The organism is Paenibacillus sp. J22R160, from assembly GCF_059692135.1.
Map to the genome: position 1 here is coordinate 1 of NZ_JCAUAU010000021.1, position 57,671 is coordinate 57,671.

Sequence of the window (57,671 nt, forward strand, 5' to 3'; positions counted from 1 at the left end):
CTTTTTGAATTCTTCATTATAACGTTTCCGTTGTTCACCCATGGGAACACCTCCTGATATATTCATTATCGAATTCTCTTATTGAGGTGTCCACTCTTTATTCTAGCTGCACTTCTACCGCTATTTCATTTGCTGTCACTAAGTAGCGCAGATTAACGGTAGTTTCTCCAGCTATTCCAGTTGAGGCGCCTTAATGGAACATCCCTGAAGGTTTATGAAATTTGATATAGGCTGATGAGATGGAAGTTGGCTGTATAGTGAGTATTCTAATAGGAATTAAAAAAATGAGCCTCTAGAATCACTTCTAAGGCTCATTTACCGTCAGCGGGGATATTACCCAATCGGGAGAAGCACCTCGCAAACCTATACGCCCATTAAGAAACGCATTCGGGTCCGTCCAACTCAACAAAGGCTCTTTACTTGCATCGGAAAAAACGGCAATCGTTGGTCCTTTCAGCTTCACGGTAACCCTTCGCGTTTGGCCAGGCTCAAAAGTTAGGGAGCCGGATGTCTCTTCCATAGTATTTTCATAGCTAACTCGGCTTAGGATGATCTTATGGTTCTGAAACCTAAGCGCATAACCCATGAAAGCATCTTTGACCTGGTCTTTGAATTCCGACTCATTCGTCGTTCTCAGTAGAATACCAGCCTCGTCCGGTGTAGCTTTTTTCATGGTCAAATCAAAGCTGACGGAGTAGTCTGCCCAGCCCCATTCGCCGCCGAAGCGATTGGCAATTCCTACTGCCGTTGGCTTGATGACCGACTGTTCCGGCACTGGCACGGTAAGATTCGCTTCCACATACCTCAGCGTAATCTCGCCTTTCACCTGACGCAAGCTCAGCCATTGTGTCCCTTTTTGCAACTCGAATACCCCGAGCGGTATTTTCGTCCAATCCGAATCCGTTGCAAAGGCGGAGGATTCGAGTTTTATTTTCTTCGTCACCCCATTCGTTTCCACCGATAACGTTGAACCTGCCGATGCTTTGGATACATTCACAGCCAGCAGATAGCTCCCGTCTTGGCGAATATTGACCGGGTATCTGAGTCCATCGCCTTTGCTTGACAAGATCACAGCATCACTGCCGTCCGGTGTCATTCCGGAACGGATGCCGGGATGACCGTCTTGAACACCATGAACGGCTTCCACAGTACCGGGCAGTGGTTTGATCATTTTTTGATCGCTGCTGCCATTCGATTCATTAGAAAAAGCCGTATAATGCAGGGAAGGCTGCGTTCCTAGCGGCCACAAATAACCAATGCGGCCTGCACTCGCTGCCACACCAGACTGCTCGATCTTGAGGAGCCCGTCCCAATAGACCATCGGACCTGACCTTCCTGTTTCGACGCGAATTGTATGAAGCTTCGTAAGATCGGTGCCCTGTGGCAGCTTCTTTGTAGAAATAATCGTCTCGCTGCCGTTCACACGATTGATGAGCTCGAGCTCCATCGAAGCTTCTTTTATGCGTGCCGACCAGTAATTCCCCTCATCCGTATAGGCGAATACGGTTTCCAACAAGGACGGCACACCAACATGCTGATCCAATTGAAAATTGTACTCAGCTGTATAATCGCTTCCGGTGCCTATTCGTGTCAGCAGTGCCTCGCCGCCTCCAGATCGGCTGCTCTTCTCCCATTTGTCACTGGACGGCGCTGTGCCTGGCTCATCTCGGAATTCCGGCATTTGAGGTACTTCCTGCGGTGTTCCATGTGTCGGACCAAGCACAGACATCTTGTCACCGTTGAATACAAGCCGATCCAGATTCAGATTGCGGACGGGTGGCCCTTCCGCAGAGCGCCCTATCAGATTGTGATAGACAATATAGTAAGAATCCAGATCTGGTCCCATAATTGTCGCGCTGTGACCAAGTCCATTGAAATCATTCACCGTAGAAATCAGGATCGGATTATTTTCGGGAATGGTATATGTACCTGCGGGAGATTCATGATTCACACCGTAATTAACTCTATAGCCCTTACTAAAGACATGATTGCCCGTGTAAGTTAGGAAATAGCGTCCATTTCGCTTGATGATCATCGAACCTTCCGTCCAATGACCCAGCGAAGCGTTCAACTGCTTACCTACTTCAATTGTATAGGGATCGGACATGGAGCTTATCATAATGCCGCCGAATTTGGCATGAGTGAAATACCACTTCTCATCATCGTCGATAAAAACAGATCCATCAATCGTGTAGCCCAAGTTATCCGTCTTCTTCACGAAAGGTCCGGTAGGCTTGTCACTTTGCAAGACGTAATGCCCTTTGCCCGCCGGTGAAGTGTACATGTAGAACGCTCCGTTCCAATAGACAACCTCTGGGGCATACGCACCTTCACTGACGGGTTCCTCTGTAACCACACCTTCATAGCGCCAATTCACTAGATCATCCGAACTCCAAGCCTTAACGCCGACTCTTCTGTCCTTCGTGCTGCAATACAGGTAGTATTTACCGTTAAAACGCAGAATGTAAGGATCTCCAACCCCGTAATCCTCCCATTCTTGATCCAAAACAATGGGATTCTGGTAAGTTTGCTCCAAGGCTATCTCCATCATGTTCGCCTCCTCCCGCCCCCTGAGTTGGGGCTGCATAGCAGCAACCACAATGACTAGGATAGCGGTACCCACAGCCAACGGCATAATCCATGCTTTTATATTCCATCGTCGCATTCGGTTATCTTTTACTCCCATTAGCGAGTGATTTCTAATACGTAAACAGACGAAGCTTTCAATGGACAGGTCACTTGCGATTTCAAAATCGGCAGATCACGCTCTATGCAGACCACGGTTTCTGGATTTTGCGCATCGTTGATGCTTTCATAATGATCCGCAGTGACTTCCAGCAAGCGGGCTGTGCCTGTTTCAGCAAAACCATCTAGCTGAATATCCGTAATCGTGTCTTCAAGAGCTCGATTCACAATAAAAATCGTCAGTTTATCTCCCCGAATGCTCGTACAAGCCACGACATCCAAATTCGGCAAAGCATCCAAATGTGGCACATGGATTGGGCCGTCCACCTTAAAGCTTTCGCAATCGGTGTGGGTTTCAACTACATAGCCTAGGTCACGGTTCGCGTACATTTTCATGACATAATAGGTCGGCGAGCCATATACCGTTAAGGAATTTTCGCTTCTTCCCGAAGATTTCCCCCGATACTGATCTGCATAGAAATCCCCAACCCGGATGCACCCTCCAAGCCAGCCATTCACTAGATCGGAGAAACTGCCGATCTCGATCAAATCGCTATTTCGAATAAATTCATTCAAATTCGCTGCATTCGCTACAGCTGCTTCTAATGTGTGCTCATTAGGAAGACCCTTGCGAATCGTGTTCGGATAATACATCGTGTTGTATTCCGTTACCGCTAATTTTATGTGGGCATACCGCACTGATGATGCGAACAGTTCCCGCGATAGACGCACGGTTTCTCTTGTCATTTCGGGATAAGAAACGATGGCCTTATAACGATCTTCACTTAACGTACGATGATTCATTCCAAAACGATTGCATCCGTGATACAAGTGCAAGGTTAAGTAATCAATATGCTCAGCGGCTCGTTCTAGTAATGTTTTGTTCCAATCCATTTTGTCATCACCGCAGGCCAACAGCTTAATATCGGGATCGGCTGCCTTCATGGATTCGGCAAACCGCATGTAGCGTTCTGCGAACTGCTCTGCCGTGCAATGGCCCACCTGCCATGCCCCCCATACTTCATTCCCGATTTCCCAATATTTCACGTCATACGGCTCGGGATGCCCATTGGCTGCGCGAAGTTTGCCCATCGGTGTATGCACACCGCCATTGCAATATTCAACCCACTCCGCTGCTTCTTCCGGCGTTCCAGACCCATCATTTACACAGATGAGAGGCTCTACCTTCAATTCCTGGCAAAACGCAATAAACTCGTCTGTCCCGAAGTATTTATTCGTCCAGCCTCCCCATGCTTCATTAACGACGGCAGGTCGCTCATAGACAGGGCCAATAGCCTGCTGCCAATGATAGGCGCTGATATAATTCCCAGCAAGCCGCATCATGCCGGCGTTCAAGTCTCTTGTCATGTCCATCACTTCTTTGCGAACATTACCCACGCTATTCGAAGGGAGCAGCGAAATATGATCCAGCCAAAGCATCCCTGTGGAGACATGATCAAGCCAACGTTCATGATCCGAGGGTACATATAATCTGAACTCAGCGTGCTCACAATCCTGCTTTACTTGGAGACTAGCTTCATAATGCTTCCAATTATGACTTTCAATCTCGATTCGCGTGTGTCCTAGCACTTCGCCACTCGTCTTATCTACAATTTCCACCGCAACAAACTTGATATCCATAGAAGCTCTTGCATGCAGCGCGAGCGAATAGCCATCTTGATCTTCTTTTACAGCAATCGTTTGGCTAACTCCTGCATATCCCTCGTCGTCGCTATAGATTCTAATCCGCTGACTATGACCAGAATGATGCACAGCCGCAGGTTCAAGACCATATATTGTACTTTTCCCATTTGTATAAGGTCGCCAGCTTCCAGAAAGTCCCCTATACGCTACATCCATACTTTCAAAATCCATATCTCTCAGAGGATAAGCTAACATCGCATCCATATGATCGCGGATATCCTCCACAAAATGACCGAATAAGTACGGATTAATTTGGCTAGTACCAACTTGATTTGTATTCACTTGAATGCTAGCTCTAGATTGCACCATAAAAGCAACGCTTCCTTTCACGATCTATCCTTTTAATGAACCAATCATAACGCCCTTCACAAAATGCCGCTGTACGAATGGATACATCAACAGTACCGGCAAACTGGAAATGATAATAACTACATATTTGATGCTTTCAGCTAACAGCACTTTGGATTCCAACCCCACATTACTGTCGGCTGCATCCGACGAACTGACCATGAGCACTTCACGCAGCACGAGCTGCAACGGATACATATCCTTATTGCGAATATAGATTAAGGCATTAAAGTATGAGTTCCAATGACCTACGGCGTAAAAAAGGATCATGACGGCCATAATCGGTTTCGATAACGGTAAAATCACGTGGGTCAACAGTTTCCAATTCGAACATCCGTCGATATTTGCTGCTTCTTGAATCTCCCAAGGGATGCTGGTTTGAAAATACGTTCGCATGACAATCAAATTATAAGTGGCAATTGCACCAGGGATGACTAATGCCCACATCGTATCCACCATGCCTAAATTTTTCACGAGGAGATAGGACGGAATGAGCCCCCCGCTGAAAAACATAGTAAGCGTAACGAAAAACATAATGCCACCACGCCCAGGTAAATCCGGTCTTGACAGCGGGTATGCCGCAAGTGTCGTCATCATCAGGTTAATCGCCGTTCCGATTAACGTATACAGAATGGTATTTCCATAGCCGTTCCAAATTTGATCGTTATGAAAAACGTTCCGGTATGCTTCTAATGTAATTTGCTTGGGCAGCAAAATGACGTCGCCATTCAGCACTAGTGCAGGATCACTGAATGAGGCGCTAACGATAAAGATCAGCGGATACAGCACGACAACCACAATAATAGCAGCCAATACGTTTACGACAGCATTAAAAAATTTTTCATCCGAGCTCCTCTTTGTGAGCGTTTGCATCTGCATCACTCGGCCCCTCCTACCATAAACTTGTCTCCGCTTTTTTACGGGCAAAGCGATTCACGAGGATAAGCAGCGCAAGGTTGATAAGGGAATTGAACAATCCTATGGCCGCTGTATAGCTATACTCGCCTTTCAAAATGCCTGTCGAGTAGACGAAAGTAGAGATCACATCACTGGATTCCAAATTCAAATTATTTTGCATGAGCAAAATTTTCTCAAACCCAACATTCATAAAGTGGCCCACGTCGAGAATCAACAAAATAACGATAACCGGCAGAATGCCCGGTATGGATACGTGCCAGATGCGTCGCAGCCGGCTTGCACCATCCATTTTAGCGGCTTCATACAGCTGCTGATTAACTCCGCTCAGGGCTGCAATATAAATAATGGATTGCCACCCCATGTTCTGCCAAATATTTGAGCTGATAAAAATGGATTTAAACCAGCCAGCAGAATCGAGAAAACGAACGGGCTCTCCGCCAATAGCCTCAATGATCGTATTCACAGGACCGCCTCGTGGAGATAAAAAGAGCATAAGCATCCCAACCATTACGACGATAGAAATAAAATGCGGGATATACGTAATGTTTTGCACGATCTTACTGAATGCTTTATTGCGGATTTCCGTCACCAACAAAGCAAGCAGGATCGGGATCGGAAATGCAAATAATAAGGAAAATAAGTTGATCGAAATCGTGTTCCACAGTAGTCTCCAGAAATAATAAGACTCTACAAACCGTTTGAAATGATCGAGCCCAACCCATGCACTGCCATTGATGCCTTTCGCCGGGCTGAAGTTTTTGAAAGCGATTTGTAGTCCATACAATGGCCCATAATGGAACACAAGATACCATACTATTGGAATGAGCAGCATAAGGTAGAGATCATACCGACTAGTCACCGATTTCAAGAGGCTGGAGCGCCTCGACTTGGATCGAGACGCAGTGCCCGCTGTATTTGCCGAACTGTTCATCTGTAGCCCTCCAGCCGTCAAAGCTTATTTTTGCTGTTTGAGTTTATCGTAAGCGTCCTGATACAACTTCTGAAGCTCGTCAATTTTCATTTTCTTCAGCGTGCTCTGAAACTCGCCCCACTTATCGAAACTAAGAGCACCCGCGATAAACTTCGTGCTCTGCTCTTCGTAATATTTATCAATATCATTTCGTAGAATATTAATTTGTTGGGCCGTTTGCTCATCAAACATCGGTGATGCATAGCGAATTTTCGGCATGTACGGATCCAACTTCTTTTGAGCTTCCTGAACCTGAGGCGGATTGATGAAAGAAGCCACTTTCTCACTGATCAAATGTGGCGCTCCTCCTCCGGCGTACGGCGTGATTTTGCCTTGATTACCCGAATTCAGGAAGGCATCCGTATAAAATGGAATTCCATCACGCAATTCATAGTGCTCGCCCTTGCGACCGAAGCGCAGCAAAGTAGAACCCTCATCTCCGTAGAAATAATCAACCCAACGCAGCGTAGCTTCGGGATTCTTGTTCACGGAGGTGATCGCAAAAGCACCAAAATCCCTTGGAACTGGAGATGCCAGCTGCAATCTATCACCATGCGGCCCTTTCACTGGAGCTATACCGATGTATTGATCCGCAACTTTCGTATCTAACATCGGATTGTTCGTCTGATCAAAGAAGAAACCGGTATTTGCTGAGCCTTGCTTAGCCAAATACTGAGCTTCCTTCTGCGTAAAGAGCTCTGAATCAAGTAATTTCTCCGAATACAGCTTGTTCAGGTACATCAATAATTCTTTGTTCCGATCGTTCCCCATCCAAATATTAACTTTGTCATTATCCAAATTAATGTTATATCCCAACTGAAAATCCAAACCAAAAGATCCAGCCATGATAGGAACAATACTCAAGCCGTTGCGCGCTGTCATTGGGATCTCATCCTGTTTGCCGTTGCCATTCGGATCTTTATCCCGGAAAGCTTTCAGTACCTCATACAGATCGTCCGTGGTCTCAGGTTCTTTCAGGTTCAGCTTCTTCAGCCAGTTTTGATTTATCCAGCGTTTATCCGTTCTGGCAGCGTTTACAGTTACAATACCAGGCAAGGCATAAATATGGCCTTCAGGTGTCGTAATAGCTGAGCGAATTTCTGGATAAGTATCCATAAGCTTTTTGATATTAGGCGCGTACTTATCGATCATACTCTCGAGAGGAATCAATTGGCCGCCTGAACCATAACGTATTGCTTCTAAAGGTGTGAGGCCTGAGCGGTACAATGCATCCGGGAGCTCATTTGATGCGAAGAGCAGATTCTTTTTCTCATTAAAACCATCCGTAGGCGCCTCAATGAATTCAACTTGCACGTTGCTCATTTTCTCAAAATCTTGGAACACCGGCATGTCTTTGAATGGCCCATTAACTGGCGCAATACGTGTGAACATTTTCAACTTCAGCGGATCTTTGACAATCGGAAATCCCTCCGAAGAAGCATTACTAGAAGCTTCATCTTTGGATTTGCCTTCTTTCTCTGTACTTGGCGTATCCGAGCTGCAAGCCGCTAATGTCATACTGGAAACAACTAAAGTAGAAAGCAGTACTGTCCCCCAATTTCTTTTCATTCTTTCTTTCCTCCGATCATGTTGTTTTTCACCCTGTCAAGAAAGCGTTTTCCAAGGGTTGATCTCATTATAATTAAAGACTTCACCCTACAGATTCAACATATATGACATTTCATTCTACTTTTTTGACGTCTTCAAATGATCGATATACGCTTGCGGCGTCATCCCCGTCATGCTTTTAAACACTTTGAAAAAGTAAGTATAGCTTAAAAAGCCCACCTCACTGCTTATTTGTTTCAACGCGTAGGCGCCAGATTCCATGAGCATGCAGCTTTTTTTAATGCGAACTCGATTGATATACTCCGTGAACGTCATTTGCGTTTCCTCTTTGAACAACCTGCTTAAGTAGGATGGATTTAGATTAAGGGCACTGGCCGTGCTTTCCAAGGAAATGTTGGCGGCATAGTTATCCGAAATATAATGAACCGCTTTGGCTATATGTCGTGAGTATGTGCCCCCAGCTTGCTGTTCCTTAATGAGTTCAACGATACGTGCATAATAAGCTAATAACCACTGCTCGATCTCAGAGACACGGCTCATTCGCCCAAGTTCATTCCTTGTGGGGATAAGCTGCACGTCCTCCTTGGTGATATGAGAAAACTGCTGTTTCAGTGACCTCTCAACGAGTCGAAGCATTTCGCTGACTATGATTTGTACCGCCATAGCGTAGACAGGTTGGTTTCTTAATGTAGCAAAAACAGTTGTAATGGTATGATAAATCCTATCCCCGTCGAGTTGCTCCAGATAAAGAAGCAATTGCTTCTTCTCTTCTACAAAGAGAGTATCTCTTAGCGCTGAGGGGCGCATACCTTGATATAACATATCATCCATATCTTGATCCGCCTTGCGATAACTGGCAACAAGCTGCTTTAAACTTCCGCTTCGCGGGCCTGCGATGTAGACACATTTTAAATTTAGGAATTTCTCCAGGGAGTGAGAAAGTGCACACATGGCTTGATTAATTTGAGTTGTTACCGCAAGCTCGCTTCGATCCTCTGATGCAAACAGAATAATAAATCGTCCTTCCCCCACATATCCTACCGTTCGTTTCTGAACGTCGCCTATGGCCATTTGCATCACATCTGTCGCTTGCTGGACGAATCTATTTTTCTGGACGTCATTAAACAACTCCGTCAATAACAGGAAGGGTACGATTTGAACCGCTGCAGTACCATAATTGACGGCATGCGTGTAGAGGTCATTGTCTTTGACATAGGCCAACAGTGATTCTTCGGCATCTTCCACATCTCTAGCCAAATTCGCCACATGTTCACGAAGAATTACTGGACTTAGGCTCTCGATGATTTGAGTTTGTTCGCTGCGAACCTTATGTTCCCGCGCTTCACTCTGCAGCTCCAAGACTGCTTGTTCCAGAAGCGCCAAGAGCGCTCTCGCGTTCAAGCGATGTTTGAGCAAATAATCCATTGCCCCATTCATGAGACAAGTGCGAACATAATCGAAATCGTCAAAGCTGCTCAGCATGATCATTTTAACCTTCGGAAAATTGTCTCTGATCCTACGACTGAGCTCTACCCCATTCATAGTCGGCATGCTCACATCCAAAATCGCAATGTGCGGAGGATGCTGCTCCATCATAGAAAGGGCTATAGCGCCGTTCTGCGCTTCCCCGCAAATGGTGAAGCCATGCTTTTCCCAGTCCAGCATCCCCTTCACATCGTTGCGTGCCAATGCTTCATCGTCAACCAATAATACCTCAAACATGGTTCTCCCCCTCCTGTTCTATTCGAGTTATCAATGGAAATCTGATCTGAACAGTCGTATACGCATCTGGTTCACTGTCTAGAAAGACACCGTAAGGCTCCCCGAAAAGGCGAACGATACGCTCGTGCACATTGCGTACGCCCATGCCGCTGAAGCGTGTATTTGTGTTGGCTTCGAAGAGCGCATGGATCTGTTCTTTCGACATACCTCTACCGTTATCTCGGACATCGATTCTCAATTCCTTTCTCTCCACGTAGATGCGAATCAACACTTCTCCTTCACACCCAGAGTCTGATAGCCCATGAATGATAGCGTTTTCCACAAGAGGCTGGAGCATCAGTTTCAACACGCTAAGTTGTAAAAGCTCTTCATTTTCGACTTCGATATTCAGATGAACAGGTTCCACGTATTTGTATTTTTCAATCGTAACGTAACTACGGACATACTGCAGTTCTTCTTGCAGCGTGAGAAATTCATTCGTATTTCCAAGTACACCTCGCATGAGCTCAATCAAAGATTCGGATACCTCAACAATGTTCGGCACTCCGTTTAGCTTAGCTAAATATTTAACCGTATTCAGTGTGTTATATAGAAAATGAGGACGAATTTGAGCTTGCAAAACAGCTAATTCCGCTTCACGCTTCTCCTTCTCCGTTGTCATGATACCCTCTAGTAAACGCTTTAATTGTTCCACCATGCTTTTGAAAACTTGATAAAGCTGACCAATTTCATCCTTGGAGTGAATCTCCACCGTGGGCAGCGACATATTGCCTTCCATGACATGCATCATCATCGATCTCAACCTGCGAATATTCCTCGTCATTCTGGAAGAAACCTGTAAGGTGGCGATGACAATGATGATAAACACAATAATGGCTACTGTGGCTAGAATTTTACGGATATGCGCCGTTTCGGTTAATAGCGACTTCATGGGAACGAGCGCAAGCGTGGACCACCCCGTATACTCTGATTTCCGCATGACGACTAGGAACGAGGTTTGGTTAATTATTCTTTCAACCGAACCGTCTGTACCGCTAAGCTCCTGATTGAGCTTAATAATCGTTTCTTTATCTAGAGCGCTAGTACTCGGTTGATAAATGAACTCGTTTTTCCTGTCTACGACATATAACATACTGTCCGATGTAGGTTTGACATCATATATTTTCTTAACGATCTCATCATTCAGATCGAACATGACCATACCGATTAAATACCGGTTATAACGGAGTTCGCGCCCAGTCACAATGGAATTGTTAAAGCCGGTTTGATGAAAATAAGCATGACCCGATCCATTTTGAAGCAAATCGTCCATCATCGGTGTGAATAAAATGTTCTTGTCGAGCCAAGGGGAGCCAACGAAAAATACTTTTTCGTTCAGACCAATTACGGCAACACGCGATATATACGGCTTATAGGCAATCAGGGCGGATAAAAACTCCTCGATCCGTTTTTGCTCCTGGAACCACTCATAGCTTGGTTCCTCCGTCTTGCTAAGCAGCGTGTCCAGCACGGTTTTGTTGGTAGCAACTACCGTATTTAGTCGGCTGACTTCTTCTAATCGGAGATTCAAGGACTCGTCTGCCTGACGGATACTCTCTGTAACAGACGTGATCGCATTGTTCTTGACTGTTTCTCTCATGTACAAATAAACAATGCTCGTCACCGCCACAATGCCAAGCAAGGTAACCAGACTGAAGGCGACGAAGATTTTCCCCTGTATGCTTACTGTGGGTGAAATTAACTTCTTCAAGGAGGAAAACTTCATGGGTAAGTACTCCTTTCAATTGCGCTAAGATTAGAAAAAAACATGAACCCTGCCCGGAAGCCCGAGCTTGATTCATGCTTATATCTTACTCACAACAAGGCGTTATGCATAGCCCTTGTTCATCTTCTTCCACTTCAAGAAGAACGATTCCCGGACGCGTCCGAAATGGTGCCGTACGATCGTTTCCAAAAAAAGTGGACCAAAGTCTGCCGTCATGATCGATAAACATCGTTCCGTGGCCGCCATGAGGCACCCCCACACGTCTGGGGGTATATGGGCCGTATATGTAATCTGCTACGGCATACATCAAATCATAAGTGCCGTCTACCCGTTTGTCGCCATTCCATTCCGCCGCACCGAGGATATACTTCCCTTTGTGCTTCACGATAAAAGCGCCTTCATAGCCGACGCGCTGTCCGTCTGAGCACAGCAGATTGCGGGGCTCTTCCGCGAATCCCGTCATGTTCTTTTTCATCCGGGCAATTTTCCCGTCCTGCCATACAAAATACACCTCGCCATCCCTATCTAGGAAAAAGCTTGAATCGATATCCGTATTCGTCATACGCCCCATATCGATATAAGGACCTTCCGCGTGTCCTGACACGCTTTTGATTAACCCGGTGCCCCCGCCTTGCAGTGAATAGGTGATCCAAAATGTCCCATACAGATAGATCATCTCAGGTGCCCAGAGACACGGATTCTGATAGATGTTGTTCTCCCATGTACCGTTCTCGGATAGATCCCATACCTTCGCTACATGATGCCATTCCTGCAAATTAGATGAGCTCCACACGTGTAACTGATCATTCCGATCCCAAAAGTTACGATGCGGCTTATCGGACGTCCCCGTCATATAATAGGTGCCATCAGGACCAGTACTTATATGAGGATCTCGGATAGGAAAGTCCGCTATGGGTTTGAGAGTCCCCATTGCTCCTTTCTCCAGCACCGCTTCCTCCGTCGGTCTTATAAATCCTGGACTAGCTAGTGTCATTGGAACGACAGCTGGATAATGTTCAACAAGTGAATAACTGCCACTTCCTGTAAAAGAGGCATAAAGCCGATGCTCCGGTCCATCGAATAAACTTATTTGTCCACCATGGGGGAGCGCCAAGTACCGCCGGCTGTAGGGACCATAGATCGATTGACTCACGGCAACGAACGTATCTGCGGCCTCGCTGCTCATCCGGTTAAAAAGATCCGCACAAAACATAAAGTAGTACCCATCCCGCTTGTATAAAAATGCGCCATACGCTCCAACTTGAAGATTGCTCGCGTACGAAGGATCATCCTCTCGTCCTGCGACTTTCCAAGGCTGCACCTCGACCATCCTCGGAGTTTCTGCAAGGCCCGTCAAATCCTCTGTCATCCGAGCAATCTGACCATTCCTGTAAACCCAATAGACAGCTCCGTCTTCATCCTCAAATATAGAGGCATCCTGCCCATCCGTTGTCATTTTCCCCATGTCCGCGTACGGCCCCATGACGGAATCCGAAGTGCTCTTAAGCAAGCCGGTACCGCCTTGGACTAATCCGTAAGTAACCCAGAACGTTCCTTTCAGATAATGAATTTCCGGCGCAGAAATGCCAGTTGAGCCTGCGACCTCCTTTTGCCATGTCTCCTCTTGTTCCAGGCGCCATATAGCTACTGGTTCTGTCCATGTCTTCAAATCCGTTGAAGTCCACACCTCCACATTCGCGCCATCCATCGTCCCAGTCAAATAATACACATGATCTGGCCCCTTGCAGATATTCGCATCTTTCAATGAAACATCTATGATTCGTTCAATCCTTACCGCAGTCTCAGAATAGCTCGTACAGGCAGCCCATTCCGTTTCGGGATGTGGAGGCTGCACGACAAAATCGCTCTTCATGGTATCCTTCCTTTCCTAATCACCGAGTTCCTAAGATAAGTATATCGTGCTTTGTAGAAACTCTTAATATAGAAAGCTGCGCGTTAGGTGAGGAAAACGGACATCACTTCCCTAGCTCAAGTAGTGAGAGGAATCGATGTCAGGGCTTATTCTCTGGAGAATAGCCATAATAATTGCGAAATGCTCTTGAGAACGAATATAGACTCGGATAACCGACACTATAAGCAACCTCCGTTATACTCCGATCCTTTAAAGAGATTAACGCTGAAGCCTTTTCCATTTTGAGACGATATAAGTAACGGTTTGGTGATACGCCTATCCGCTTCTTGAAGATATCAGAAAAGTATGATCTATGTACCCCTGCTTCTTCAGCAACCTCTTTGATACTGATTCCTTCCATTGCATGCAGTTGCATGAAATCAAGTGAACGCTTTAACCAAGGGATGTCATCTACATTACTTTTGCCCTCGTTTAATGTCCCTCCCACTTTCATTAGGAAGGCAAAGATACCATACAGCTTTTCCTGAAGCTCCGCTGAAAAGCCGATATCCTCGGCTCCATCCGGCTGGTCTGAGACGAATTGAAGTAAGGCATGTAGTTTTGTCCAGATTTCCTTACTGCATTTTGCACGTAGAAATGGAGTTTTCTTAGTTAATCCTAGTGCATTCAGCAGCGACGAGGCCTGAGGGCCTTGAAAAGCTAGCCAGATAAGCTTTAATGTCTCCTCCGGTTCATAAATACGGTATGAATACGATTCATCGGGGAAGAAGCAGCACATATCCTCCGGTTGAAGAATCGCTTCCCTATCTTCATAGTGAAGAAGTAATTGACCTTCCAGCACAAAATGCAAGCTGTAGCATTCAATTCTTTTGGGCCCGACCTGATAGTTCGGTTTGGCAACGTTATGCCCAAGGCGGATACACCATAAGCCACTCATTTTTGTAAACTCATTGGGATTCAGATAATAGTGTTGTGCATATTCGTGCATAAATTCCTGCATTGTATTTTCACCTCACAACATGATAGATAATTCCGTTCACTTTGATTCCATCCTTATGCCTTATATCTTACTACTTCAAGCATATCAAACCTAACAAAATGTTAAATGAACACGAAACTGTGATATTTCCATTTCAGAAATTTAACCTTATTGTTAATAGATAAGTATGATAATTGGAGGAATGATTAAATGAAGAAACCTAATATTTTGTTAATTACAAGTGATCAGCAGCATTGGAATACGCTAGGTGCTTTTAACTCGGAAATTAAGACGCCGAATCTGGATCGTTTGGTGAAAGAAGGAACTACATTTAAACGCTCCTATTGTCCAAACCCCACTTGTACGCCGACTAGGGCCTCTATCATTACAGGCATGTATCCGAGTCAGCATGGAGCATGGACTCTTGGCACGAAGCTATTAGAGAATGTTCATACGGTCGGTGAAGATTTTCGTGAAGCCGGATACAACTCTGCACTTGTTGGGAAAGCTCATTTTCAACCTTTGGTTTCCACTGAACAATATCCATCTCTCGAAGCCTATCCGATCTTACAAGATCTTGATTTCTGGAAAAAGAATAACGGACCTTTCTACGGCTTTGATCATGTAGAGCTGGCTCGTAATCATACGAATGAAGCGCATGTTGGCCAACATTATGCCCTTTGGATGGAAGAAAAAGGCTGCATGAACTGGCGTGACTATTTCTTGCCGCCAACCGGTACGATGGATCGCTCCATTCTTCATAAATGGCCTATTCCAGAGAAATATCACTACAATACCTGGATTGCCGAGAGGACCAACGCTCTTCTAGAGCAATATAAGGAACAAGATCAAAGCTTTTTCCTTTGGTCCAGCTTCTTTGATCCTCACCCGGATTATTTGGCGCCTGAACCTTGGGATACGATGTATGATCCTAGTCAACTGACCATTCCTACCGTTACTCCTGGTGAGCATGATCAGAATCCACCTCATTTTCATTTAACTCAAATGGAGAATCCCGATTTTGAGCCTTGGAATGAGGGAGAATTTGCGGTGCACGGCTATCACTCCCATTCAGCTCTATATTCCGAGCATGACCGTAAACAGCTGGTAGCAACCTACTACGGCATGATCAGTCTAATGGACAAATACATTGGGAATATCCTGGGTAAGCTCGATGAGTTAGGGCTCGCGGATAATACAATCGTGGTATTTACAACGGATCATGGGCACTTCTATGGTCAACATGGCCTCCAGGCCAAAGGCGGCTTCCATTACGAAGATCTCATCAAAATTCCATTCATTGTTCGGTATCCTGGTCAAGTTCCAGCTGGCGCAACTTCGCCTGCCATTCAGTCATTGGTCGATTTGGCACCTACCTTTCTCTCGCTATGCGGCATTACGATTCCCCACCATATGACGGGTTTAGATCAGTCCCAAGTTTGGCGCGGTCAGAAAAGTCAAGTCAGGGATCATGCGATCTGCGAGTTTCGTCATACCCCGACGACGATTCATCAAAAAACCTATGTAGATGAAAGATACAAAATTACCGTGTACTATAACCAATCCTATGGGGAAGTATTTGATTTACAAGAAGATCCGGGCGAAATCCGCAACTTATGGAATCTTCCCGAATTCCAAACCCTTAAATCGGAGCTTTTATTGAAATATATATGGGCGGAACTCGGCAAAGAGTCTATGGCAATGCCTCGAGTTTGGCATGCCTAATGAGGATGAAGATAATGAATAAACTCCGGAAGCAAGGTCCTATATACCACCTGCCGCAGGTTGGAGAGCCTCCTCCACTGAGCGTACAGTTCTTGGGAGTAAATTACTGCGATTCGGATTACTGCAATATTCGAGAGCTTGCGAAGGTTACCGTTTTCGGTTTTGTATGCTCAGGACAAGGAAGCGTTACGGCGGGTACACAAACCTTGATTGCTCGTCAGGGAGACGTTTTCATCCTTCCTGCAGGCTGCTATCATGAAGTTGTCTCGGACCCTAAGAACGAGGAGCAATGGAGCTACATATGGCTAAACATTAGCGGAAACTGGATTCTTAAGATGCTTGAGGCTTATCAATTGCTTCCCCATATCGTCATTCAGAATAGCGGATTAGAACCACTTTTTCGGGGAGCTATTGATAGCGCTAAGTACAGATCCGCTCTGGAAATGCAAACTGAGTTTCAGGTCATCCTCATGCGAATCATCGTTTGTCTCTCTGAGACTTTGCGTAATCAAGGCGATACGTTAACATCAACGGTTCAATCAATTAAACAATTTCTGGATAATATTGTCCTCTCACCTTTCGACAAGGCACAACTCTCCTCACAAATTGGCGTTTCTAACAGACACTTGAATCGCTTATTTAAAAGAGAGGTAGGAACTACCATCTATAACTATGTCATCACCAAAAAGATTGAGTCTGCTAAACGCATGCTGTTAGACACTCAACTAACCATAAGTGAAATTGGATACACACTTGGCTATGTCGATCCTCATTATTTTTCGAACCTATTCCAAAGCAAAACCAGTGTGAGACCTAGTGACTTTCGTAAGACATTTCGTGGAATCCAATAGAAATGCCCGCGAGGAATCATGTCTTCGCGGCTTTTTTTAACCTTGAATGGGCACTTCATTGACTCATTGGAGTAAGCTTACATGACATGTAAATTTTATTTGCTCAAATGCCTTAGATAAGGTAAAACTAGTATAATAAACTTTTTTAACTATACTAGATTGCGAAGGCGGATGAGATTGTGATAGTACAGGTCGACAACGAAACAGTTGCAAGAGAATACGTACACGGCGTATACGAAACAGTGGTTAGACGTAATCCTCATGAGAATGAGTTTCATCAAGCAGTGAAGGAGATTCTTGAATCCTTGATTCCTGTTCTCTCCAAGCATCCGAAGTATATGAAACATGGTATCCTTGAACGGATCGTTGAGCCGGAGCGCTTCATTACTTTCCGCGTGCCATGGGTAGATGACCAAGGGGTTACACATGTAAATCGCGGGTTCCGCGTTCAGTTTAACAGTGCGATTGGACCGTACAAGGGTGGTTTGCGGTTTCATCCATCCGTTAATGCAAGCATTATCAAATTTCTTGGATTTGAACAAACATTCAAAAACTCCCTTACAGGCCAGCCAATTGGCGGCGGTAAAGGCGGCTCTGACTTCGATCCTAAAGGCAAGTCCGATAATGAAATCATGCGCTTTACTCAAAGCTTCATGACAGAGCTTTATAAATATATGGGGCAAGATACGGACGTACCCGCTGGAGATATTGGCGTAGGTGCCCGGGAAATCGGCTTCATGTTCGGTCAATACAAGCGAATTCGAGGCGCACACGAAGCTGGGGTTTTGACTGGCAAAGGGATTATCTATGGCGGCAGTCTGGGACGTACAGAAGCGACTGGATATGGTTGCGTTTACTTTGTAAATGAAATGCTTCAATCCAAAGGCCTTAGCTTTAACGGCAGTACGGTCGTTGTTTCCGGTTCAGGCAACGTGGCGATCTATTCCATGCAAAAGGCGATGCAGCTAGGCGCTACAGTCGTTGCTTGCAGCGACTCCAATGGCTATATTTACGATAAAAACGGGATCTGCCTAGACACGGTTCGCCGGTTGAAAGAAGTGGATAGAAAGCGAATCAGCGAGTATGTCATAGAGCATCCTACTGCCACTTACCATGAGGGTTGTGACGGCATTTGGACGATTCCCTGCGACATTGCCCTTCCAAGCGCGACACAGAACGAGATTAATGCCGAATCGGCGAAAATCCTTGTAAGAAATGGCGTACAAGCTGTTGGTGAAGGCGCGAATATGCCGTCCACTTTGGAAGCGATTGACGTATTCCTACAGGCAGGCGTGCTCTTCGGACCGGCTAAGGCAGCGAATGCCGGTGGTGTTGCCGTATCAGCGCTTGAAATGTCTCAAAACAGCATGCGATACTCTTGGCAGTTCCACGAGGTAGACGATAAGCTCCATGCTATTATGAAAAATATTTACAAGAGCGCTGTTCAAGCAGCAGATGAATACGGCCATCCGGGCAACCTTGTTGTAGGCGCCAATATTGCAGGCTTTACTAAAGTCGCAGACGCTATGATTGCGCAAGGTGTTGTCTAAGCTTTTAAAAAAACAGGTTGCCACATTTGTTGGCAGCCTGTTTTTAGTTTTCACTGAACGGCTTTATGAAATTTTTCTGATCCTTCGTAAATGTATAGCCTCGTCTTTCGTAGAAATGATGCGCCTGTACCCGAGTTGGATGAGATAACAGTTTTATCCCCGAATATCCAGCACTCTTTGCCCACTGTTCAAGACTTTCAATCAAAATACTGCCAATACCTTGACTTCGATACTCCTTATTTACAACAAATCCTAGGACGTTTACTAGTGAGTCAGCAAAAAGTAATTCATAGGGACTTCCATGAATATATCCGATCACCTCGTTGTTTTGTTCATAAACAAATACGATATCTTTTGTTTTCGTTGTTAGGGTGACTAGCTTCTCTTTTACTTTCGCTTCAGAAAATACAGATAGATTCGGATTAAAGTGTTGGTTCAACAAATAAATAGCCTGATAATCCGTTACCCTAACTTCTCTGACATTGTTATCTCTCATCTTGGAACGACTCCATTCTTTACATGTCGTGTCACTTTATTACGAAATAAGAAACATCTCCATGTACTAGTTCGCCTTTCCTTTTCATTAACCTGCCTGGTTTGAATCCATCCATTTCACTTTTCTTCTTGTCGTAATCTGGTCCCTTACCTTCATGATCGGCACTTCATAATACCTATGCATCAGATAAGTAAACGAAATCATTAGAATTAGCGCAAAAGTCAGCAAATATAAGCTGTGGCCGATACTAGTTGATGTATTTTCCCGGCTGAACCAGACAAATATATTCCAGTGAAACAAGTAGTAGCCATAGCTTTGGGAGCTGATGAAGCGGAAAAAAGCACGGATTTTAGGGAAATGATCCATTCGTGGAATATGTACTTCCAGATACGCGATCAACATCGCGATAAATAACGAAACGAAAGTGAACAGTAGTGTCCGGTTAAACCAGGAATGATCCATCGTTTGATTTTGTATGCCGGTGTAGATCAAGTAACCGCTAAAATAGATGAGCCCACCAAGTGCAAGCAGCAAGGAAGCTTTTCCAGCGATATATTTGTGATAGATATAGGTATGGTACGTTTTGAAACCCGCCAGAATAACGCCAAACATGAGGCTGTCGAGCCGAAGCGGAATTTGTTTGCGCACCCCGAAATCCCAAACAGGCTGACTATGCGAAACTTGATAGATGCGAAGAAGGAGCGGGATGATAAGAATTAGAGAGGTAATGACGAAGAAGGCAGCGGATTTATTCCGAAACTTTCCTGTGAAAAGGAGCGGGAGCGGGATCAGCAGGTAAAACCACTCCTCTATCGACAAACTCCATGATATCGGCAAAAAAGATAAGTCCTGTTCTTTGAAATTCTGCAGAAAGATCAGGTTCGTGGCATCCATATGGTGATTAAAAAACAAGTAGGTAGTGAGCAGCGCAAAATAATAGAGAGGCAGTGTCCGGAACCAACGGCGGAGATAAAAATTTTTCAGCCCTGAGAAAGAACCGTTGTCAACGATGTCATGTAACAAAATCCGGCCAATTAAAAAACCGCTTAAAACAAAAAATAACTCCACAGCCAAATATCCAGTTACATAATTAAGCGGGTTGAAGTCATGATACTTCATGAAAAAGAAACCTAATCCGTGGCAGATTAAGACTAGCAAAATAGCGGCGCTGCGAACGATGTCCAAACCCGTGTTTCGTTCCATTCCCCTGTTCTCCTTCCATCAAATAGATACATGTAATCGCTTACTTCCTACTATATAGCAAATTAATTTTCAATATGATAAAAAAATAGACCCACAGCTTCAGGCTGAGGGTCTACGATTTAAAAGAAATTATTCAAAATCAATTCTACCCGTGATGCCAGAGCTAACCGCTAATGGCTGCTCAATGTTCTCAAATCGGTTATTCCGCAGAGTAACCTCATCGGCATCAATGGCATGAACGCCAATCTTGGCATTCTTAAACAGATTTCCTGTGTAATCGTAATATGCCGATTATGCTTACCATCAAAGCCTGTGGATTTGATGCCAATACACCCCTCAGCTTCATAACGCGGGATAAATCCACAATGATCGAATTCGCAATCGATGATTTGAATATGCGTGGCATGACCTCCCTCAGCATGCGTCGGCAGCTCAGCACCCAGCATAATTCCCGGATTCATCGTTAAAAACCCTCACTACGTGTGAGGGTTTAAATGGACAGAATGTTCTTTAATAATTACCTGCAAATCGACTTGGCGGAGGCACATTCCCTTCTTTATCAAAACTGTCCATGTACACGGCTCGCTTCGCCACAGTAACCTCTGCAGCCTCCAACGCTTTCACGTTGTCTCCTTGAAACATTTCGTCAATAATCCATTTTTGACCGAATCCCGCATGAACCACCTCATCGGCCCAATCGAAATCCTGGAATGTCGTCATTAGAGGGTCCTTGACGACATCCCGACAGAATTCCCATTCCTCCCTTTTTCCCGGGGGATATTTCATCGCAGCTTTCTCAATGGCAATTGTTAAATGCGTATAGGCTTCATCGTCATTAAATAATTGACTTGTCATATCATACCAGCCGGTCCAGTTCGGGATGGCATGGACATCATAGCCTTTACTCCGCAGCGCCGCTTCTCCGAACCAGCAGTGTCTAACTTCATCCCATAAATGTCGCGCGGTATCGTTGTAAAAGGACCACGGCTTCCCTTCGGTAGAGAAATGAACATAAGCAACGCCTTCGGCTGGCGACATCTCGAAGTAACGGGCAAGCATCATCTGAAGAAAACGTCCTTCATCATTATCTTCGAAGCTCATTCCCTTCATTTTGACGACTGACGTCCGGAACCGATTGTCTCTAGTGCTCGCGAAAGGAAGCTGAAAAGGTTCCGTGTTCACAATCAAACTCGGATCCACCGTTCCTTTATCCTCGCATCCGTCAATACCCCCGGCTGCTTGCAGCAGCGCTTGGATATACTGCTTCCAACGCTCTGCGCTCACTCTCTCCTCCTTACTGGCTGATTCCATAAAGTGAGCAATCGCCTGCTCGCCCCAAGCCATTTGCCCTTTGCGGTCAACGAGCTGATGCTGCAAAAGATGGATCGTCGGCTCATCAACGAGCGGCTGAGCTTCCGATAGATACCTGTTCACAGCCTCGATCATCGCTGGCTTCAGCACCTCAAACAATGCGACCAACAGGTTCAACGTATTGGACGATTCCAACATTTTAGTCATCAGCAAATCTAAAGCTTCATCCGGACACTTCTCAAATGCTCTCGCGCCCATCCGGAGCTGTTTGCAGCGGTTGCGGAACTGGTTATAGAATTCGGCATCCTGCCAGGTGAAGCGGGCTAAAGCTCCTTTCACCTCATATTCAGGCCGTGCTGTCATATGGCCCGCTTCCAGCCTCATGCAACGCCGATCTGCGTATGCCATGCGCTGAAGACGCTTTGCCGATTCCTCGACGGACAAACCAATTCGATCCCAATGTTCGATCCCCATAAAAGGATGCAGCATAGTGAAACATCTCCTTCAGAAATTTGTACTATTGATAGATTCAATAACTTCATATTACTGATAAATCGTTGTAAAATGAATTCACTACAGGGCGAAATCTTTGTACTTTTCTACATAAAGGAGACACTTAAACGTGGAATATATCTCTCAATTAGGCTTAAATAGCAGCTTCGGCAAAGTCACCTGCGAGCGGACATGGAAATGGGATACACGGCAGCAGCCACTCAAAGATTTCGATCTCTGGTATGCATGGAGCGGTACAGGCACGATGCTTCGAAACAAAACGACTTATACGATCGGAGGCGGAACCTGTTTCGTATTCAAGCCGGGAGACAGAACGGCAGCAAACCATGATCCGCAGCAGCCTTTAACGGTCACTTATATCCACTTTTCTTTGGCTGACTTTAAGCAGTTACTGCCGTCTATGCCATCCGGTAATCACCTTGTGAAGGATCGATTCGTCTTCGAAACGTATCTGAATCGATATGTTGAAACGATGTTGGAGAACACGAAAGATTCCGCGGTGGAGGGCAAACTGTTGTTGACATTGATGCTGATGCAGTTAAAACGCGAGGAAGAGCAACCCGCCTTAAGCCCAGCCGATCATTTAACCTCACTCATTCGCATGTTAGCTCATCGTATCCGTCAAACACCAGGCATTCCTCATTCGCTTGAATCTTTGGCGGAAAATGCCAACTTATCCCCACGCTATTTTTCTTTGAAATTCAAAGAAATTATGGGGATATCTCTTGAAAGATATATCATCCAGACTCGTATTGAACGGGCCGAACAACTGCTCCGCTATAACGGGATGAATGCCTCTGAAGTCGCGGAAGCTTTGGGCTACAAAGACTTGTCTTTTTTCAGCAGACAGTTCAAAAAAGTAAGAGGAAAAAACCCTTCTGAAATTAGGAAAGAAGGGTTGCGGCGATAAAACTTTTACGCCCCTTTGCTCACCCAGAACGTAAGACGATCGCCATCCTTAACAGCGGTCCCTGGAGGAATGTCTTGCTTGAATACGGTGCCCTTATCAGCGGGGTTCGACTCCAAGAAAAACTGGTAGCGAAGACCTGAGGCCAGTGCCATCTTTTCAGCGTCTTCCTTCGTAAGAGCAAGCAAATCAGGGACGATGCCCGCCTTGGCTTGTAACGCGCCATCGTCAGTCGTCTGAGCTTCGGCATCCACAGGCTTAGCTGTTGGTGTTGAAGGACGAGACGGTGTTGGAGATGCGGAGGCGAAAGATTGCGATGTCTCTGTCCCATTATTGGTCGACGATGCCACCGCAGAATCGGACGTTGGAATCTTCTGCAGCTTGGCATCGTTCGCATATTCCGAGTGCGGGCGCAGTGACAAGAAGAGAAGCACAACGAGTACCGCGAAGCCTGCAGTCGCGATCATCGGCCCTTTGCGAACAACCTTTTTCTCCCTAGTTATAGGAGGTTCTACATAGGAATGTAGACGTGGCTCTCTCCTCTTGCCATCGCCATCAATTCCGAGCAGATCTTCCAGCTCCAGCTGAAAATCTTCCAGCGTGCACATCCCATCATAGGCCTTGCAGGCTAACGCTTCGGCACGTCCCCGAGTTCTTTCAGCCAAATCTGCAAACAACAAGCTCATCTCAAATGAGTAAGCACTCATAGAGGAAGTAGGAATATCCGTTTTCGCTCCCAGCTGATAGAGCAATAGAGCCAGACCCGGAACACCGCGTCTTCCGTTATTCCCTTCCGTCCAGCTGTTCATGATTCGCAGCTGTCCGTTATCTTCGATCCAAAGATTTTCTGCATCCACTGCGCATTCCAACTGTAGGTTAAGGTGTGCTTCTCGAATAGCCATAGCCAACTCGTATACATATGAGAGTGCTTTATGCCCTGTTATCTCCAAATCGTTCAACCGATCGGACAATGGCCTTCCCGATTCCGCCTGAAGAACGGCATACAATGTTCCGTCTTCCGAACCGACGTCCAGAATCTGCATGAAATGCTCGTTGGAGATCTGAGACGCTTTAATCATCCACCGTAAAGCTTCCTCATTCGCTGATTCATCACTCTCTTGAACCGTATATAAAAGAACATCGCGTTTGGAGGTCGAATCCACCCCTCTAACGATCTGCCCCTTTGTCATTTGCTTTAACGTTTGGCCAAGTCTGTATCGGTTTGCAAAATTAACCATGGACACGTTCCTCCCTATACGTATAGTCTATTCGCCAACTGTCTATGTTTTAAGTCACAATTGGTCGCAATTCCCATATTGACATGTCACTCAGACATCGGGTGAAAAAAGAAGAAAATTTTCTCATAATATCCACTTTTTCCGGGAAATGTATAGGAGGTGAATGAAATCAAAATGAATAGTAAGGAGCAAATCATCATGCAAAGTCTATACACAGCCACCGTCACAGCCGTTGGAGGAAGAAGCGGGAAAGTAGTCTCTTCCGACCAAGTCATCTCACTTGAACTCAAAACGCCTACAGGGCTCGGAGGGCCGGGCGGTCATGGCACGAATCCGGAGCAGCTTTTTGCAGCCGGATATTCCGCTTGTTTCGATGGGGCACTGAATTTGGCGATTCGTCAAAAAGGCATCAAGGTAGAGGGCACACAAGTAACCGCCCATATAACTATTAACAAAACGGACGAGGGCGGTTTTCAGTTATCCGCGGAGCTGGATGTGACGGTTGACGGAGTCACCGAGGACGTCGCTAGAGAGCTAGCCGAAGCGGCACATCAAATATGCCCGTACTCCAAAGCTACGAGAGGCAACATCGATGTGAAAATCAATATTGTTGAATAAATAAGCATCGCCAAAGCATAAGAAACCCACAGCAAAATGCTGTGGGTCTTCGTTTTATTCTTTAGATCTCATGCTCACTCCATCGCTCCATAAACAACAGCCCGCAACCGCGGATGAATGAAAGGCTCACGGCTTGGCAGCAACTGCTGCATATATACAATGGAGAGCTCTTCATTGGGATCGATCAACAAGTACGATCCAGCCATACCCGCCCAGCCGAATTCTCCGATCGAACCGTTGATTCCGCCAGCTGCTGGATCTTGCATGACGCGAACGCCAAGGCCATAGCCATAACCGCTCATCTGGGACCAGTCGAAATCACGAAGCTGCTGAGCATTCAAATGATTCGTTGCCATCAATTGAACGGTTTTTGGGCTTAGGAGACGGACTCCGTTCAATTCGCCGCCATTGGCCAGCACTTGCGCAAACTTGCTGTAATCTCCAATGGTCGAAAGCAGACCGCCACCACCGCTTTCCAGCTGACAGTCTGGCTGGTAACAGACATCCAATCTCTGGTTAGGTGTCATTGTGCCATCAGGAGGACAATCATACATCGTGCATAGGCGGTCCCTCTGGTCTTCTCGAATACGGAAGGAGGTATCCTTCATACCGAGTGGTTCGAAAATTTCCTTCTCCAGAAATTCGCCAAACTTTTGGCCTGAGAGCACTTCTATCAATGCGCCAAGCACATCATGGCTCATTCCGTATTTCCAGCGAGTGCCTGGCTCAAATGCGAGCGGCACGGATGCAATAGCTTTGACCGCCGTTTGAGTATCCATGGTCTCGGCTGCTTTCTCCATTTTCGCGCGTGTTTGGCGTTCGGTTTCGTTACCATCTCCGCCATATGTAATCCCTGATGTCATCATAAACAGATCCTTGATCCGGATCGGAGCTCCCGCTGGGACCAGCGTCTTCACGCCGAAATCGTTATACTTGTACACTTGCGGGTTGCGAAACTCCGGTAAATAATCGCCTAGCGGGTCGTTTAGTAGGTAGAGACCTTTCTCGTAAAGCATGAGTGCAGCAACACAGGTAACTACTTTGGTCATCGAATAAATTCGGTAGATCGTGTTAGAATCGATCTCTTTCTTTTGTTCCAAATCAGCATACCCCAGGGTTTCCTGGTAGATCACTTCTCCCCGGTGCATGACCATACAGGCGCAGCCGGCCGGTCCCTTCTCCATAAAGCTCTTCAACAGCGGAGTCAACCGCTCGCCTAATCGATCGTTTCTACCCACAGTCACAGCTCCTCTCGGAAACGTTTTCAACTACTATTATAACGGAATAATAGTGCGTTGTCGCATTCTTCATATCTTCCATTCTTGTTCGGAGCTGCTTACGCTGCTCAACTAGGAGCTCTTTTCACGGTAAATGAGGTAAAAAAAGACCCACAGCACGGGGCTGAAGGTCATGTCTGAAGTAGATTTGAAGTGGACTAGATATCCGGAGATGGATTGATAATAGCTAGAACCTGATGATCCTCCCACACGCCGTTAATTTTCACATTGCTGCGGGAGATGCCTTCTTTGTGGAAGCCTGCCTTCTCTAGCACGCGGATAGAACCAGGATTTTTAGGGGAAGCTTCCCCGACGATCCGGTGAAGCCTCAGTTCTTCGAAGGCATAACGAACTACCTGTTTCACCGCTTCCGTCATATAGCCTTTACCGTTAGCCGCCTGGTCCAGATTGTATCCAATCATGCAGCTCTGCAGCGGTCCCCGCACGACATACGTCAACCCGATCGTACCGACAACCTGATCATCTTCCGTTTGGCATACCACGAAGGAGTATTTCCGATCCTCCATTCGATCGGCTCTGCTCTTATTCATCCATTGGAGCTGGTGCTCCTCCGTGTAGTAGTCATCTGAATTGCTTGGAGAAAATTTCTCGAAAAACTCCCTGTTGCGCTTGTTCATTGCAATGATCTGGGCAATGTCCCCTTCTTCGGGGAACCGAACATATATTTGTGGTTGAGACATCTGCACCATCCTCACTCTGTTATTTTCTAGCGGTTACAATCGGTTGGTAATACCCTGTTTCTGATGGCATCTGCCATTCGATGTCTGAGAATCCTGCTTCAGTCAAAATACGACTAAATTCTTCTCGTTGCAAAGCTCTGTATCTAGTTTTATTATGCTTAGTTTTCCATTCTCCGTCAATTTCTTGCATGATAAAGTGATTAGTCAGATAGGTATTCGACGCCTCTTCCCAATCCCAAACCTGAAAAACAATGCGCTTACCCTTATCAAAAATACGAGGTTCTGTAGCTTTTGGCTTCGATTTTATTAAATCATCGTAATCCCTCAATGTAACTAGTAGAATACCTTCATTATGGAGTTTTGCATGCATATTGCTGGCAGCCATAAGGAGATCTTCATCCGTTAACAGGTGAGGAATTGCGTTGTCGGCCGAAAGAACGATATCAAACAAACCAGAAACATCCTTTTCCAACGATCGAAAATCAGCTACGCCAACGTTTAATTCAACTCCAAAAGTTGCTGCCTCTTTTTTGGCTCTTTCTATAGACACTGGACTTATATCTGTAGCAGTAACTTTAAACCCGTGTTTGGCCAAGCCTATTGCCTGTGTGCCAATCCCACAAGAACAGTCCAACAGCGTGGTTCCATCGGTAGACGGAGTCGTGAGTTTTGAATGGATGATTCTGCTTAATATTTCTCCTTGCCAAGAAATGGCCCTAGCCCATTCATCGAAAATAAGATGGTAGGCTTCAGCAAGATCATCATAAAATTTTAAAGTAGACTCCTCCATCATGCTCACCTCATTATATATTTGAAAAGGAAGCTATCTGTCTTTCTTATCTTTTTCTCATTCTACATGATAGGAAGCATTCCTTCTCCAAGCAGAAAAAGCTACCAGACAATTCTGGCAGCTTTTGCATAAGTTTTAACTATCAGTTTGGTGCATGTCCTAGCCCTTCACAGAACCTGAAGTTATCCCCTCAATAAATTTCCTCTGAAAAAGAATGTAAATGAAAATAATCGGTATAATCGCAATGGATACACCAGCGGCAATTAAAGATTGATTAGACGTGTACTCTCCGAAAAAGTACATCATGCCAAGAGGCAGTGTACGATAGGCGTCATCATATACAAAGAGCAGCGGAAGTAAGAAATCGTTCCACGACCACATAAATTCAAATACCAGTAATGAGGTTAGTGCAGGTATAGTCAACGGAAGCATAATATGCAGATAGGAGGTGAAGTTATTACATCCATCTATTTTCGAAGCATCCATGAGTTCATCTGGTAATTCTTTGAAAAACGTACGCATCATAAAGATGGCAAATGGCATTGCTAGTCCCAAACTTGGCAGGATTAAAGCCCAATAGGTATTGATGAGATCCAAACGCTGCATCGTGTAATAAAGTGGAATGACCATCGCTTGAATGGGCACCATCATCCCAAATAAGAAGAAGAAAAACAACGCATCACGGCCTGGAAATTTTAATTTTCCGAATCCAAAGCCTGCTAATGACGCTAAAACAAGGATAAAAAACACGCGAGGAACAGCAACGATCACACTATTCACCAAGTACTGCCCCATTTTCCCTACGCTCCACGCTTCTGAGAAGTTGGCGAACGTCAAATGGTTAGGAAACGCAAACAGGTTCGTATTTAATTCGTTGACTGGCTTGAGCGCAGCTAGAAGAATCCAAACGACTGGCATAATGGATATGAGCAGAAATGCGACTAAAACCAGATAGGTGATTAATTGTTTCACATAAGCAGAAGAGCTACTATGAGTCGCTCCATGAATTTTGATTGTCCCCTTCATGATGTCCACCTCTTCTCTAATCATTTCTTTCCGCAAAGCGCATATAAACAATGGAGCAAGAGGCAATAATGAGCGCCAAAGTTATCGAAATTGCAGCTCCATAACCCACCTCATTTAAGCGAAAAGCGCTATCAAACATATACGTAGAGATTACTTCCGAGGAATGAAACGGCCCGCCTTTCGTCATCATATAAATGATGTCGAATACCTTAAAAGATCCGATTAACGAATTTAATACCAACAAGGTGATTGTGCTCTTTAATAAGGGAATCGTCACTTGAACGAATGTCTGAAGGATAGAGGCTCCTTCGATTTTTGCAACTTCATAATAACTTTTATCAATCCCCTGCATAGCTGCCATAAAGATGACCATACAAAATCCATAATAAGTCCAACTCCCAGCTGTTGTAAGAGCAGGCATGACGGTGTGCTCATTACCCAGCCAATCCAAGGCCAAGCTGCTTAACCCGATTTTTTTCAATGTGATATTGATAAAACCAAAGCTTGGATGATAAATCCAATTCCAAACAATACCCACAGCGATCAAGGAAATAATGGTCGGCATAAAGTAAGTGACTCTAAACACAATGGCCCCTCGAATCCCTTTGGAGAGGACCAAAATAGCCAGAATTAATCCGATAAATAACGGGATCGTCACGGAACATGCAATCCAAAACAAGTTATTGCCAAGCGCTTTCCAAAAGATAGGATCATGCAGCAAACGCACATAATTATCTAATCCAATGAAATTCATGACAGGACTAGCGCCATCCCAATCAAATAAACTATATTGCGCAGTCTGAAAGATTGGCACGATCAAGAATATGACATAAAAAAGGAAAGCCGGTAAAATAAAAAACAAAGCGCTAAATGGTTTTATTTTCGTGAAGATGCTCATCTGTCCACCCCCCTGAGTCTTTGCTTTTCGGATAGGCGCAGAGATAGGGCTAGATGCCCTATCTCTTTGCTACTTTCCATGAAATGAAGCCTTAGTAGTTTCCTTTAGCCTTTTCTTCCTCAAACGCTTTTTGCTTGTTTCTGACGACATCTGCGCCTGTTTTCTTCCCAGCAATTAACTCCTGCAAGTCATTCATCGTAACATCATTAATTTTCTGAGGCATCAATACATCGATATTATAGGAAAGTCCTGCAGGGGTTGCCGATAAACTAACTACTTCTTTAAAGAGAGAATTAGCATTAATCGCGTTCACATCAATGGGCAATGGTGGAATAATATTAGCTTCATACCATGTTTTAGCCGTATCCGTTGAGAACATATAATCCAGGAATTTGACAGTTTCCTCAGGATGAGCGGAGCCGGAAGAGACTGCGAAGGTGCCGCCAATTCCACCAGGTGCCATGAGTGGCAAATTAGGTTTAACCGATGGAAGCAAGAAGAAGCCAACATCATCTTTCAAGTTCTCAACCATACCGGATACCATCCAAGTACCTGTCATCCGCATAGCAGCTTTACCTGTGAAGAATTCTTTATTCCCGTCGTCATAAGAGATTGCCAGCGGGCTTTTCGTTGTATAGCCGTCTGTAATTAATTTCTTGAAGGTATCTAATGCTTCAGCGAAAATAGGTTGATCAAAGCTTTTTTGACCATTTAACACCGCTTCTATCTCCGTTTTCCCTGCAACTGCTGTATAAAACATGCTTTCTATATGGAAGGCAGGCCATTGGTCTTTATCATCCAAAGAAATTCCAACGATGCCTTTGTCTTTGGCGGCTTTGCAAATAGCCAGAAACTCATCATATGTTTTAGGCACGTTTACACCTAAATCCTTGAAAATCTTTTTGTTATAGTACACACCTAACATCTCGACTTGCGTACCGACGCCATACACCTTTTTATTAAACGTATTCCGTTCTTGAATCCATGAAGGGAACCGTTTGCTCCAGCCCAAACTTTCGGATTTTGCGGTTAAATCCATTAGCAAGTTCGCTTTAGCCAGCACTCCCAGATAACCGGGACCTGCATCGTAAGCAAATAAATCCGGTCCTTCTTTGCTTAATAAAGCAGGCTTAATTAATTTCCGCTGATCATCCGCTTTCATCGAGGATCTTTTAATCTTGATGTTGCTGTTTTGTTTTTCAAAGTTAGCGATAATGGCATCCATGGCTTTGGATTGTGTGGGGTCTGTATAGTTATCCCAGAAATTAACGGTGACTGTCTCCCCATTTTTCACACCTTCGACAGGTTTAGATCCCTCTTTTACAGGCGCTTTGGTTGAACAAGCTGACAATACCAAGCTGCTAGCTAGTATAATCGGGACTATAGATTGAAAACATTTTCTCATCTTAAATCTCTCCCTGTCATTTTGGAATTAACGCTGCAAACAACCACGTAGAAACTGTAAAGTTTCTTGTAATAACTCTCTCTTTTCGTCACCAATTCTGCATTCCATGGATAAATAACCACTGTAATTCAGTTTTTGCAAAGTATGAAAAGGTGTCTGGAAATCCGTGTGAGCCTTACCGGGGAGCTGCCGGTTGCTATCAGCCAAATGAAAGTAGCCAAGCAATTTGTAATCGTTTTCAATGGTTTGTGAAATGTCTGCCTCTTCAATATTCATGTGAAAGAAATCACCCAACACCTTTAAATTCGGACTGTTAACCTCATGGATTAACGATGCCGCTTGAGAAACGGTATGCAGCATATGATCCTCATAACGATTCAACGGTTCGATAAAAAGGTTCACTTGCAGCCTCTCAGCATGCTCGGCGATTCGCAACAATGAATCCATTAATGCCCTGCGGTCATCTTGTTCCTCACGCGGCAATACTTGATGCGGTAATGATTTGGAGAACATGCCGTAGGCAGCTGGAGCAATAATGCCTTGAGCGCCTAACTGAGCTGCGTATTTCAGTGAATCCTGAATATCCGCGACTGCTTGCAAGCGTTTCGTTTCGTCGAAATGGCCGATCCAATGGCGATATCCACCGCAAATCGCTGTCAGGGGGATTCCTGTTGTCTGAATAGCTGTTTGCAGTTCAGTCGATATCGTGTCATTTAATGGCTTTTGAAATAGGTTCAATTCAACTCCGTCATAGCCAATCTCTTTTGCCATTTGAAATACATCTGAATAATTGGATAGCCCCGTTAACTTATCCTGAATAGCGAACTTCATCGTTATTTCACCTGCATTTTCCTCTAAGATTTATGGTTTCGTAAAAAATCCATCAATTTTCTTTCTGTTGAGTTCACGATAATGGGATGGCGAAGTACCTACATACGTTTTAAATAATCGTGTGAAATTCGGTATTCCACTGAAGCCTAATGCTTGAGCAATTTCTGTGATGGAGAGCTGGCTCGTTTTTAGCAATGTTTTGGCTTTATGGATTTTCATTTCGCGCTGTACTTGAATAGGTGATCTTCCGTACAACTCTTTGAACCGATTACTGACGTAAGTCGGATGCATATTTAATTCTTTAGCGAATTGAGACAAGGAAAATTCTTTCTCGGGGTGTTGAATAATTTTCGCTAAGATTTCCATGAAGCTGCGTGATTGAATATTGGAGCCAGCGTGCTGATCCATATGAATAGCACTTTCGAGAACTAAGTAAATTAATTCGAGGGCTTTCGCCTTTCGAAGGATCGTTGTTGGTAAGAAGCCCGTTTGCTGCTTCAGCTCATTGTATTGAAGAAATACCCTTTCGAATTCTTCGGAATCCTTTAACTTAAAGGTGTAAGGAATTTGAAAGAGCTTTAGCACATCAATAACCCCACCAATTTCAAATGTAAAATGTGACCACAGAAAGACAGATTCATCTGGATTTTCTTTGAAATGATCATGAGCTACATTCGGCGGGATTAGAATAACCGTTCCTGGTTCAATCGAGAATAACTCTTCCCCGATTCTCAGCTTGGCAATGCCTTTCTTATGATAGGACATCACGTAACAAGGACGAACCCGGTTAAAGGTCTTCATTTCTCGTCTAGTGTGAATATCAAATTGGATAATATTAAGGACCGCACTTTGCAATAATAGATCTAAATCCATGACATCGTCCGTCATGAAATCACCCCCTTACGTCCATTTCACTCATATTAAGCTTAAAACCTAACCCCTAATTTAATACTTTGCTCTGGTGTTCGATCTACATACTGCTCATAACCTGCAGCAGCCTCTTCAAAAGGAATTACCGGATCTACGATCTCTTCACAATGCAGTTGATTGGATGCTAATAAACGCCAACATTCTTCTTGAATTCGTTTCCAACTCCAGCGAGGGTAATCCGGATTCGGCTCGCTGCAGGCACGTGAAAAGACAATTTTTGCATTATTAAAATGAGCTTCCATTCCTAGATTTAAACCGCCCTTAAAGGGTCTAGCCCAACCAACGAAAGCGATTGTACCTCCGTAAGCTAATCCTCGCAAGCATGCTTGCAGCGCATGTTCGTTAGCGCTAGTCTCAATGATGACATCTACTCCCAGCTTGTTGGTCGATTTCTTTAGCTCGAGACCGACATCCTGTGATAAAGGATCGAAGGCTTCATCTGCCCCAGCACGGATAGCAGCCTCTCTTCGTTTCTGGATCGGATCTATGACTGCAACGTAGCTCGCTCCAGCTAACTTAGCCATTTGAGCTGCAATTGCTCCTATGGCACCAAGTCCTGAAATAGCTACACGGTCACCCAGCTTTACTTGTCCATCACGAATCCCGCCAAGCGCAAATTGTGCCGGGTCGAAGCATACCGCATTTTTCCATAACATATCTTCAGGCATTTTCATCAAGCGCTTAGCGTTAATGGTGTTCACCACGTGGGATTCACGTATGCCGCCATACCCGCAGAGCCGCTCTCCTACTTCGTAGCCCTCCACATCAGGTCCAAGCTCCGTGATCCGGCCAACCCATTGATTCCCAATATTCCATTTGCCGAAAGGACTCCCAACAGCTTCCGTGGAACTTCGCGTGATAAATAACTGCCATTCGTTATCATATACGGACGCCATTTGATTTCTTTCTCCGCGAAAATCAGCTAATTCCGATCCATGCTTCGGTGATGCATATTGCACTTGAACTCGAACTTGACCTGATTCTAGAGGAGCCTCCTCATAGTTCAATAATTCTGCTTTACGCGGTGCAGTTGCGACAAGTTGCTTTGGCATTACGGAAACCTCCTAGTCATTCTATCTGAAAGTGGGATGTATTAAAATCATTTATCAGAAATATTCACTAATGTTATACGCTTACATCTTTATTATAAATGGATTTAGCTTTAAATATATGGCTTAAATAAATAGATATTTATCACTAATACAGGTTAAGAGATTGCCACCCATTGCTGCTTAAAATGACTTTCCAGAATTGCGTCTATGACATTCATGATTTGACTCCCATCGTCAAAGTTAGCAAATGACCTCATGGATGCTGCGGACTTCAAGCTCGGATTACGCACATCCGAATAAAAATCAATTAGCATATTTTTCAACGCGTCCGGCCACCCCTCTTGATGTCCACCTGGATAATGGGAAAGCTGTGCTGCTGATTCGCAAAGTAATCTAGGATCTGAACATAGCTCATAGTTCGCTTGATCTCTTTGACCGATCCACAAGGAATGAGGTTTTTCTTGATTCCAAGCGAGCGACCCTTGATCGGCAGCTATTTCAAAAAACAGCTTATTCTTACGACCAGCGCTTACTTGTGAAATGGTAAATACACCCTGAATGCCGTCTTCGAAATGAACGAGCACACTGCCGTAATCTTCAGTACTCATAGCGATTTCCTCATACCCGGAATCTGATTGCCTATCCAATGAGCCCGCTTTTTCAAGAGGTTTTAGACGTGTGGGGTGAACGATTTTCAAATCAGCAAATACTTTTACAATTTTTTTGCCTAACACATACTGCACCGTATCACACCAATGCGAACCGATATCTGCGAAAGCGCGTGAAGCTCCATTGTATTCTTGCTCTAAACGCCAATTGTAGTCCGTTCGATGTAACAACCAATCCTGCAAAAAGCCGCCATAAACCAGATTTACTTTTCCATAGGTCAGCTTGCTTATTCGATGTTTGACTTCGGCTATCAATGGAAAATGACGATAATTGAACGCTACGCCACTTACGCCACTGCTATTTCGAGCCAATAAGGCCAGCTCTCTGGTCTGGTCACTGCTGAGCCCTAACGGCTTCTCCGATAAAATATGTTTGCCCGCCAATAGAACCTCACGATTGATTGCGTAATGCAAATAATTTGGCGTACAGTTATGAACCGCCATAATGTCATTATCTTGAATGAGTTCACTCGCATTCCCATACGCTTTGGGAACTCCATATTCCTCCGCTATCTGCTGGGCTTTCTCCAAGCTGCTTGCAGCAACGGCGGCCACGCGTAAATAGGGAATACGCGCTATGGCTTCCATATGCGCTTTTGCCGAAAATCCTGTGCCAATGATTCCGATGTTAATGACCTTCATCTTATCGTCTCCAAAGGATCCATTTTGCCAAATTTCAGCTGAGGTCCCTCCACTGGAGCAACCCACTTTGCAGCATTGGCAATAACCTTCCTAATTTGTGAATGATGATAGGTTGGATACGTTTCGTGTCCCGGTCGGAAGTAAAAAATCTTCCCTTTCCCACGCGTAAACGTGCAGCCGCTTCTGAACACTTCCCCACCTGCAAACCAACTTACAAAAAGCGTGCTCTCCGGCTCAGGAATGTCGAAGAACTCACCGTACATCTCCTCTTTCTCCAGTTCGATATACTCTCCCATCCCCTCCACGATCGGATGGCTGGGGTTTACTACCCATAACCGTTCTTTTTCACCAACCTGCCGCCACTTCAGATCACAGGAAGTGCCCATTAATTTTTTGAAAATTTTCGAAAAATGCCCGGAATGAAGCACAATCATCCCCATGCCATCGAGAACACGTTGATAAACTTTGTGAACAACTTCTTCACTTACTTCATCATGTGCTCTATGCCCCCACCAAATTAAAACATCTGTCTCACTAAGAACTTTATCCGTAAGTCCGTGCTCATCCTCATCTAATGTGGCCGTCTTAACCGATACACCTTCTTGCTCCAAACCTTTTGCAATGACGGCATGAATGCCCTCTGGATAAATAGCAGCCACAATCTCGTTCGTTTTCTCATGTCGATACTCATTCCAAACCACGATATTCATTGATTTCCCCTCTTTCGGTTTAACTGTATTAGGGACATGTTCCAAATTCACATTCATAAATAAAGCCCTTACATGAATTGTACGTAAGGGCTCGCTAATTTAAAATGGCGCTGATAAATTGTAATTTATCATTACTACAGGTTTGGAAGAATAGAGGGTTCTCCTAAACCCTTGCTGTAATCCCGCTAAGGCTCTACTCATGGGAACCGGAGTCCCCTATTTGGAGAAAAACGAGCAGGAAATAGGGGAACCACAGTTCCCTCCCCCATGCAAAAAACGTTCACTCATGGAGTGAACGTTTTTACTCACGCAATTATTAATCCTTCACAGACCCTTGCATAAGACCTGCAATAAATTGGCGACTGAAAAGCGAGAATACAATGATAAGCGGCACGGTAGCCATTAGCGTAGCAGCCATGACCATGGAGTAATCTGTACTGTATACCCCGTTCATTGAGGCAATCAACATTTGAATGGTAAATTTTTCCTGCACCGAAATAACGACAAGCGGCCACAAGTAATCGTTCCATGATCCCAGAAAGGTAATGATACCAAGTGTCGCAAGTGCGGGTCGAAGTACTGGAAGTGCGACTCTCCAATAAAGGTCGAAAGAGTTACAGCCGTCTATACGACCTGCGTTGATAAGCTCGTCATGCACGACAGAAGCCGTATACTGCCGCATCCAGAAGATACCGAAGGCGCTGGCCGCTCCAGGCACAATGAGTGCCTTGAGATCATTGATCCAGCCAAGTTTTTGCATAATGATGAATTGCGGAATGAGACCTAGCTGTTGCGGCACCATCATTGTCGCTAATAGGAAGAAGAACAATGGCGCTTTCGCTGGAAACTGGAATTTCGCAAAGGCAAATCCCGCTAAAGAGCAGAAAAACAACACCAACAATGTGTGACTACCCGCAACTAGAAGACTGTTGCCGAATGAACGGAAAAAGCCGACATGATCAAGCACTTTTCCAATATTGACAAGCAGTTGGTCCCCTGGCAGAAGCCGAGGCGGAAAACGGAACATATCCGCTGTTGTCGCTGTCGACATGACGAGCAGCCAGTAGAAAGGAAACAGGGATAGAATCGACCCGGCAATCATGACAGCATGGAGCCAGATGGTACCTGGCGCTCTTGTCTTTTTCACAGCAACAGATGTGATAACTCGCCCGATGGACACTTTGGAGGACGAAGGTACCATCAGACGCCCTCCCCTCTTGAGACAAATTTCCAATTCACAAATGAAAAAATGCCAATAATCAGAAACAGCATCCACGCAACTGCCGAAGCATAGCCGAACATTTGGTTGCCAAATGCCTGATTATAGAGATAAAGCACCAATGTCAGTCCGCCTTTCGTCGCTCCGCCGGTACTGCCTACCAGAATGAGCGGTTCCGTGAACAGCTGCATGCCGCCGATCGTCGAGAGAATGACAGTAAATAGAATGATTGGTCTCAGAAGCGGCAGCGTAATGCTGAAGAATTGCTGCTTACGGCTGGCTCCGTCAATGGTGGCAGCCTCGTATAAATCATGCGGAATACTCTGAAGACCTGCCAAGTAAATGATTGCATTATAGCCGGACCAACGCCAGATCACCATGAGTGAAATAGCAACTTTCACCCAAAACGGATCGTTGATCCATTCAATACGTGGAAGCCCGAGCGTCTGCAGCAAGCCGTTAATGAGACCGAATTGGCTGCCAAAAAAAGATCCGAAAATAATAGCAACTGCTACAATTGAAGTGATATTAGGCAGAAAATAAACCGCCCGATAAAAATCCTTAAACCGCATAAAAGCTGCATTAAGTAAAAAAGCAATGACAAGCGCTGCGAACAGCTGAGGCACGGTGGACAGAAACCATATGACAAAGGTGTTGCCAACGGATGTCCAGAATTCCGGATCGTCTGTCAGCAGATTGCGAAAATTGCGGAGCCCTACGAACTCCATGGGTCCGAGCCCATCCCAGGAATGAAACGCCAGATACAGCGAGAACAGTATGGGAAATAGGCTGAACGCTAGAAAGAGTATATAAAACGGAGAAATCATTACGTAGGGCGCCAGATGGGCTCTGAACCCTTTCATCGGCTCCACATCCTATCCTCATAAAATATACCTTCAGGGAGCAATTTCGCTTCCATCACCGCCATGGGCTAGTGAAACGAGATTGCCCCCTATTGGCCTTTATTTGTTCTTTAATTTCGTTTTGGCCTTCTCGACGAGTGACCAGAATTCTTTATCAGGATCTTTCGTTTTATCTACCGCTACGGCTTGCATGCCATCGCCAATGATATCCGCAACCGTCTGATAGTTCGGTCCTTTACGCTGCACTTTAACATCCTTAGCTACCTCGGAGTACAGCACGCCTAGTTTCTGATTGCCCCAAAACTCATAACCCGTTTCCGTGAAAGCCTTGTCCCCATAGACGGATGGTGTTGAAGGGAAATTACCGGAAAGCTTGAAGACTTCCAGCTGCTGCTGAGGAGAAATCAGCCAACTGATAGCGGTATAAGCTTCCTTAGCGTACTTCGATTCTTTAGGAATGGTTAGGAACGATCCGCCCATGTTGCCTGTGCCTTCCGGTATTTTGGCTGCGCGCCATTTGCCTTTCGTATCCGGAGCCCGTGTTTCAACATGTCCCCGGCCCCAAGCTGCTGATATGTAAGTGGCAATTTTGCCAGCGTTGAGGGCTGCAGAATACTCTTGAAGGGCGTTCTTTTGATCGTAGCTACCCGCAATGCCCATATCTCTAGCCTTTTTAAAATAGTCCAGCGCCTTCTTCACCTGCGGATTGCTTTCGATGATGAGCTGATCGTCCTTATCGAAGTACAACTCATCCCCTTGATCGCGAATGGCGCCGAATAGTTCGTTCGGATTGGATAAAATATCGGCTCCCGTTTTCTCTTTAAGCGTTTTACCCGCTGCTAAGAAATCGTCCCACGTCTTGATCTTGGCTGCAACATCGTTCGGTTCGGACGGCAATCCTGCTTGTTGGAACAAGTCCTGCCGGTAATACAAGACCATCGGACCGATGTCCGTCGGAAGACCAAGCTGCTTCTCCCCGACAGTGGATTGTTTCCACTTCCAATCGAGATAGTCTTTTGCCAAATCCTTGGCGCCAAAGGTATTCAGATCATTAAATTTATCCGGATATTTCAGAAACTGATCCAATTGCGAAATATCGATCATCGCGATATCCGGAGCTCCTGACCCGGCTGACATAGCTGTTAGAAGTTTTTTATGCGCGTCTTCCCATTTGTAAATTTGCGGAATGATTTCGATGTTGGGATGGGTGCGGTTAAACTCAGGAATGATTTTCTCGAATGAAGCACCCTGCCAAAACCACATTTGCAGTTGAACTTTCTTGCCATCGCTTGCTTTCGCATCCGTTTTTACTGCTTCCGGCGCTCCTCCATTACTGCTGCAAGCACTGAGAAGGAGGACGGAAGCCATTAGTAAACCTAAGGCCTTACCCTTCGACACGTTTTTCATCGATTAACGCTCCCTTCAAATTTCGAGCTTATTAAGAAAGCCCTTACATTTAGTATAAACAGGGGTGGACAGACCGTATAGGTAACGCATCTTCGATTTCTTGGACTTAAGTTAGGAAAGTTCCGTCCACCGTCCGATACGCACCTGGGGCTATGCCCTCGAACGTTTTGAAGATCCGACTGAAATAAGCAGGGTCCTTGTAACCCACTTTTTCACACACCTCGTAAATCTTCAAATTCGTATCCCTTAGCCATTTTTTGGCTTCTGTTAAGCGATGCTGCGTTAAATAGTGCGTATAAGTCATCCCCGTTTCCTGAGGGAATAAATTGCTTAAATAATTGGGATTGATTTGGTACTGCTGAGCAAAGTCGGATAAGTTGGCTGTACCGGCATACTCTTTGTGAATATAGCCGAGAAGCGCTCGGATGATCGGCGGGAACGATTCACCACCGCTTTCTTTGCGCGTAATTTCTGTGAATCCAAGGCTTATCATGCTTCTTATGTACATCAAGCTAAGATCTCCGATGTCCTTCGTCGCCCCTCCATACCCCGTCTTCACCTCAATCCGCAGCTTAGCCGCCATCCATTTCGATGTCTCCTGCACTTCTCTCTCCCAAGCCTCCTGATCGCATTGAATCGCAAACAACACGACCGTAACAAGTCGGTCCTCTAGACAAACGGCTGCCGTTCCTAGACGGCTAAATGCCTCATGAGCGCACTCCCGTATAAAATACCGCACCGATGCTTCCCCTAGTGACCTTAGGTCCTTGGTTGAAAAGGAGACTAGCATTACCTTCTCGAATGACGGAATCAAGCTTTCATCGAAGGTCGGAACCGGCACTCCTTGCAGCAGGTCATGAAGGCGCTTTTCCAGCAGCGCACGTTCTCTAATGACGTTAACTTGCTGGGACTCCTGCCTGCGACGGTGTTTCTCATACGAGGCGATGTACACCTCTTGCAGCTTTTCCTTGGACAGTGGTTTGAGCAAATAAGCATGAACCCCGTGCTCCATCGCCTTTTGCGCATAATCGAACTCCGCATGCCCCGTGAGCACATACACATCGGTTCCAGGCGAATGCACTCGGGCAAACTCCGCTAATTGCAGACCATCCGCTGCAGGCATTCGGATATCCGTAATAAGGAGATGGACATTCTGCTGCTCTAACATAGCCATTGCCTCAAGCCCGTTTGATGCATCCAACACTTCTCCCACCCCATCGAAACGAGCAAGGGTCCGACATACCGGCTGGCGCACATTCGCTTCATCATCCACGACAAGCACTGTAAACATCACGATCAACCTCCTGTATTTATCTGCCTGAATCGGCGGACGATATCTTCCCATGTATGCTCTGGATCTGCCCCTTCGGATTCGACACGACGCAGACCCTCTTTGATCATTCGTTCAATCCCTTCATATTCAAAGTCATCGTATGCCGCTTTGTATCGAAGTGCCGTATAAGAGTAAATCTGACCGACGGGAGCGCCATGAAAGAAGGGGTCCCGTACTTCTAGAAACTCCCGGGTCGAATAGGTCTCCGGTGTGGATGGGAAATTGCCGCTGCCAATGAAATTGTCTAATTGTTGTGGCGGAGCCGTTAACCACTGAGCGAGCTCATAGGCGGCATGGGGATTTCGGCTTGTCCGTGGAACAGCCAGACATGTCCCCGACCAATTCGAGGGAAGTCCAGGGGCTCGAGCCAAATCCCAGACGCCTGCTGTAGCAGGCGCAACTTTCTTGAAAGCCCCATGAAGCCAGGATGGTGCCAGAACGACGGCAAACTTCCCGTTTACGGCGGCTGCGGCCCAGGCGGAAGACTGTGATGTGAGACCCGCATTGAGCCCGAGCTTATGGAAGCGTACAGCCTGATCCCAAGCCTCCTTCACATGCGGATCGAGTTCGTGGTCCATCGGCGTCAAATAATGACCGTCAAACTGGTTCAAATAACTCATGAATACGTTGGCCAAATTATCGATTAGGAAAGCACCTGTTTTCTTCTTGATTTCCAAGCCAGCCTGCTCCAACTGCTCCCAATTGGACAGAACTTTCGCCACTTCCTCCCGCTCAGTCGGGAGCCCTGCCATCTGAAACAAGTCACGCCTGTACGCTAAAGCGACAGGACCGATGTCCACCGGCATCGCAAATAGGAAACCGCCATCCTTGCTTTCAGCTTGACGCCATTTCCAATCCAGATAATGCTCTCTCTCATCGCCATAATCATAGAGATTATAGAATTCACTTTGGAAACGCTTTACTTGATTCAGTTGCGAAGCCTCCAGCAGAACGAGATCCGGCGTATCCGCTTTGGTGGCAAGGGACGTCATCAGCCCCGGCAAAATATCGTCGAACTGAAAGCTAACGATCTCCACATCCACCTCGGGATGCTCCGACATATACTTCTTAACAAGCCGATCAAGCCCGCTTCCCGGCCATAGCCAAACTCGCAGCTTGGCAACTTTTGCGGTGTTTCCGTCCACACTTGGCAAAGCTGATTCTGGTACACATGAGGTCAGCAATAGGAAACTCATTAGCCAAATGGTGAGACGTAAGGTAGAATGACTTCTTTTCCGGTATTTAAGCAGCGCCAGTCCCCCCTTTCTTGGACAGTAACGGCGGCACTGCTACCATCTCCGAGGTGTGGAATGGCAATGACAGCATAACCTGCAGCCCGCCTAGTGGACTCTTGGAGAGGCTAATTCCGCTGCTTGGCCCGAAGAACGCCTGCAGCTGCTTGTGCAGGTTGCTCAGCCCGATTCCCCGTCCCTGCTTCTCGAAGCTTTGCTCCTGATGAATAGCTGCCTCCAGCATCTGCAACGCCTCTTGCGTCATCCCTACGCCGTTGTCTTCTACCGAGCACTTTACCATGCCATCTTGCTGGTATATCCGCACTCGCACTTGCCAATCCCCCTCATCTTGTTGCTCCAAGCCATGATGGAATGCATTCTCGACTAGAGGTTGGAGCACGAGTCGTATAACGCGCTGCTGTTCCAATCCTTCCTCCACCTCGATGTTCACCTGAAACTTCTCGCCGTATCTCGCTCGCTGCAAGAGCAAATAACGGTTCAACTGTTCCATGTCTTCACCAAGAGTAACGAGATCCGTCGAAGGGTGGACGCTATAACGGAGTAACTCGCTTAGCGCGAGCGTCATGGCTTGCGCCTGATCCGGCCGTTCATCTTCAATGGTCCAATAAATCAGGTTGAGTGAATTGTACAAGAAGTGAGGACGGAACTGTGCTTTAAGCGCAACCAACTGTGCCCACTGGACGGTAATTTGCTGCTCCGACAGCCGCTCTACGACCTCCTCCAGCTCTTCCACTAAGGCATTGTAATTGGCATAAAGTCTCGTGATTTCACGGCTGGCAAATGGTTTATCAATTGCCTTGACCCCCTCCTTACGCAGTCGGTTCATCCCATCAGCTAGCAGCCGGATAGGCTTAGTTAGCGTCCATGTAAAATATGTCACGAACACGAGTGCAATGAGAATGCCTGCGCCCATCGTGAGTAAGGCATGAGCCCATATTTGGGAAGCTTCGCTATTGACTGCCTCCGGTTTGAAATAGGCGATTGTCGTCCAACCGCTGTACGGGGATTTCGCGTAAGACACTAGCACTTGTCGCTGGTCTTCCCTTGTCTCCCATTCGAAGAATGGCTGCGCATTTCTGCCGAATTTACTGAACAGCCCTACATCCGCAGCCGTACCGATTTCTCGTGGAACCGTAGAATACACGATGTTGCCGATCGAATCCATCACTTGCACCTTTCGCTCAATCCGTTGGCCGGTTTCGCCAATGATACGGTTGATTTTATCCACCGGAAACACAATAAACTCGTCCCCGAGTGGTGTCAGACTTGACGGATCCTTTAACTTCCGGGCACCAATGATCGCCGGGATTTCGCCATCCCGCCAGGCAGGTCCATATACCCACAGCATGTGCCCGTCAAGCGTTTGCATTTTGCTGTACCAGCTTACAGCAGCTACATCGTCAGCCATCCGCCAGAATAGCTGCAGCGATTCATTCGAAGCGTAGGCGTGGCCGTTGCGGTCGAATAAATGGAGCAGCATATCCCCGGCAATGTAGCGTATTTTTTCCGCCAAATACCGATTTAGGTCAATGGAAACTTGCGTTTCAGTGCCAAGCGGAGGTAAATCCGCTTTTAAAGCAGCCAACACTTTCTCATCAAACGCGACCATTTGCGAGGCCTGATCATATTGGCGCAGCAAAACATCAATTTTGGCGGACAGCTGCTCCACGGACTCTTGGGTATAGCTTGCGGTACGGTTAAGCACAATTTGGGAAGTCATACGGTAATTCAGCAAATTTGTAAGCGCAATCGCCAGTGCGGCAATCAGGAACATCCCCGCCAGAAGCTGGATAAAAATGGGTACAGGGCGTCGCAGCACCGTGCTTCACCTCCTCATTAGGTGTAAAAAAGTTTGTCAATTACCTTTTTCTACCTATGAGACCTTTCCCCTCTCTGCCTCCTCCAAAATATGTCTAACGGACTAGTTCACTGCCGAATATCGGCATATTTCGATTGGTTTTGTCGAAATAAAAAAGACAACATTCACCATTAGAACTCAGTGAACATCGTCTTTATTTTTCGTTTAGGAGGAGAAGCTCTTCTGACGAACGATCATCTTAACACCTAGCCAGCCAATAACAAGCACAACCGCCGCGATAATGAACCATTTGGGGTTATGTAGATGCATAACAACGTAATGCCAAGCTTTACCAAGCTTTTGACCTAGGAAAAGACTTCAAATTGACGCTGACATGAATTCACTTTCAAGAATCATCATCATGTCATTTACGATATGTGCCGCTGCATGATTTCTCTGCAACGATTCCATACGAGCGCGCATATCTTCACTTCTAGTTGGATGCTGAATGAATTGCTGAATATTCACAAAAAAATCTTCCATCTTATTTGCAATTGAAGCCACACCGAACCTGGATAAATATAAGGCATTTTCTTTCTCTTGACCGCCATTAGGCTTATACACGAATACCGGCAATCTTAAAGCTATGGCCTCCGTCAACGTTAAACCGCCCGCTTTTGTAACAATACACGCGGCTCTTGACATCCACTCATGAACATTATCAACAAAACCAAGAATGGTAATCCCCTCGTACGCGGCAAACTCTGCCTGAAGGCGATCTTTTAGCTTCTCGTTATGACCACAAATCACGACTAATTGACAGTCGTCAAGAAGCAGCAGCGTATCCAACATTTCATCCAGATAACTAGTTACTCCGCTTTCCGTAGCCATGATAAGGATGATTTTCTTATGTAGAGAATGAGCTTGCTCACGAATGCTCGCTGTTGCGAACTCTTGTTTCAGCGGAATACCGCTAACCTCGATACAATCCTTGTTATATCCTTTGAAAATAATTTGTTGCTTCAGATCTTCCGTTGCCACATAATATCGATCAACTTTTGGATGCAGCCAACTTGCGTGTAACGCGTAATCCGTAAGTACTGTAAAATTCTTAACCCCTATTGAACTGCAAACGATTGGAGCGGCCCCAAAAGGAAACGTATTGACCACAACATCCGGGCGTTCTTTCTGTATGAGCTCTCTCAGTTTCTTTTGACCCAAATAAGTCATTGATTTCTGAAAAAGTGCGGTTTCTTTCGTTTCACGTGTCAAGTAATAGCTCCAGCCATAATAGTCGATGCCTAGCTTGGAACTTTTTGTACTTTTGCTAATTAACGAGGACGTTATTGAATATATCCATGGATGGCCTTCCTTCATTAAATTAACAATTTTCACTTGCTCCATACCTTGTTTGAAGAACTGCTGCTGTAGCGCTTTAGAAGCTTGAATATGTCCATTCCCGTAACTAGCCGTAAGAATTAAGATGCGAGGATTATAAGGCATCGCTTAAATACCACCTTTCATCACAAATTTTTATAACGGATTCAATTACATGCTCCTACAGTTTCAATGTATTGCGAGTTCGATGGGTCTATTTCAATTTTCTTTAACCATAACACATGCCATTCCGTATATGAAGTAGGTATAATGCCTCGAGTGAATTAACAGAATGGATGCATAATTCCATACTAATCTATTAAATTAGCCCTCGCAGACTTGTCATTCCAGCATATCCTAAAGTATCAACGCTAGAAAGGAATGATAGAAATGACTTTATTACTCAACCACTTCTATGGCATTGTTTACCGAAGCGCCAATGGATTCATTACCGTGTTTAACGGTCGTGTTGTTGCAAGAAATCTCAATTCCATTGTAATCAGATTTATGAATAATAGAGGAGTTGTCGTTCTTAGAAGACTTTTCCTTCGTCAAATCCTTAGATTTGTCGCCATCTAATAGTTGCCACGCTAATTCATGTAAAAAAGGCTGCCAATTCTGGCAGCCTTTTTCATTATACACTACAATACGCACCGCTTGCTGTAGCTATTTCATACTATGAGTCATAGGCTGCATCAAACTCTATTATATTATTGTCTACATCAAGAATATAAATCTGGGCAAACCCAGCCACGCTTTGGGGTCTCGCTTCATAAGGCACGCCAATGTGTTCAAGCCACTCTATTGTGTTTCGGTAGCTTTTAACCCATAGAGCAAAATGTCCATCTACTGAATCAATACCACTCATGCGCAATGCTTCGCCATTCGGGTGTTCAAGTAGATGCAGCTGCTGATTCCCAACCGCATACCACACACCATTAGAGTTAAAAGGAGGGCGCTCAATCTCTTGAAAATGAAGCATATCCGAATAAAATTTTTTTGCTTTTTCCAAGTCTCTTACAGCTAAGCTTACATGATGGATCCGTTCAAATTCAATCATCTGCGCTCATTCCCTCTCATCCGTCGTTTTCATTTAATTATTCAAAAAACAGGCGTCTATTTCCGTGTACACGGTTCCCAATAGCGCGACGAGCAGAACAACTACTATAAAGTTTACCATTAATTTCGTTTTGTTCACAAGAATCAATTCCCTTCTAACGAGTTCACTTACTAATACTCACGGTATGATTATCGTTACTGTTGTTCCTTCTCCCAAACGGGATTGGATATGAACCCCATATTCCTTGCCATAGTAAAGTTTCAAGCGTTCATCTACGTTGTTGATGCCAACACCGCCTAATTTGGGCTGAGCAGTTGGTGATTCCATGCTATTATCGCTACGGAAAGCTGGGTCGAAGCCCACTCCATCATCCCTTACAATGAACTTTACATGTCCATCAACCGTATATTCACAAGTAACTTCCACAAAACCGGAACCTTCTTTTTCCCGAATACCGTGATAAATGGCATTTTCCACAATAGGCTGCAAAATGATTTTAGGAATCACCTTGAGCGCAAGCAGCGGATCGAAATCTAACTGATAATGCAGTTTATCGCCATATCGCTCCTTTTGAATAAATAAATATTGCGCGACATGGTTCATTTCATTTTCAATCGTTGTCGTCTCGCTTCCTCCGCTTAACGACAATTGAAAAAATTTGGCCAACGCTTTAGTCGTCGATATGACACGTTCGCTTTCATTAAATTCGGCCATCCAGACAATCGTATCCAACGTATTATATAAAAAGTGGGGATTGATTTGGCTATGCAGTACTTTTAATTCATAGGTGTGCAGCGTTTTTTCTTTCGTTTCGATTTCCTCCAGCAATCTACGAACCTCAGAAACCATCAAATTGAAATGTTGGGCAAGCCCTTGCACTTCAGTTACACCAGATTCAGGGACGCTTACTTCCAGCGTGCCTGTCCTCACCTTATGCATCGCCTCCTCTAAACGATGAATCGGCCGCGTAATGCTTTTGGCAATAAGTAGTGACACCGTAATAATAAGAATCAACAGCCCTAATCCGACAATGGCAAAAGATTGAAGCATTTGGCTGCGAATTTGCAGCAAACCATCCAGATAACTAACGCCAACCAATGTCCAATCGGAGTTCGCAATTTGTGTTTTATGAACAAGGATATCTTGCGATCGATCGTAGCCGCTAGGTGACAGGCTTATGTTCCTTAATTGCTCTTTCTTGGCTTGATCAACAAAAAATGTTGGATCTTTGTGATAAACAATTCCGCCCTGGCTATTAATAATAAAAGCAAAGCCTTTGCTTCCCAGATCCAAATCCTTCAAATAATCATCGATGCCGTTGTACTCAATATCCAATAGGATAACACCAAGATTCCGATTGTTCTCATCCTTCACTTCCTGGCTCATCGAGATCACCCATTTGTCCTTGTCCATCGCAAATTCCTGCATGCGGGCAGAAGAAAGAGCTGGCGTCTTGCTTTTAATAGCCTCTACATACCAAGGCTCAGTCATCATATTGGATGAGCGCTGCATGTTCAGTTTCGTTTCATTTGACAACATATAGCCGTCTCTTCCGATGACCACAACAGACTTAATGTAGGAATCGGACATCAGCACGGTTTGGATGAGCTGCATCTCATCTTTCTCCCCTTCTTTCGTTGGAGAAGCTAGTGTCTTGATGGTCTGGGGATTGTTAGCAAGCACATTGGATAATACCAGCAACCGATCCATATAAGCTCCAACGAAAGCCCCGCTTTTTGAAATTGCCATCTGCGACGATTGAATGGAATCATTCATTACGACTCTAGATATGCCCACATACAGGGCAGTACCGATTATTCCTATGGTTACGAGACTGATTAACATATAAACGAATGAAATGCGAGATTGCAAGGAGCGGGGAAATCCGGGAAATCTCTTCACGAGTATTTAATCCTTTCCCTATATTGCAGTGGAGAGACCCCAAACTTCTTTTTGAATGCGGCGCTAAAATAATTCGGGTTATCAAATCCTACCGCCGTTGAGATTTCATATATTTTCAAATCAGAAACGAGAAGCTGAAGCTTAGAACGTTCTAGTCTGACAGCTATCAAATAATCTTGAAAGGAGACATTAAACAATCTTTTGAACAGGACACTCATGTAGCCAGCGCTGAACCCTTTCTGATCCGCCAGAATGCCCAAGGAGAAATCAGGATTCGCTATATTTTCGTCGATAATTTTGGCGATAGATGCTTTGTTATCGGATTCATCTGTTGCTTGCAGCGTCGTTTTATAATCGCTAACAAGGCTTTGCAGTTCGGATTGCTGCTGCTCACTTTGAAGTTTACTCATTAACTTTTGCAGTACCTCATACACGTCTTCCTTAGAAACCGGCTTAAGGACGTAATCATCAATGCCAATTTTCAAGGAAGTAACTGCGTAATCATAATAGTCATATCCGGTAATAACGGCAATCTTAACATTTGACTTCATCTCTTTAGCTTTTCTAGCAAAATCAAGCCCATTCATTTTTGGAATATTAATATCCAGCAGAACGAGATCGGGACGATGAGCAAGGAAAAGCTTATACGCTTCCTCACCGTTCCCCGCCTCTATAATTTCTGTTATGTTAAATTTCTCAAATGGAACGAACCGTCTAATTCCATTCCTGATTAGTTCTTCATCCTCCACAAGCAACAATTTGTACATCGCCTTTTACCTCCAGAATTATTCAACACTTGAACGCAAATATCCGTAGCCTTCCGTTTGCATGTTGTCTAGTAGTACAAACCGGATGGAGGCGCTATCGATACAGAATCTTTTTCCTGTCGATTCGGCAGGTCCGTCATCGAACACATGACCAAGATGAATGCCGCCTACGCGGCTTTTAACAGCTGTACGAACCATATTATACCTTGTGTCCTTCTCATAAGTTACCACATCAGGGTCAATCGGTCTCGTAAAACTTGGCCAGCCGCAGCCGGAATCATACTTGTCACGACTGGAGAAAAGCGGTTCCCCTGTCGTGATATCAACGTAGATACCTGGATCGTACGTATCCCAATATTTATTGGAGTAGGCTCTCTCCTCGCCTCCTAGTACGGTTACGTTATACTGAAGATCGGTTAGTCTCGCCTTCAACTCTTCGTTACTGGGTCTGGAGTACTTCGTTGGGTCAACTTTAACGGGCTCATCCAGAATGGTTAAATCAACATGACAGTAACCGTCCGGGTGTTTCTCCAAATAATCCTGATGCTCTTCCTCAGCCAAATAATAGTTCGTCAGAGGCAGCACTTCCGTCACGATCTTTTTATCATATTTCGCCTGCTCTTTTGCTACCACTTCGTTAATTACAGCGGCGTCACTGTCATTTACATAATAAATTCCTGATCGATAGCTGATGCCAACATCATTTCCCTGCTTATTCACACTTGTCGGATTGATGATTTTAAAGAAACGGGTCAACAGATCAGAGAGTTCAATTCGCGCCGGATCGTATTTGACCTCAACCGTCTCTGCAAATTTACGATTTTCCCGAACTACATCCATATATGTCGGATTTTCCCCTATGCCATTAGCATATCCGGAAGTTACATCCTGTACGCCTGGAATTCGGGATATGAAAGCTTCCACTCCCCAGAAACAGCCTCCCGCCAAATAAATGGTTTGCAGCTTGCTATTGGAGTAATCCATCTTATCATTCGGATTTTCAGATCTTGTCGTCGTAGGCTCATTTTTCGCCATTGTCGCCGTGGATGACCCCACGGTTTTCGAATCACCACGGATGCCAATTGAATTGGCGCAAGCTGTAACCAACAAAAGTAGCAGCAGGGAACTTATATACAGAAATCTTTTCATGTTATTTCCTCCCATCTACAATGAAAAATCATGAGATTTTCTTGAAATTATTGATAATCGCATCATTAAAGTTGTGGCCTGGCACAGACTTTGCCAGAATCCCATCAGAACCAATGTAATAAGAAGAAGGATAACCTCTTACCCCGAATTTTTGAGCCCACTTACCGTCTTCATCGAGCAGTACCGTTAAGTTGCTTTTTTGCTCATCCTGCAGCCCTTTAAACCACTCCGTAAATTCTTTGGTAGACTGCTCTCCTTTATAATTTGGACTGACGATTGTAATCACCTTGAAACCATTGTCTTGGCCGGCCAATTCATTCAATTCATCCAACCCTGCCAAGCAGATTGAACACCAAGAGGCCCAGTACTTAACATATACTTTTTCACCGGCAAGACTAGCCAATTGAACATTATTCCCATTCAGATCCTTAAGCTCAAACATGGGGGCAGCCTGACCCGAGTTCATCGAAGATTGCGTTGCCTTTGTGGCGCCTTTATCCCCGCAAGCGGCAAGAACGAATAGTGAAAGCACCACAACACTGGCGAGTAACCATTTTACTTTCATCAACTTTAAACCTCCTACCCGTCATTAGAATATAGACACAATCGCGTTTAAATTATTGGTCATAAGCAGTAGGCCCATCACGATGAGGAGAATACCAGATATAACTTTTAATTTAGACAAATGCTTATTAAGCGCTCTTAAACGTCCTACCAACAAATCTGAAAAGAAGGAAAGGATAAGAAACGGAATAGCCAGACCTAGCGCATAAATGAGCATATAGCCTCCGCCTTGCAGGGAAGATCCTTCACTTGCAGACAAGCTGAGCACCGCGGCTAATATCGGGCCAATGCAAGGCGACCAACCGAAGCTGAACGTAAAGCCGAGTAAAAAGGCCGCTGTAAAACCCTTTTTCCCCTTCGTTTCGATGGTCAGTCTTTTCTCGCGTTGCATAAATAGCAGATTAAACACGCCTGTTTGAAAGATCCCGAATATAACGACAATGGCTCCACAAATGATAATAAACCAAGAGGTGTTAATGATATTACCAATAGCACCGGCTCCAAAACCAAGTAAAACAAAGACGAAAGAAATTCCGAGTATAAAGAATAACGTGTTGCCTATTAGATGAGGATGAATCCGCACCCTTCCTAATTTGACTGTTTTCTCACCAGTACCCGGCGTAACGCCACTAAGTTGGGCAATAAAGACAGGCAGTAGCGGCAAAATGCATGGTGAGAAGAATGAAAGCAATCCTGCAATAAACACACTTCCCGCAAAAACCTGATCTGTCAACATAACAACAGCCTCCTTTCTTAGTAATAGCTTACGACTTTCTCACCCAAATTGGCATACACGCAGATGATGACTTTCTATGAAATGATGATGTCTTCTAGTGGATTTAGCATAAAAAACAAAACTCCCTAATCCTAAGGATAAGGGAGTTGACATCCTTCTATTCCTTGCAAATCATTAGAACATTACCATCTGGGTCCTTGAAGTTAAACCAGTGATCATTCTCGATTTCCGTTAGTAATTCAACGTTCTTTTCTTTCATAAATTCGAAGGCTTGAACGATTTCATCGGTGCGTAATTGAAAGGTTGGCACTTTATAGACATGATCAGGCGCAAATATTTTGCTATCCAAAACAATACTTGGCCCTTCCATCGGTAAAACGTAGATATGCCCAAACAAAATTTCCCCATCCGACCTTAAGCCTAGCATATCGCAATACCAATCACGAGCCTGTTCAATATTGCTGACAGGAATAAAAACGCCGCCAATTTTATTTTTTATAGGATTCATAACATGCCTCCAACTTATTTTATAGCTTACGATTACTAATTTGACATCTACAAATATTTTCCTTTTCGATCCATCTTTTTGAATAAAAATCAGATGATAATAAATACTAAAAAGGACAAAAATGGAATTAAAATTCAAAAACAAAGGGGTTTACATGTATGTCAATCGATCCATCCAATTTGCAAGAAGGGCAACAAACGAACAACATGTTGACCAATCGTCAAGGACATCCAATCACAAACAACCAAAATATTCGAACCGTAAGTAATCGCGGGCCAGCTACCCTAGAAAATTATGATTTTATCGAGAAAATCAGCCATTTTGATCGGGAGCGCGTCCCAGAGCGTGTCGTTCACGCCCGCGGCGCAGGAGCTCATGGCGTTTTTGAAGCTTATGGCACGATTGGAGAAGAACCCGTTTCCAAATACACGCGCGCGAAATTGTTCCAAGAAAAAGGAAAAATAACACCGTTATTTGTACGCTTTTCCACTGTGATACATGGTACACACTCGCCTGAAACGCTCCGCGATCCGCGCGGCTTTGCCGTCAAATTTTATACAGAAGACGGCAACTGGGACTTGGTCGGCAACAATCTCAAAGTTTTCTTCATCCGTGATGCCATGAAGTTTCCAGATATGGTCCACGCCTTCAAGCCGGACCCGATCACAAACTTGCAAGATGGCGAACGTTTCTTCGACTTTTGTTCGAATTCCCCCGAAACCTTCCATATGGTGACTTTTGTTTACTCGCCATGGGGAATTCCAGCTAACTATCGCATGATGCAAGGATCAGGTGTGAATACGTATCGGTGGGTAAACAGTGAAGGCAAGGCTGTTCTCGTGAAGTATCACTGGGAGCCTACACAAGGCATTAAGAATTTGACGCAGAAAGAAGCAAGCGAAATTCAGGCGACAAATTTCAATCACGCTACGCAAGATCTTTATGATGCCATCGAGCGCGGCGATTATCCGCAATGGGAATTGCTCGTTCAAATCATGAGCGACGAAGAGCACCCTGAATTGGATTTCGATCCCTTAGACGATACGAAACTGTGGCCGAATGATAAGTTCCCTTGGCTTCCTGTGGGTAAAATGACGCTGAATAGAAATCCGGAAGATTATTTTACAGAAGTGGAACAAGCTGCGTTCGGTGTAGGTGTTTTGGTCGACGGACTTGATTTCTCGGATGATAAAATGCTTCAAGGTCGCACGTTTTCATACTCGGACACACAGCGTCATCGTGCTGGCGCCAATTATTTGCAGCTTCCGATTAACGCCCCCAAAAAACAGGTGGCTACGAATCAAAGAGGCGGGCTCATGCAATACAAAGTTGATCTTGCACCAGGCCAGAATCCGCATATCAACTATGAGCCGTCAATCTTAGGTGGGCTCAAGGAAGACCAACAACCTGGTAAAGAGCATACACCGTATGTTCAAGGGAACTTGGTTCGCCAATCCATCGACCGGAATAACAATACGAAACAAGCTGGAGAAACGTTCAGAAACTTCGAAGCGTGGGAAAAAGACGAGTTGCTTTCGAATTTGATTGGCGATCTCTCCCGCAGTGATCAAAGGATTCAAGATAAAATGATCGCTCTTGCTGAGGAAGCAGATGAGGAGTACGGTCGCAGGTTAAGAGAAGGCTTAGCACATGCTTCCAAAGAAGGCTCAAGCCAAAAAAATCTTGGCAATAAAAACGGTGACAAAGCTCCTCAAGAAGCTGTGCAAAAAGGTCATGAGGCTGAGCCTTATTAATTCAGTTCGAAGAGGCTGTCACAAAAGGTTCAAAAAAGAGGCACTCACTCGGTCATTGGATGACTTGGGATAGCCTCTTTTTATGGATCTGAATTGAATAGTGGGAAAAACTCCCTTTATTTCAAGCAAGTTTCGGCTCATTTATTCTAATAACTGGAAAAAGTCCCGTTAATTCGCTCCTTTAACCTTGTTTCCAAGCTCAATCGTCTGCATTAACAGGAGAAATTCCATTTATTCGTCCCTATAGTGCGTTATCCAGCTAATTAGCGGTAGTATCTCCCGTTTTTCTAAAGAGATACTCTCAAAAGTTTAAAAGAAGCTGTCTCTCGGTCATTTAATGGCTTTCGGGACAGCCTGTTTCTATCGAGCTATAGATCTTTAAGTGGAGAAAGCTTTGGCGGTTGAGGCAGTCCAAGCAGACTAGACGTCCACCGTAATGCAGGTCCCAACTGCAACCATTGAATAAATCGAAGCCGCGGGAGCTGAGCTATTGGCGGTTTCCCCGCTCTTGTTGCAAAGAAGCCTGCTGAGCAAACTGCAGCAGAACGTTCAGCATAGTCAGGGAACTCAATGCCAAGATCAGCCATTTCCTGTTTGTAAACAGGCAATAGTTTTTCGGCGGTCGGCCCTCCTTCCCCTTCTAGGCTAGGAAAGAAAAAGCCAATATCGAACATCAAGGGGCCTCTGCACGCCAATGCCCAATCGAATAACACCAAACTCCCGTCTCTAAAACGAAGATTATCTGACCGTATGTCTTTATGGATCAATCCCCAAGGTTGGTCTGGACGCATAAGATCCGCTTCAAGCGGAATCAAAACATCAATCGCCGCATCAAGCCAAGCCTCTGCCTCCTCTCGATTCTCATGAAACAGCTCAAGAAAGCAATTTCTTTCTTCACTGCTTTGTTTCATAGAAAGCCAGTTCTCCGTTACACCTCGGCCTGTCATCTCTTCTACCTTATCGGCCTCGGAGAGTCCACGTATATGAAATCGGGCTAAATCGCGCATCGATTGAAATGCTAATGCCTCGGTCCAAGTCGGCACTTTCTTGCAATCTTTTAAATCCTCCAACAATAATAGGTGCCATCCCGGAGTGCTTACCGACCCATAATATCGAGGTGAAATCGGCGAAATCGCACGAACCTCACGGTACACAGCTTCTTCTAACGGAAGCACTCTCCAATTCTCTGTAAGTGAACCCTGCCCTGCTCCCTTAGCAAATAGCGTTCTTCCATCTTCCAAAAAAATTCGAAACGTTGCCGTTGGTCCATAGCCTCCAAACACACGAGTTGCCGTTCGAATGGAGCTTTCCATCATGTCTTCCACTTGTTTCCGCAATTCAAGGGGGACATCTCGCCAATAAGGCTTTGGTTCACGCATATTTTTTCACCTTTCCTCTATAGATTAAGCCCATCTCAAGTTCATGGGATACTTGCTCCTAGGCTGACATTCATCTCTTCTTGCTTGTATTTTAGCGCAGGAAATTGAATCGTTACCCTCGTTCCGCTGAATTGCGAATTATTTGCAATGTCGACCCGGTATCGTGCCCCGAAAAAAGCTTCGAACCGCTCTTTCACGTTCCGAATGCCATAGCCGCCCGTATTTCCTTCTCGCTGGGCATTCCAGTTTGGCTTCAACCCGGCGCCATCATCCGTGATGTGGATAATCACTTCGCCTTGGGATTCTCTTGCGCTGATGGTGATACTGCCGGTTAATCGCTCATTGAATCCGTGCATGATGGCATTTTCTATGAACGGTTGTAACGTCATTTTGGGGATGTACCAATCTTGCAAATGCTCTGCCAGATCGACGGATACCGTCAAGCCCTCCTCCCAGCGCAGTTGCTGGATCTGCACATAACACAACGCGTGTGTAAACTCTTCGCGAATCGTGATTTGGCTTTCCCCATTGGACAGCCCGATTCGAAACATTTTGCCCATCAGCTCAAGAATTTGACTTAATTTATCATGTCCAGCCGTCAGTGCCATCCAATTTAATTGATCTAACGTGTTATATAAAAAATGAGGGTTTATCATCGCTTGAAGCGCTTTAATTTCTGCTTTCTTTTGCTCCTTGTATTGATTCTCTAGAGAAATGTATAACGATTTAATTCGATCCATTAATTTACGATATCCGGAAAATAATACACCAAATTCATTATGATAATCTTCTGGCAAATTCACTTTATTCGTGTTCGCCGTATATCTCCCCATTTCGTGAAGCAGCTGACGTATAGGGGCTATAAATAGATTGGAAAAGTATAATGTAAATAGAAAGGCAATTAGAATCGCCGAAGCACCAACAAGAGATAAAACAGCTGATATATGAACACTGCCTTTTGTGATTTGGTTCAAAGGCGTTAGCTGAACAAGCATGCAGCTGGAATTATAATGCATCGCCCATACCATTAAGGTATTCTTTTGGGAGCTAGCGGAGTCATGACTACCGGGAATTCCTACTTTGATATAACCGCTTTCATTATTCATGTCCAGCAGATAAGCCTTAATCTTCGTCGGCAACGAAGGATCACCGATGTACGTAATAACTCTGCCCCCTGAATCAAGGAGGATCCGGTTGGACGTAGGGATTTCACTACTGATCTGCTTTTGAATTGATGACGCTTTCAAGTTTATCATCATGAAACCTTGGTATTTGCCACTATTCGAATATATTTTGCGCGCAAAGCTGATTACTTCTATTCGGCCTTGATTGGAAGTCATGGTATGTTGGCCAATCCATGCGGAATCTGCATTTTCAACAGCATCATACCAGCTTTGTTCTCTAGCTTGATTCATATCAATAAATGAAACAAGACCCTGCGATTTCGCAGGAAACGCATTCCTCGTGTAAAAATCAATGGATTGAATAATAGGCGTTGAATAAGCAATGTTACTCAAAAATGATTCTAGTTCCTCCCGTTTCTGATAATTGGAATACGAATCATTGGTCGCATCCGGATATTCGGTAGTCACAATATTCCTGGTCGCAGCCAGAGAAATTTGCTCAATCGCACGCATTTGAATTTCAATCTTGTTATATAATTCATTCAAATTTTCTTTTTGATAATAAGTTGTTACTCGCACCATTTCTTTTGTAGAAAGCGTATAGGTTAGCAAAATGACAATCGTGAGCAAAATTAGGACAAAACTTGTCAAGCCTCCAAAAAGCAAATAATCGATTCGGTATCTTTTGAACATCATTTTCATTCGCCATTCCGCCTTTATGTCAGTAATTCGGCAGGTGTGAGACCAAAGTATTTTCGAAAAGTAGTACTGAAATATGGGATATTATTGTATCCCACTTTATTAGCGACCTCATAAATTTTATATTTTCTTTCCAAGATCAGCCGTTTGGCCTCTTCCATCTTCACACTGATAATATAGTTGTTGATCGTTTCTCCTGTAGCGTTCTTAAAGATCTGACTTAAATAATTACGAGAGATATACACTTTATCAGCAAGCTCTGCAATTGTAATATCATTGGCATAGTTCTCACGGATGTATTGTTTGATGAAATCAATGGCCATCTTATGCTTGAAACTTTCTTGCCAATGCTGATTCATGCAGATTCGCTGTATAATGCTGTTTAACCATGCTTCATACTGGTCAAACGTATATATTTTATTCAATTCACTTTCCATACTGTGCTCCTGAAAGATCTCTGTCAGTCGGATATCCTCATCCGCTAGCGCGAAACTGAAAATAGCCCAGAATTGCGCGCCAAGCAAGCTATATTGAGGGGGGATTGCGCTTACCCTTAAGGTCGCCATATAGCTTTCAATCAACTTCTCGGCATTCTTTCCTTGCGTTGTTTTGATATCTTCAATGATTTGTTGATAAAATTTGATCGGTTTGGACATAGTCGTCTGGAAATGACCAGTTGGGGAGTGCTCTGTGCTTTCATATTCAAACACGCCTGTTGATTGAAGCACTCTGACATCCGGGACTAGCGGCTGAAAAGCCTCTTCCAACGAATCCGATAGATTGGACCAATTCTCTGTAAATCTGCCGATGCCAATCCGAATCGTAATATCGAGATAGGCTTGAACACAATCTATGATTTTCCAGGCAATAGCTCTTATATGATCGATATACTCTGAATAAAGCG

Annotated in this window: 49 protein-coding genes (1 of these 49 running past the window's edge); 6 read left to right on the forward strand and 43 right to left on the reverse strand. The window is 44.9% G+C overall.

Annotation, left to right across the window (positions count from 1 at the left end; genetic code table 11):
* Window positions 1-304: 304 nt before the first annotated feature.
* The 9 genes from AC58UW_RS27405 to AC58UW_RS27445 all read right to left on the reverse strand — a co-directional run bounded on the left by AC58UW_RS27405 (window position 305) and on the right by AC58UW_RS27445 (window position 14,554).
* Entirely contained in the window at window positions 305-2,551 is a 2,247-nt protein-coding gene (locus tag AC58UW_RS27405) for a family 43 glycosylhydrolase (RefSeq protein WP_497423733.1), read from the reverse strand.
* Window positions 2,552-2,685: 134 nt separating this feature from the next.
* Window positions 2,686-4,698: an alpha-L-arabinofuranosidase family protein gene (locus AC58UW_RS27410; protein ID WP_497423734.1), complete on the reverse strand. Its 2,013-nt coding sequence runs from the start codon at window positions 4,696-4,698 to the stop codon at window positions 2,686-2,688.
* A gap of 24 nt (window positions 4,699-4,722) precedes the next feature.
* On the reverse strand, window positions 4,723-5,610 hold the full coding sequence (locus AC58UW_RS27415; protein ID WP_497423831.1) for a carbohydrate ABC transporter permease: 888 nt from the start codon (window positions 5,608-5,610) through the stop codon (window positions 4,723-4,725).
* Between the two features lie 19 nt (window positions 5,611-5,629).
* Entirely contained in the window at window positions 5,630-6,586 is a 957-nt protein-coding gene (locus tag AC58UW_RS27420; protein ID WP_497423735.1) for an ABC transporter permease, read from the reverse strand.
* Between the two features lie 24 nt (window positions 6,587-6,610).
* The gene (locus AC58UW_RS27425; protein ID WP_497423736.1) at window positions 6,611-8,194 is read right to left on the reverse strand and encodes an extracellular solute-binding protein; all 1,584 of its coding nucleotides are present in this window, start codon (window positions 8,192-8,194) and stop codon (window positions 6,611-6,613) included.
* 117 nt (window positions 8,195-8,311) lie between these two features.
* Window positions 8,312-9,916 (reverse strand): response regulator transcription factor, encoded by a 1,605-nt coding sequence (locus AC58UW_RS27430; protein WP_497423737.1) that lies wholly within the window; start codon window positions 9,914-9,916, stop codon window positions 8,312-8,314.
* Window positions 9,909-11,681, reverse strand: coding sequence for a cache domain-containing sensor histidine kinase (locus tag AC58UW_RS27435; protein WP_497423738.1), 1,773 nt, complete (start codon window positions 11,679-11,681; stop codon window positions 9,909-9,911). Before AC58UW_RS27435 ends, AC58UW_RS27430 begins: the two co-directional genes overlap by 8 nt.
* An 85-nt stretch (window positions 11,682-11,766) precedes the next feature.
* Complete coding sequence (locus AC58UW_RS27440) at window positions 11,767-13,554, reverse strand: family 43 glycosylhydrolase (protein ID WP_497423739.1); 1,788 nt, start codon at window positions 13,552-13,554, stop codon at window positions 11,767-11,769.
* 139 nt (window positions 13,555-13,693) lie between these two features.
* Complete coding sequence (locus AC58UW_RS27445; RefSeq protein ID WP_497423740.1) at window positions 13,694-14,554, reverse strand: AraC family transcriptional regulator; 861 nt, start codon at window positions 14,552-14,554, stop codon at window positions 13,694-13,696.
* Window positions 14,555-14,743: 189 nt separating this feature from the next.
* Between AC58UW_RS27445 and AC58UW_RS27450 the strand changes: the two genes are divergently transcribed.
* The 3 genes from AC58UW_RS27450 (at window position 14,744) to gdhA (ending at window position 18,659) form a co-directional block, all read left to right on the forward strand.
* The gene (locus AC58UW_RS27450; RefSeq protein WP_497423741.1) at window positions 14,744-16,258 is read left to right on the forward strand and encodes a sulfatase family protein; all 1,515 of its coding nucleotides are present in this window, start codon (window positions 14,744-14,746) and stop codon (window positions 16,256-16,258) included.
* Between the two features lie 14 nt (window positions 16,259-16,272).
* A complete protein-coding gene (locus AC58UW_RS27455; RefSeq protein ID WP_497423742.1) occupies window positions 16,273-17,109 on the forward strand; it encodes an AraC family transcriptional regulator in 837 nt (278 codons plus the stop codon).
* A 179-nt stretch (window positions 17,110-17,288) separates the two neighbouring features.
* Window positions 17,289-18,659 (forward strand): NADP-specific glutamate dehydrogenase, encoded by a 1,371-nt coding sequence (gdhA, locus tag AC58UW_RS27460; RefSeq protein ID WP_497423743.1) that lies wholly within the window; start codon window positions 17,289-17,291, stop codon window positions 18,657-18,659.
* Window positions 18,660-18,702: 43 nt separating this feature from the next.
* On the opposite strand, the gene AC58UW_RS27465 is transcribed toward gdhA, so the two are convergent.
* From AC58UW_RS27465 to AC58UW_RS27480, 4 genes are all read right to left on the reverse strand, one after another.
* Window positions 18,703-19,155 carry a GNAT family N-acetyltransferase gene (locus tag AC58UW_RS27465; protein ID WP_497423744.1) on the reverse strand — a complete coding sequence of 151 codons (453 nt, stop codon included), beginning with the start codon at window positions 19,153-19,155 and terminating at the stop codon, window positions 18,703-18,705.
* A gap of 87 nt (window positions 19,156-19,242) precedes the next feature.
* Window positions 19,243-20,358, reverse strand: coding sequence for an acyltransferase family protein (locus AC58UW_RS27470; RefSeq protein ID WP_497423745.1), 1,116 nt, complete (start codon window positions 20,356-20,358; stop codon window positions 19,243-19,245).
* Between the two features lie 170 nt (window positions 20,359-20,528).
* The gene (locus tag AC58UW_RS27475; RefSeq protein WP_497423746.1) at window positions 20,529-20,819 is read right to left on the reverse strand and encodes a hypothetical protein; all 291 of its coding nucleotides are present in this window, start codon (window positions 20,817-20,819) and stop codon (window positions 20,529-20,531) included.
* Window positions 20,820-20,868: 49 nt separating this feature from the next.
* Window positions 20,869-22,158, reverse strand: coding sequence for a hypothetical protein (locus AC58UW_RS27480; protein ID WP_497423747.1), 1,290 nt, complete (start codon window positions 22,156-22,158; stop codon window positions 20,869-20,871).
* 133 nt (window positions 22,159-22,291) lie between these two features.
* On the opposite strand from AC58UW_RS27480, the gene AC58UW_RS27485 reads away from it, so the two are divergent.
* The gene (locus AC58UW_RS27485; protein ID WP_497423748.1) at window positions 22,292-23,092 is read left to right on the forward strand and encodes an AraC family transcriptional regulator; all 801 of its coding nucleotides are present in this window, start codon (window positions 22,292-22,294) and stop codon (window positions 23,090-23,092) included.
* A gap of 5 nt (window positions 23,093-23,097) precedes the next feature.
* On the opposite strand, the gene AC58UW_RS27490 is transcribed toward AC58UW_RS27485, so the two are convergent.
* Window positions 23,098-24,327 carry a PASTA domain-containing protein gene (locus tag AC58UW_RS27490; protein WP_497423749.1) on the reverse strand — a complete coding sequence of 410 codons (1,230 nt, stop codon included), beginning with the start codon at window positions 24,325-24,327 and terminating at the stop codon, window positions 23,098-23,100.
* A 198-nt stretch (window positions 24,328-24,525) separates the two neighbouring features.
* On the opposite strand from AC58UW_RS27490, the gene AC58UW_RS27495 reads away from it, so the two are divergent.
* Window positions 24,526-24,945, forward strand: coding sequence for an organic hydroperoxide resistance protein (locus AC58UW_RS27495; protein WP_497423832.1), 420 nt, complete (start codon window positions 24,526-24,528; stop codon window positions 24,943-24,945).
* 74 nt (window positions 24,946-25,019) lie between these two features.
* Here AC58UW_RS27495 and AC58UW_RS27500 read toward each other — a convergent pair whose 3' ends face one another.
* From AC58UW_RS27500 to AC58UW_RS27625, 26 genes are all read right to left on the reverse strand, one after another.
* Entirely contained in the window at window positions 25,020-26,183 is a 1,164-nt protein-coding gene (locus AC58UW_RS27500) for a serine hydrolase domain-containing protein (RefSeq protein ID WP_497423750.1), read from the reverse strand.
* 197 nt (window positions 26,184-26,380) lie between these two features.
* Window positions 26,381-26,923: a GNAT family N-acetyltransferase gene (locus AC58UW_RS27505; protein WP_497423751.1), complete on the reverse strand. Its 543-nt coding sequence runs from the start codon at window positions 26,921-26,923 to the stop codon at window positions 26,381-26,383.
* Window positions 26,924-26,942: 19 nt separating this feature from the next.
* Window positions 26,943-27,713: a class I SAM-dependent methyltransferase gene (locus tag AC58UW_RS27510; protein WP_497423752.1), complete on the reverse strand. Its 771-nt coding sequence runs from the start codon at window positions 27,711-27,713 to the stop codon at window positions 26,943-26,945.
* Window positions 27,714-27,872: 159 nt separating this feature from the next.
* Window positions 27,873-28,739 (reverse strand): carbohydrate ABC transporter permease, encoded by an 867-nt coding sequence (locus AC58UW_RS27515; protein WP_497423753.1) that lies wholly within the window; start codon window positions 28,737-28,739, stop codon window positions 27,873-27,875.
* 16 nt (window positions 28,740-28,755) lie between these two features.
* Window positions 28,756-29,637, reverse strand: a complete 882-nt coding sequence (locus AC58UW_RS27520; protein ID WP_497423754.1) for a carbohydrate ABC transporter permease — start codon at window positions 29,635-29,637, stop codon at window positions 28,756-28,758.
* A gap of 91 nt (window positions 29,638-29,728) precedes the next feature.
* Window positions 29,729-31,042, reverse strand: coding sequence for an ABC transporter substrate-binding protein (locus AC58UW_RS27525; protein WP_497423755.1), 1,314 nt, complete (start codon window positions 31,040-31,042; stop codon window positions 29,729-29,731).
* 27 nt (window positions 31,043-31,069) lie between these two features.
* Complete coding sequence (locus AC58UW_RS27530; protein WP_497423756.1) at window positions 31,070-31,873, reverse strand: sugar phosphate isomerase/epimerase family protein; 804 nt, start codon at window positions 31,871-31,873, stop codon at window positions 31,070-31,072.
* Window positions 31,874-31,903: 30 nt separating this feature from the next.
* Entirely contained in the window at window positions 31,904-32,761 is an 858-nt protein-coding gene (locus AC58UW_RS27535; RefSeq protein ID WP_497423757.1) for a helix-turn-helix domain-containing protein, read from the reverse strand.
* A gap of 38 nt (window positions 32,762-32,799) precedes the next feature.
* The gene (locus tag AC58UW_RS27540) at window positions 32,800-33,855 is read right to left on the reverse strand and encodes a zinc-dependent alcohol dehydrogenase (protein ID WP_497423758.1); all 1,056 of its coding nucleotides are present in this window, start codon (window positions 33,853-33,855) and stop codon (window positions 32,800-32,802) included.
* 155 nt (window positions 33,856-34,010) lie between these two features.
* Window positions 34,011-35,165 (reverse strand): Gfo/Idh/MocA family protein, encoded by a 1,155-nt coding sequence (locus AC58UW_RS27545; RefSeq protein WP_497423759.1) that lies wholly within the window; start codon window positions 35,163-35,165, stop codon window positions 34,011-34,013.
* Entirely contained in the window at window positions 35,162-35,875 is a 714-nt protein-coding gene (locus AC58UW_RS27550) for a ThuA domain-containing protein (protein WP_497423760.1), read from the reverse strand. The genes AC58UW_RS27545 and AC58UW_RS27550 overlap by 4 nt, the downstream gene beginning before the upstream one ends.
* 316 nt (window positions 35,876-36,191) lie before the next feature.
* Window positions 36,192-36,977: a carbohydrate ABC transporter permease gene (locus tag AC58UW_RS27555; protein ID WP_497423833.1), complete on the reverse strand. Its 786-nt coding sequence runs from the start codon at window positions 36,975-36,977 to the stop codon at window positions 36,192-36,194.
* A gap of 98 nt (window positions 36,978-37,075) precedes the next feature.
* Window positions 37,076-37,957: a carbohydrate ABC transporter permease gene (locus tag AC58UW_RS27560; RefSeq protein ID WP_497423761.1), complete on the reverse strand. Its 882-nt coding sequence runs from the start codon at window positions 37,955-37,957 to the stop codon at window positions 37,076-37,078.
* 99 nt (window positions 37,958-38,056) lie between these two features.
* On the reverse strand, window positions 38,057-39,364 hold the full coding sequence (locus tag AC58UW_RS27565) for an ABC transporter substrate-binding protein (RefSeq protein ID WP_497423762.1): 1,308 nt from the start codon (window positions 39,362-39,364) through the stop codon (window positions 38,057-38,059).
* 106 nt (window positions 39,365-39,470) lie between these two features.
* Window positions 39,471-40,655 carry a response regulator transcription factor gene (locus tag AC58UW_RS27570; RefSeq protein ID WP_497423763.1) on the reverse strand — a complete coding sequence of 395 codons (1,185 nt, stop codon included), beginning with the start codon at window positions 40,653-40,655 and terminating at the stop codon, window positions 39,471-39,473.
* Between the two features lie 5 nt (window positions 40,656-40,660).
* The gene (locus AC58UW_RS27575) at window positions 40,661-41,893 is read right to left on the reverse strand and encodes an ABC transporter substrate-binding protein (protein WP_497423764.1); all 1,233 of its coding nucleotides are present in this window, start codon (window positions 41,891-41,893) and stop codon (window positions 40,661-40,663) included.
* 46 nt (window positions 41,894-41,939) lie between these two features.
* The gene (locus AC58UW_RS27580; protein ID WP_497423765.1) at window positions 41,940-43,769 is read right to left on the reverse strand and encodes a cache domain-containing sensor histidine kinase; all 1,830 of its coding nucleotides are present in this window, start codon (window positions 43,767-43,769) and stop codon (window positions 41,940-41,942) included.
* Between the two features lie 357 nt (window positions 43,770-44,126).
* A complete protein-coding gene (locus AC58UW_RS27585; protein WP_497423766.1) occupies window positions 44,127-45,251 on the reverse strand; it encodes an MGDG synthase family glycosyltransferase in 1,125 nt (374 codons plus the stop codon).
* 273 nt (window positions 45,252-45,524) lie between these two features.
* Window positions 45,525-45,767, reverse strand: a complete 243-nt coding sequence (locus tag AC58UW_RS27590) for a hypothetical protein (protein ID WP_497423767.1) — start codon at window positions 45,765-45,767, stop codon at window positions 45,525-45,527.
* Window positions 45,768-45,801: 34 nt separating this feature from the next.
* A complete protein-coding gene (locus tag AC58UW_RS27595; protein ID WP_497423768.1) occupies window positions 45,802-46,185 on the reverse strand; it encodes a VOC family protein in 384 nt (127 codons plus the stop codon).
* Between the two features lie 177 nt (window positions 46,186-46,362).
* Window positions 46,363-47,934, reverse strand: a complete 1,572-nt coding sequence (locus AC58UW_RS27600) for a sensor histidine kinase (protein ID WP_497423769.1) — start codon at window positions 47,932-47,934, stop codon at window positions 46,363-46,365.
* Between the two features lie 149 nt (window positions 47,935-48,083).
* Complete coding sequence (locus AC58UW_RS27605; RefSeq protein ID WP_497423770.1) at window positions 48,084-48,854, reverse strand: response regulator transcription factor; 771 nt, start codon at window positions 48,852-48,854, stop codon at window positions 48,084-48,086.
* Window positions 48,855-48,872: 18 nt separating this feature from the next.
* Window positions 48,873-50,003, reverse strand: coding sequence for a peptide-methionine (R)-S-oxide reductase MsrB (gene msrB, locus AC58UW_RS27610; protein ID WP_497423771.1), 1,131 nt, complete (start codon window positions 50,001-50,003; stop codon window positions 48,873-48,875).
* Window positions 50,004-50,031: 28 nt separating this feature from the next.
* On the reverse strand, window positions 50,032-50,568 hold the full coding sequence (locus AC58UW_RS27615) for a redoxin domain-containing protein (protein WP_497423772.1): 537 nt from the start codon (window positions 50,566-50,568) through the stop codon (window positions 50,032-50,034).
* 24 nt (window positions 50,569-50,592) lie between these two features.
* Complete coding sequence (locus AC58UW_RS27620) at window positions 50,593-51,303, reverse strand: cytochrome c biogenesis protein CcdA (RefSeq protein ID WP_497423773.1); 711 nt, start codon at window positions 51,301-51,303, stop codon at window positions 50,593-50,595.
* A 157-nt stretch (window positions 51,304-51,460) separates the two neighbouring features.
* On the reverse strand, window positions 51,461-51,811 hold the full coding sequence (locus AC58UW_RS27625) for a VOC family protein (RefSeq protein WP_497423774.1): 351 nt from the start codon (window positions 51,809-51,811) through the stop codon (window positions 51,461-51,463).
* 158 nt (window positions 51,812-51,969) lie between these two features.
* Here AC58UW_RS27625 and AC58UW_RS27630 point away from each other — a divergent pair, with 158 nt between their 5' ends.
* Complete coding sequence (locus tag AC58UW_RS27630) at window positions 51,970-53,565, forward strand: catalase (protein ID WP_497423775.1); 1,596 nt, start codon at window positions 51,970-51,972, stop codon at window positions 53,563-53,565.
* 368 nt (window positions 53,566-53,933) lie between these two features.
* Here the strand turns inward: AC58UW_RS27630 and AC58UW_RS27635 are convergent, their stop codons facing one another.
* The 3 genes in view from AC58UW_RS27635 to AC58UW_RS27645 are tightly spaced (at most 41 nt apart) and all read right to left on the reverse strand, a layout consistent with a single transcriptional unit that may run on beyond the window.
* On the reverse strand, window positions 53,934-54,944 hold the full coding sequence (locus tag AC58UW_RS27635; protein ID WP_497423776.1) for a phosphotransferase: 1,011 nt from the start codon (window positions 54,942-54,944) through the stop codon (window positions 53,934-53,936).
* A gap of 41 nt (window positions 54,945-54,985) precedes the next feature.
* Window positions 54,986-56,770 (reverse strand): cache domain-containing sensor histidine kinase, encoded by a 1,785-nt coding sequence (locus tag AC58UW_RS27640; protein WP_497423777.1) that lies wholly within the window; start codon window positions 56,768-56,770, stop codon window positions 54,986-54,988.
* Between the two features lie 14 nt (window positions 56,771-56,784).
* Window positions 56,785-57,671 carry the 3' portion of a response regulator transcription factor gene (locus tag AC58UW_RS27645; protein ID WP_497423778.1) on the reverse strand. 721 nt of this gene lie beyond the right edge of the window, so 887 of the gene's 1,608 nt are visible here — the last part of the coding sequence; the start codon falls outside the window, past its right edge; it ends in the stop codon at window positions 56,785-56,787.

Excerpts from the sequence above, each read along its gene's own strand:
- AC58UW_RS27405 (WP_497423733.1), bottom strand. The coding sequence starts at position 2,551 with ATGATGGAGATAGCCTTGGAGCAAACTTACCAGAATCCCATTGTTTTG.
- AC58UW_RS27410 (WP_497423734.1), bottom strand. The coding sequence starts at position 4,698 with ATGGTGCAATCTAGAGCTAGCATTCAAGTGAATACAAATCAAGTTGGT.
- AC58UW_RS27415 (WP_497423831.1), bottom strand. The coding sequence starts at position 5,610 with ATGCAAACGCTCACAAAGAGGAGCTCGGATGAAAAATTTTTTAATGCT.
- AC58UW_RS27420 (WP_497423735.1), bottom strand. The coding sequence starts at position 6,586 with ATGAACAGTTCGGCAAATACAGCGGGCACTGCGTCTCGATCCAAGTCG.
- AC58UW_RS27425 (WP_497423736.1), bottom strand. The coding sequence starts at position 8,194 with ATGAAAAGAAATTGGGGGACAGTACTGCTTTCTACTTTAGTTGTTTCC.
- AC58UW_RS27430 (WP_497423737.1), bottom strand. The coding sequence starts at position 9,916 with ATGTTTGAGGTATTATTGGTTGACGATGAAGCATTGGCACGCAACGAT.
- AC58UW_RS27435 (WP_497423738.1), bottom strand. The coding sequence starts at position 11,681 with ATGAAGTTTTCCTCCTTGAAGAAGTTAATTTCACCCACAGTAAGCATA.
- AC58UW_RS27440 (WP_497423739.1), bottom strand. The coding sequence starts at position 13,554 with ATGAAGAGCGATTTTGTCGTGCAGCCTCCACATCCCGAAACGGAATGG.
- AC58UW_RS27445 (WP_497423740.1), bottom strand. The coding sequence starts at position 14,554 with ATGCAGGAATTTATGCACGAATATGCACAACACTATTATCTGAATCCC.
- AC58UW_RS27450 (WP_497423741.1), top strand. The coding sequence starts at position 14,744 with ATGAAGAAACCTAATATTTTGTTAATTACAAGTGATCAGCAGCATTGG.
- AC58UW_RS27455 (WP_497423742.1), top strand. The coding sequence starts at position 16,273 with ATGAATAAACTCCGGAAGCAAGGTCCTATATACCACCTGCCGCAGGTT.
- AC58UW_RS27465 (WP_497423744.1), bottom strand. The coding sequence starts at position 19,155 with ATGAGAGATAACAATGTCAGAGAAGTTAGGGTAACGGATTATCAGGCT.
- AC58UW_RS27470 (WP_497423745.1), bottom strand. The coding sequence starts at position 20,358 with ATGGAACGAAACACGGGTTTGGACATCGTTCGCAGCGCCGCTATTTTG.
- AC58UW_RS27475 (WP_497423746.1), bottom strand. The coding sequence starts at position 20,819 with ATGAATCCGGGAATTATGCTGGGTGCTGAGCTGCCGACGCATGCTGAG.
- AC58UW_RS27480 (WP_497423747.1), bottom strand. The coding sequence starts at position 22,158 with ATGCTGCATCCTTTTATGGGGATCGAACATTGGGATCGAATTGGTTTG.
- AC58UW_RS27490 (WP_497423749.1), bottom strand. The coding sequence starts at position 24,327 with ATGGTTAATTTTGCAAACCGATACAGACTTGGCCAAACGTTAAAGCAA.
- AC58UW_RS27495 (WP_497423832.1), top strand. The coding sequence starts at position 24,526 with ATGCAAAGTCTATACACAGCCACCGTCACAGCCGTTGGAGGAAGAAGC.
- AC58UW_RS27505 (WP_497423751.1), bottom strand. The coding sequence starts at position 26,923 with ATGTCTCAACCACAAATATATGTTCGGTTCCCCGAAGAAGGGGACATT.
- AC58UW_RS27510 (WP_497423752.1), bottom strand. The coding sequence starts at position 27,713 with ATGGAGGAGTCTACTTTAAAATTTTATGATGATCTTGCTGAAGCCTAC.
- AC58UW_RS27515 (WP_497423753.1), bottom strand. The coding sequence starts at position 28,739 with ATGAAGGGGACAATCAAAATTCATGGAGCGACTCATAGTAGCTCTTCT.
- AC58UW_RS27520 (WP_497423754.1), bottom strand. The coding sequence starts at position 29,637 with ATGAGCATCTTCACGAAAATAAAACCATTTAGCGCTTTGTTTTTTATT.
- AC58UW_RS27525 (WP_497423755.1), bottom strand. The coding sequence starts at position 31,042 with ATGAGAAAATGTTTTCAATCTATAGTCCCGATTATACTAGCTAGCAGC.
- AC58UW_RS27530 (WP_497423756.1), bottom strand. The coding sequence starts at position 31,873 with ATGAAGTTCGCTATTCAGGATAAGTTAACGGGGCTATCCAATTATTCA.
- AC58UW_RS27535 (WP_497423757.1), bottom strand. The coding sequence starts at position 32,761 with ATGACGGACGATGTCATGGATTTAGATCTATTATTGCAAAGTGCGGTC.
- AC58UW_RS27540 (WP_497423758.1), bottom strand. The coding sequence starts at position 33,855 with ATGCCAAAGCAACTTGTCGCAACTGCACCGCGTAAAGCAGAATTATTG.
- AC58UW_RS27545 (WP_497423759.1), bottom strand. The coding sequence starts at position 35,165 with ATGAAGGTCATTAACATCGGAATCATTGGCACAGGATTTTCGGCAAAA.
- AC58UW_RS27550 (WP_497423760.1), bottom strand. The coding sequence starts at position 35,875 with ATGAATATCGTGGTTTGGAATGAGTATCGACATGAGAAAACGAACGAG.
- AC58UW_RS27555 (WP_497423833.1), bottom strand. The coding sequence starts at position 36,977 with ATGATTGCCGGGTCGATTCTATCCCTGTTTCCTTTCTACTGGCTGCTC.
- AC58UW_RS27560 (WP_497423761.1), bottom strand. The coding sequence starts at position 37,957 with ATGAAAGGGTTCAGAGCCCATCTGGCGCCCTACGTAATGATTTCTCCG.
- AC58UW_RS27565 (WP_497423762.1), bottom strand. The coding sequence starts at position 39,364 with ATGAAAAACGTGTCGAAGGGTAAGGCCTTAGGTTTACTAATGGCTTCC.
- AC58UW_RS27570 (WP_497423763.1), bottom strand. The coding sequence starts at position 40,655 with ATGTTTACAGTGCTTGTCGTGGATGATGAAGCGAATGTGCGCCAGCCG.
- AC58UW_RS27575 (WP_497423764.1), bottom strand. The coding sequence starts at position 41,893 with ATGAGTTTCCTATTGCTGACCTCATGTGTACCAGAATCAGCTTTGCCA.
- AC58UW_RS27585 (WP_497423766.1), bottom strand. The coding sequence starts at position 45,251 with ATGCCTTATAATCCTCGCATCTTAATTCTTACGGCTAGTTACGGGAAT.
- AC58UW_RS27595 (WP_497423768.1), bottom strand. The coding sequence starts at position 46,185 with ATGATTGAATTTGAACGGATCCATCATGTAAGCTTAGCTGTAAGAGAC.
- AC58UW_RS27600 (WP_497423769.1), bottom strand. The coding sequence starts at position 47,934 with ATGGCAATTTCAAAAAGCGGGGCTTTCGTTGGAGCTTATATGGATCGG.
- AC58UW_RS27605 (WP_497423770.1), bottom strand. The coding sequence starts at position 48,854 with ATGTACAAATTGTTGCTTGTGGAGGATGAAGAACTAATCAGGAATGGA.
- msrB (WP_497423771.1), bottom strand. The coding sequence starts at position 50,003 with ATGAAAAGATTTCTGTATATAAGTTCCCTGCTGCTACTTTTGTTGGTT.
- AC58UW_RS27615 (WP_497423772.1), bottom strand. The coding sequence starts at position 50,568 with ATGAAAGTAAAATGGTTACTCGCCAGTGTTGTGGTGCTTTCACTATTC.
- AC58UW_RS27620 (WP_497423773.1), bottom strand. The coding sequence starts at position 51,303 with ATGTTGACAGATCAGGTTTTTGCGGGAAGTGTGTTTATTGCAGGATTG.
- AC58UW_RS27625 (WP_497423774.1), bottom strand. The coding sequence starts at position 51,811 with ATGAATCCTATAAAAAATAAAATTGGCGGCGTTTTTATTCCTGTCAGC.
- AC58UW_RS27630 (WP_497423775.1), top strand. The coding sequence starts at position 51,970 with ATGTCAATCGATCCATCCAATTTGCAAGAAGGGCAACAAACGAACAAC.
- AC58UW_RS27635 (WP_497423776.1), bottom strand. The coding sequence starts at position 54,944 with ATGCGTGAACCAAAGCCTTATTGGCGAGATGTCCCCCTTGAATTGCGG.
- AC58UW_RS27640 (WP_497423777.1), bottom strand. The coding sequence starts at position 56,770 with ATGAAAATGATGTTCAAAAGATACCGAATCGATTATTTGCTTTTTGGA.